This window comes from Candidatus Pantoea multigeneris, from assembly GCF_011752615.1.
Lineage (GTDB): Bacteria > Pseudomonadota > Gammaproteobacteria > Enterobacterales > Enterobacteriaceae > Pantoea > Pantoea multigeneris.
In genome coordinates this window covers 57672-115342 of the sequence record NZ_VWXF01000010.1, presented here as the reverse complement: position 1 = coordinate 115342, position 57671 = coordinate 57672, and the positions used below count along the sequence as shown (strand labels likewise).

The 57671-nt window shown below is 53.0% G+C and carries 49 protein-coding genes (1 of these 49 only partly in view); 18 read left to right on the top strand and 31 right to left on the bottom strand.

Annotated elements, in window-relative coordinates; translation table 11 throughout:
- Nucleotides 1-9: 9 nt before the first annotated feature.
- From F3J40_RS19835 to F3J40_RS19825, 3 genes are all read right to left on the bottom strand, one after another.
- The gene (locus F3J40_RS19835) at nucleotides 10-1614 is read right to left on the bottom strand and encodes an ABC transporter substrate-binding protein (protein WP_167017399.1); all 1605 of its coding nucleotides are present in this window, start codon (nucleotides 1612-1614) and stop codon (nucleotides 10-12) included.
- A 103-nt stretch (nucleotides 1615-1717) separates the two neighbouring features.
- The gene (locus tag F3J40_RS19830; RefSeq protein ID WP_167017397.1) at nucleotides 1718-3187 is read right to left on the bottom strand and encodes an aldehyde dehydrogenase family protein; all 1470 of its coding nucleotides are present in this window, start codon (nucleotides 3185-3187) and stop codon (nucleotides 1718-1720) included.
- A 437-nt stretch (nucleotides 3188-3624) separates the two neighbouring features.
- Nucleotides 3625-4248: a helix-turn-helix transcriptional regulator gene (locus F3J40_RS19825; protein ID WP_167017540.1), complete on the bottom strand. Its 624-nt coding sequence runs from the start codon at nucleotides 4246-4248 to the stop codon at nucleotides 3625-3627.
- A gap of 256 nt (nucleotides 4249-4504) precedes the next feature.
- Here F3J40_RS19825 and F3J40_RS19820 point away from each other — a divergent pair, with 256 nt between their 5' ends.
- Both F3J40_RS19820 and F3J40_RS19815 read left to right on the top strand, forming a co-directional pair.
- Entirely contained in the window at nucleotides 4505-4885 is a 381-nt protein-coding gene (locus tag F3J40_RS19820) for a RidA family protein (RefSeq protein WP_167017395.1), read from the top strand.
- A 30-nt stretch (nucleotides 4886-4915) separates the two neighbouring features.
- The gene (locus tag F3J40_RS19815) at nucleotides 4916-5881 is read left to right on the top strand and encodes a threo-3-hydroxy-L-aspartate ammonia-lyase (RefSeq protein WP_167017393.1); all 966 of its coding nucleotides are present in this window, start codon (nucleotides 4916-4918) and stop codon (nucleotides 5879-5881) included.
- Between the two features lie 45 nt (nucleotides 5882-5926).
- Here F3J40_RS19815 and F3J40_RS19810 read toward each other — a convergent pair whose 3' ends face one another.
- Genes F3J40_RS19810 through F3J40_RS19795 form a run of 4 tightly spaced genes read right to left on the bottom strand, consistent with a single transcriptional unit; the run spans nucleotide 5927 to nucleotide 9243 of the window.
- Nucleotides 5927-6697, bottom strand: a complete 771-nt coding sequence (locus F3J40_RS19810) for a 5-oxoprolinase subunit PxpA (protein WP_167017391.1) — start codon at nucleotides 6695-6697, stop codon at nucleotides 5927-5929.
- Between the two features lie 14 nt (nucleotides 6698-6711).
- A complete protein-coding gene (locus F3J40_RS19805; RefSeq protein WP_167017389.1) occupies nucleotides 6712-7698 on the bottom strand; it encodes a 5-oxoprolinase subunit C family protein in 987 nt (328 codons plus the stop codon).
- Entirely contained in the window at nucleotides 7695-8354 is a 660-nt protein-coding gene (gene pxpB, locus F3J40_RS19800; RefSeq protein ID WP_051005711.1) for a 5-oxoprolinase subunit PxpB, read from the bottom strand. The genes F3J40_RS19805 and pxpB overlap by 4 nt, the downstream gene beginning before the upstream one ends.
- 49 nt (nucleotides 8355-8403) lie before the next feature.
- On the bottom strand, nucleotides 8404-9243 hold the full coding sequence (locus F3J40_RS19795; protein ID WP_167017387.1) for a transporter substrate-binding domain-containing protein: 840 nt from the start codon (nucleotides 9241-9243) through the stop codon (nucleotides 8404-8406).
- A 258-nt stretch (nucleotides 9244-9501) separates the two neighbouring features.
- Between F3J40_RS19795 and F3J40_RS19790 the strand changes: the two genes are divergently transcribed.
- Nucleotides 9502-10422 carry a DMT family transporter gene (locus F3J40_RS19790; protein WP_167017385.1) on the top strand — a complete coding sequence of 307 codons (921 nt, stop codon included), beginning with the start codon at nucleotides 9502-9504 and terminating at the stop codon, nucleotides 10420-10422.
- 5 nt (nucleotides 10423-10427) lie between these two features.
- Here the strand turns inward: F3J40_RS19790 and F3J40_RS19785 are convergent, their stop codons facing one another.
- The 5 genes from F3J40_RS19785 to F3J40_RS19765 all read right to left on the bottom strand — a co-directional run bounded on the left by F3J40_RS19785 (nucleotide 10428) and on the right by F3J40_RS19765 (nucleotide 14585).
- Nucleotides 10428-11060: a LysE family translocator gene (locus tag F3J40_RS19785; RefSeq protein WP_167017383.1), complete on the bottom strand. Its 633-nt coding sequence runs from the start codon at nucleotides 11058-11060 to the stop codon at nucleotides 10428-10430.
- Nucleotides 11061-11215: 155 nt separating this feature from the next.
- Entirely contained in the window at nucleotides 11216-12586 is a 1371-nt protein-coding gene (locus F3J40_RS19780; protein WP_167017381.1) for a heavy metal sensor histidine kinase, read from the bottom strand.
- Nucleotides 12583-13257: a heavy metal response regulator transcription factor gene (locus tag F3J40_RS19775; RefSeq protein WP_167017379.1), complete on the bottom strand. Its 675-nt coding sequence runs from the start codon at nucleotides 13255-13257 to the stop codon at nucleotides 12583-12585. The genes F3J40_RS19780 and F3J40_RS19775 overlap by 4 nt, the downstream gene beginning before the upstream one ends.
- Before the next feature lie 13 nt (nucleotides 13258-13270).
- On the bottom strand, nucleotides 13271-14023 hold the full coding sequence (locus tag F3J40_RS19770) for an alpha/beta fold hydrolase (protein WP_167017377.1): 753 nt from the start codon (nucleotides 14021-14023) through the stop codon (nucleotides 13271-13273).
- 148 nt (nucleotides 14024-14171) lie between these two features.
- A complete protein-coding gene (locus F3J40_RS19765; RefSeq protein WP_167017375.1) occupies nucleotides 14172-14585 on the bottom strand; it encodes an NUDIX hydrolase in 414 nt (137 codons plus the stop codon).
- Nucleotides 14586-14835: 250 nt separating this feature from the next.
- Here F3J40_RS19765 and F3J40_RS19760 point away from each other — a divergent pair, with 250 nt between their 5' ends.
- From F3J40_RS19760 to F3J40_RS19750, 3 genes are all read left to right on the top strand, one after another.
- A complete protein-coding gene (locus F3J40_RS19760; protein ID WP_167017373.1) occupies nucleotides 14836-15741 on the top strand; it encodes a LysR family transcriptional regulator in 906 nt (301 codons plus the stop codon).
- 183 nt (nucleotides 15742-15924) lie between these two features.
- The gene (locus F3J40_RS19755; protein WP_167017371.1) at nucleotides 15925-16869 is read left to right on the top strand and encodes a DUF3829 domain-containing protein; all 945 of its coding nucleotides are present in this window, start codon (nucleotides 15925-15927) and stop codon (nucleotides 16867-16869) included.
- A 321-nt stretch (nucleotides 16870-17190) separates the two neighbouring features.
- Nucleotides 17191-19860: a hypothetical protein gene (locus F3J40_RS19750; protein WP_167017369.1), complete on the top strand. Its 2670-nt coding sequence runs from the start codon at nucleotides 17191-17193 to the stop codon at nucleotides 19858-19860.
- Nucleotides 19861-19959: 99 nt separating this feature from the next.
- Here the strand turns inward: F3J40_RS19750 and F3J40_RS19745 are convergent, their stop codons facing one another.
- The gene (locus tag F3J40_RS19745; protein WP_167017367.1) at nucleotides 19960-20604 is read right to left on the bottom strand and encodes a hypothetical protein; all 645 of its coding nucleotides are present in this window, start codon (nucleotides 20602-20604) and stop codon (nucleotides 19960-19962) included.
- A 174-nt stretch (nucleotides 20605-20778) separates the two neighbouring features.
- Between F3J40_RS19745 and F3J40_RS19740 the strand changes: the two genes are divergently transcribed.
- Nucleotides 20779-21474, top strand: a complete 696-nt coding sequence (locus tag F3J40_RS19740; RefSeq protein WP_167017365.1) for an aspartate/glutamate racemase — start codon at nucleotides 20779-20781, stop codon at nucleotides 21472-21474.
- A gap of 39 nt (nucleotides 21475-21513) precedes the next feature.
- Here the strand turns inward: F3J40_RS19740 and F3J40_RS19735 are convergent, their stop codons facing one another.
- The 6 genes from F3J40_RS19735 to F3J40_RS19710 are packed head-to-tail and all read right to left on the bottom strand — an operon-like array spanning nucleotide 21514 to nucleotide 29035.
- Complete coding sequence (locus F3J40_RS19735) at nucleotides 21514-22911, bottom strand: amino acid permease (protein ID WP_167017538.1); 1398 nt, start codon at nucleotides 22909-22911, stop codon at nucleotides 21514-21516.
- Nucleotides 22912-22960: 49 nt separating this feature from the next.
- The gene (astE, locus tag F3J40_RS19730) at nucleotides 22961-23974 is read right to left on the bottom strand and encodes a succinylglutamate desuccinylase (RefSeq protein ID WP_167017363.1); all 1014 of its coding nucleotides are present in this window, start codon (nucleotides 23972-23974) and stop codon (nucleotides 22961-22963) included.
- Complete coding sequence (astB, locus tag F3J40_RS19725; RefSeq protein WP_167017361.1) at nucleotides 23958-25301, bottom strand: N-succinylarginine dihydrolase; 1344 nt, start codon at nucleotides 25299-25301, stop codon at nucleotides 23958-23960. The genes astE and astB overlap by 17 nt, the downstream gene beginning before the upstream one ends.
- A gap of 22 nt (nucleotides 25302-25323) precedes the next feature.
- Nucleotides 25324-26790, bottom strand: a complete 1467-nt coding sequence (gene astD / locus F3J40_RS19720) for a succinylglutamate-semialdehyde dehydrogenase (protein WP_167017359.1) — start codon at nucleotides 26788-26790, stop codon at nucleotides 25324-25326.
- Complete coding sequence (gene astA, locus F3J40_RS19715; protein WP_240155554.1) at nucleotides 26787-27812, bottom strand: arginine N-succinyltransferase; 1026 nt, start codon at nucleotides 27810-27812, stop codon at nucleotides 26787-26789. The genes astD and astA overlap by 4 nt, the downstream gene beginning before the upstream one ends.
- A 17-nt stretch (nucleotides 27813-27829) precedes the next feature.
- Nucleotides 27830-29035, bottom strand: coding sequence for a bifunctional succinylornithine transaminase/acetylornithine transaminase (locus F3J40_RS19710; protein ID WP_167017355.1), 1206 nt, complete (start codon nucleotides 29033-29035; stop codon nucleotides 27830-27832).
- A 533-nt stretch (nucleotides 29036-29568) separates the two neighbouring features.
- Between F3J40_RS19710 and F3J40_RS19705 the strand changes: the two genes are divergently transcribed.
- The 3 genes from F3J40_RS19705 (at nucleotide 29569) to map (ending at nucleotide 31977) form a co-directional block, all read left to right on the top strand.
- Entirely contained in the window at nucleotides 29569-30843 is a 1275-nt protein-coding gene (locus F3J40_RS19705; protein ID WP_017348688.1) for a Glu/Leu/Phe/Val family dehydrogenase, read from the top strand.
- A gap of 112 nt (nucleotides 30844-30955) precedes the next feature.
- On the top strand, nucleotides 30956-31195 hold the full coding sequence (locus F3J40_RS19700) for a ParD-like family protein (protein ID WP_167017352.1): 240 nt from the start codon (nucleotides 30956-30958) through the stop codon (nucleotides 31193-31195).
- Nucleotides 31192-31977 (top strand): type I methionyl aminopeptidase, encoded by a 786-nt coding sequence (gene map, locus F3J40_RS19695; protein WP_167017350.1) that lies wholly within the window; start codon nucleotides 31192-31194, stop codon nucleotides 31975-31977. Before F3J40_RS19700 ends, map begins: the two co-directional genes overlap by 4 nt.
- A gap of 36 nt (nucleotides 31978-32013) precedes the next feature.
- On the opposite strand, the gene F3J40_RS19690 is transcribed toward map, so the two are convergent.
- A complete protein-coding gene (locus tag F3J40_RS19690; RefSeq protein ID WP_167017348.1) occupies nucleotides 32014-33075 on the bottom strand; it encodes a diguanylate cyclase in 1062 nt (353 codons plus the stop codon).
- 333 nt (nucleotides 33076-33408) lie between these two features.
- On the opposite strand from F3J40_RS19690, the gene F3J40_RS19685 reads away from it, so the two are divergent.
- Genes F3J40_RS19685 through crtB form a run of 5 tightly spaced genes read left to right on the top strand, consistent with a single transcriptional unit; the run spans nucleotide 33409 to nucleotide 39158 of the window.
- Complete coding sequence (locus F3J40_RS19685; protein ID WP_167017346.1) at nucleotides 33409-34314, top strand: polyprenyl synthetase family protein; 906 nt, start codon at nucleotides 33409-33411, stop codon at nucleotides 34312-34314.
- Nucleotides 34311-35582 carry a glycosyltransferase gene (locus F3J40_RS19680; RefSeq protein WP_167017344.1) on the top strand — a complete coding sequence of 424 codons (1272 nt, stop codon included), beginning with the start codon at nucleotides 34311-34313 and terminating at the stop codon, nucleotides 35580-35582. Before F3J40_RS19685 ends, F3J40_RS19680 begins: the two co-directional genes overlap by 4 nt.
- Nucleotides 35579-36745 (top strand): lycopene beta-cyclase CrtY, encoded by a 1167-nt coding sequence (crtY, locus tag F3J40_RS19675; protein ID WP_167017342.1) that lies wholly within the window; start codon nucleotides 35579-35581, stop codon nucleotides 36743-36745. Before F3J40_RS19680 ends, crtY begins: the two co-directional genes overlap by 4 nt.
- A complete protein-coding gene (locus F3J40_RS19670) occupies nucleotides 36742-38220 on the top strand; it encodes a phytoene desaturase (protein WP_167017340.1) in 1479 nt (492 codons plus the stop codon). The genes crtY and F3J40_RS19670 overlap by 4 nt, the downstream gene beginning before the upstream one ends.
- Nucleotides 38217-39158 (top strand): 15-cis-phytoene synthase CrtB, encoded by a 942-nt coding sequence (gene crtB, locus F3J40_RS19665; RefSeq protein WP_167017338.1) that lies wholly within the window; start codon nucleotides 38217-38219, stop codon nucleotides 39156-39158. Before F3J40_RS19670 ends, crtB begins: the two co-directional genes overlap by 4 nt.
- A gap of 3 nt (nucleotides 39159-39161) precedes the next feature.
- Here crtB and F3J40_RS19660 read toward each other — a convergent pair whose 3' ends face one another.
- The 3 genes from F3J40_RS19660 to F3J40_RS19650 all read right to left on the bottom strand — a co-directional run bounded on the left by F3J40_RS19660 (nucleotide 39162) and on the right by F3J40_RS19650 (nucleotide 41510).
- The gene (locus F3J40_RS19660) at nucleotides 39162-39644 is read right to left on the bottom strand and encodes a sterol desaturase family protein (protein WP_167017336.1); all 483 of its coding nucleotides are present in this window, start codon (nucleotides 39642-39644) and stop codon (nucleotides 39162-39164) included.
- A 65-nt stretch (nucleotides 39645-39709) separates the two neighbouring features.
- Nucleotides 39710-40249, bottom strand: coding sequence for a hypothetical protein (locus F3J40_RS19655; RefSeq protein WP_167017334.1), 540 nt, complete (start codon nucleotides 40247-40249; stop codon nucleotides 39710-39712).
- A 211-nt stretch (nucleotides 40250-40460) separates the two neighbouring features.
- Nucleotides 40461-41510 (bottom strand): NAD(P)-dependent alcohol dehydrogenase, encoded by a 1050-nt coding sequence (locus F3J40_RS19650; protein WP_167017332.1) that lies wholly within the window; start codon nucleotides 41508-41510, stop codon nucleotides 40461-40463.
- A 98-nt stretch (nucleotides 41511-41608) separates the two neighbouring features.
- Here F3J40_RS19650 and F3J40_RS19645 point away from each other — a divergent pair, with 98 nt between their 5' ends.
- Nucleotides 41609-42004 carry a winged helix-turn-helix transcriptional regulator gene (locus F3J40_RS19645; protein WP_167017330.1) on the top strand — a complete coding sequence of 132 codons (396 nt, stop codon included), beginning with the start codon at nucleotides 41609-41611 and terminating at the stop codon, nucleotides 42002-42004.
- A 30-nt stretch (nucleotides 42005-42034) separates the two neighbouring features.
- Here F3J40_RS19645 and F3J40_RS19640 read toward each other — a convergent pair whose 3' ends face one another.
- The 3 genes from F3J40_RS19640 to F3J40_RS19630 form a co-directional block, all read right to left on the bottom strand.
- Nucleotides 42035-42856, bottom strand: coding sequence for a Cof-type HAD-IIB family hydrolase (locus F3J40_RS19640; protein ID WP_167017328.1), 822 nt, complete (start codon nucleotides 42854-42856; stop codon nucleotides 42035-42037).
- A 239-nt stretch (nucleotides 42857-43095) separates the two neighbouring features.
- Complete coding sequence (locus F3J40_RS19635; protein WP_167017326.1) at nucleotides 43096-45156, bottom strand: FUSC family protein; 2061 nt, start codon at nucleotides 45154-45156, stop codon at nucleotides 43096-43098.
- Nucleotides 45157-45495: 339 nt separating this feature from the next.
- A complete protein-coding gene (locus tag F3J40_RS19630; protein WP_167017324.1) occupies nucleotides 45496-47568 on the bottom strand; it encodes an FUSC family protein in 2073 nt (690 codons plus the stop codon).
- A gap of 319 nt (nucleotides 47569-47887) precedes the next feature.
- Here F3J40_RS19630 and F3J40_RS19625 point away from each other — a divergent pair, with 319 nt between their 5' ends.
- On the top strand, nucleotides 47888-48835 hold the full coding sequence (locus tag F3J40_RS19625) for a sulfonate ABC transporter substrate-binding protein (RefSeq protein WP_167017322.1): 948 nt from the start codon (nucleotides 47888-47890) through the stop codon (nucleotides 48833-48835).
- Nucleotides 48836-48873: 38 nt separating this feature from the next.
- Here the strand turns inward: F3J40_RS19625 and F3J40_RS19620 are convergent, their stop codons facing one another.
- The 5 genes from F3J40_RS19620 to ssuD form a co-directional block, all read right to left on the bottom strand.
- Nucleotides 48874-50088, bottom strand: a complete 1215-nt coding sequence (locus tag F3J40_RS19620) for an acyl-CoA dehydrogenase family protein (protein ID WP_167017536.1) — start codon at nucleotides 50086-50088, stop codon at nucleotides 48874-48876.
- Between the two features lie 10 nt (nucleotides 50089-50098).
- A complete protein-coding gene (locus tag F3J40_RS19615) occupies nucleotides 50099-51526 on the bottom strand; it encodes an MFS transporter (RefSeq protein WP_167017320.1) in 1428 nt (475 codons plus the stop codon).
- Between the two features lie 223 nt (nucleotides 51527-51749).
- Entirely contained in the window at nucleotides 51750-53162 is a 1413-nt protein-coding gene (locus F3J40_RS19610) for an LLM class flavin-dependent oxidoreductase (protein ID WP_167017318.1), read from the bottom strand.
- A gap of 76 nt (nucleotides 53163-53238) precedes the next feature.
- The gene (locus tag F3J40_RS19605) at nucleotides 53239-54648 is read right to left on the bottom strand and encodes an FAD/NAD(P)-binding protein (protein ID WP_167017316.1); all 1410 of its coding nucleotides are present in this window, start codon (nucleotides 54646-54648) and stop codon (nucleotides 53239-53241) included.
- A 35-nt stretch (nucleotides 54649-54683) separates the two neighbouring features.
- A complete protein-coding gene (gene ssuD / locus F3J40_RS19600) occupies nucleotides 54684-55856 on the bottom strand; it encodes an FMNH2-dependent alkanesulfonate monooxygenase (RefSeq protein WP_167017314.1) in 1173 nt (390 codons plus the stop codon).
- A 269-nt stretch (nucleotides 55857-56125) separates the two neighbouring features.
- On the opposite strand from ssuD, the gene F3J40_RS19595 reads away from it, so the two are divergent.
- Nucleotides 56126-57671 carry the 5' portion of an aliphatic sulfonate ABC transporter substrate-binding protein gene (locus tag F3J40_RS19595; protein WP_167017312.1) on the top strand. It continues 383 nt past the right edge of the window, so only the first 1546 of its 1929 coding nucleotides appear in the window; its start codon is at nucleotides 56126-56128; its stop codon lies beyond the right edge, outside the window.

The following is a 57671-nucleotide window of genomic DNA, read 5'->3' as shown; positions in this document are numbered from 1 at the left end:
TGGTTAATATCAGGCTGAGAGCCAGGCAAATTCATGAAAGCGATAGCCCATCACCATCCCTGATGGCCAGGACTCTAGCCCCTTCAGCTTCTTGCTGTAGCCATCAATCATGCTGACAAAGCAAGGGATAAGCGTGCCGGACTGGTTGTAAATCATTTCCTGGATGTCACCGTACATCTGCTTGCGCCTGGCTTGATCGCTTTCCCCCCGCGCCGCCACCACCAGTTGGTCGAACTGAGGGTTATTCCAGTGACATTCATTGTTCGAAGCGTTGGCGAGGTAGAACTGCGAGAGCAGCATGTCGATGGTGGGCCGTGGGTTAATTGAACCGTAGCCCACTGCATCTTTGGTCCAGTGGGTTGACCAATAGCCATCATTAGGCACGCGGCGCAGGTTAAAATTCAGCCCGGCCCCCCGGGCGATTTGCTGGATCATCAGGCTGGCCTCGACGGAAGCCTGAATGCCCGGCATCGTCACCAGTTCAACCGTTGCCCCTGTCATACCCGCCTTTTTCACGTGATATTTGGCTTTATCGATATCGATAGGCCTGGGGGGAAGATCCTTGCGGTAATAGGGATTCCACGGGGTAAATGGTGTGTCATTGGCAATATCGCCATAGCCCTGCAAGGCGGTTTTCACCATCATTTCGCGCGGTTGCAGAGACTTCATCGCCAATACAAAATCCGCGTTGTTACCGGGTTTCATATCCGCACGCAGGATAAGGTCGGTGTACATGCCCGATTTACTTTCCAGAACCCCAAACTGTTCGGTGGTCTTCAGGCGATTGGCACTTGCAGCAGATATCGAACTGACGATCATCAGGTCGCCAGACATCAGCCCATTGATACGCGCGTTATCATCAGTGATGCCTAACAGTTCCACCTCGTCCAGATGCGGCAGCCCAGGTTTGAAGTAGTTCGGGTTTTTCACGCCCACGGTCCGCATGCCGGGTGTAAACTCCTTGCACACAAATGGCCCCGTGCCAATCGCCTTGGTAAAGGTTTTGGTTCCCTCTTGCAGGATGAAAAATTGCGGGCAAGCCAGCATTGGCGGCAAATCTGCATTCGGCTGGGCGAGGACGATTTCAACCTGATGCGTATCCACTGCACGAATGGTTTTCATCTGCTCGACCAGCTTGAACACATTTGATCCCACTGCGGGATCTTTATGGCGGTTCAAAGAAAACACCACGTCGTCACTGGTCAGCGGTTTGCCATCGTGAAACTGCACGCCTTTGCGCAGATTGAAGTGCCACGTGATGTTATCGTCCGATGACCACGTCTCAGCAAGTGCCGGTTGAACGGCGTTGTGCTTATCGAGATCCAGCAAACAGCTGTAAAACATATACTGACGGGTATAGTCAGCGCTGTTGTTACTGCGCGCGGGGTCCAGCGTATCCAGGGCCGAGCCGTTAGACATTGCGGCACGCAGTTTGCCCCCCTTTACCGGGTTTTCTGCCGCCACACTCATTTCCGGGAAGCCAATCAAGCCCGTGCTCATCACCGCCCCCGCAGACAGCAGTTTCATCACACTGCGGCGCGAAAGCGACACTTCAGAGATGGCCCGGATTAAAGTCGGATTCACAGTGCCAAATTCTTTGCGAAATTTACTCATCTGCACACCCTCAACTGTATGAAAGGAAAAACAGGAAATGCGATCCCTCGCGCTGTAAAACGGTCCTGCCGCCAGGGCGGACCCGGTCTTATCTCGTCATGGTTTAGAAATCGATAAGCACACTTTTATGGCGATGGCTGGCTTCGAATGCCTGCCTGCCGAGATCTTTGCCAATACCCGATTGCATAAATCCGCCGGTTGGAATAATGAAGTCGCCGCTGCGGGTATAGCGATTGATCCAGACCGTACCGGCATCAATCGACCGCATGGCTCTTAATGCCCGTGGCAGACTGAGCGTGTGAACACCGGCACAGAGCCCGTAGCTCTCATGGGAAGCCAAAGCCAGTCCTTCGTCTTCCTCTTCGAAGGTCTGAATGGTGAGAACCGGGCCAAAGATCTCCTGCTCAATGGCGGGGTTGTTTGACGTAAGATTGCACATCAGTGTCGGTTGCCAGAACCAACCCTCACCGGTATCCGCAAAACGTTCTCCGCCTACCAGGACTTCGGCACCCTGTGATTTGGCCGCCGCCACGATAGAGGCCACCTTCTGGCCCTGTTTTTCATCAATCATTGGCGCGTAGCCTGTCTGCTCATCCCAGGTGAGCCCAGGGCGGAAACCTTTACATAGCCCAATTAATTTCTGCGTGAGCGCCTCAGCGATGCCGGTTTGCACAATAAGCCGGGTGCCCGCAACACATGCCTGACCGCCATTAGCGGTAAAACCACGCAGCATCCGCATAGCTAACTCATCAATGTCGCCAGCATCGTTAAACACCAGCTGCGGGCTTTTTCCTCCTAGTTCCAGCGTCACGGGTTTCGTCCCGTGATAAGCAGCAGCGCTCATAATGTGCGCACCCGTGGCGGTCGAACCAGTAAAGGAAATTTTGCGTACCAGAGGATGGGTGATCAGTGCCTGTCCGGTGATGGCCCCACGCCCTTGCACCACATTGAGGACCCCCGCAGGGAGACCCGCCTGAACCCCAAGCTCCGCCATGCGTGCTGTGGAAAATGGCGTAAGCTCAGAAGGTTTAATCACTACCGAGTTGCCCGCAGCCAGCGCAGGCCCCAGCTTCCAGGAAGCCGTTGACAGCGGAAAATTCCATGGCGCAATGGCGGCAATCACACCATAAGGTTCTGGTATGAGCATACCGAGGCTGCTGTCGCGCGTTGGGAACAGATCGCCGCTGTACTTATCTGCGCATTCGGCATAAAAACGAATGGCTTCCGCCGTAAACGGGATCTCATGATGGATAACATCACTGATCGGACGCGTTGATCCTAAGGACTCCAGCTGTGCCAGATACCGATCGTTTTCGATCAAATCGGCCCAGCGCCGCATAACAGCGCCGCGCTCTCTTGGCGGTCGGCTGCGCCAGCCGCTTTCTGTAAACGCCCGTTGAGCAGACTGTACGGCCTGGTCGACATCCTCTGCGGAGGCCTCATCTAAATCAGCGTAAAAACGGCCATCAGAGGGGCGTTTGACCGGTATTTTCTGACCGCTCAACGCCTGATACTTACCGTTAATGAAATTTCCCAGGGGAATTTTCACACTATTTGGATCGAAACTGAGCATGATAGGGTTCCTTGTTGGATGATACCAGGACAACGTCACGAGTCATCAATACCCGTCAATAGCTTGCAATATTAACGATGCAGATAGCGTGCCAAATAACATGAACAGAATAACGTTTTAATTTCTGGAAAACCGAAACGCAATGCTGTAATCACCCCGTAAAAAAACCGTATATGCCGCCAATAAAACCGTTGTTAAAAATAAAATAATCACGCACCAACATTGTGCAATAATAAATTTTCTCACCGATATGGATGTAAAATTAAAACAAAAAAACCGCCACATTGGGCGGTTGTGTTTTTCTCATAAAATCAACGGGTAGGGATTTTCACCACACTAAAACAGAGACATCTTTCGTGTAAATCACTCATCTCCTTGACCACTAACATCGATCACAACATGAATAATTTCAACAAATTAAATATAATCTAGCTTGCCTAATCCTTCGCATAAAGATACACAGACGCTCTGGAAACCCCAATATGTTGAGCAACAGTTTCCATTGAACGCTTAATATCAAGAAAGCCATTGTCACGCAGATCATTGATGAGTTCTTTTCTTTCTGCTTTTTTAAGGGCGCGAGGTGTGGTTGCCAATTTAGCGGCGAACTGATCGATGCGTTTTCTAATAGCTTCCGTTCCGGTAGGCTCCAGATTTTCACTTATGCTGTTAGTGGTGATTTTTGTAAATTCATCAAACGCACTTTGCATACCACGAAACAGGGTTAAATCGACATTCAGACATAATGCAGCGACAAAATCCCCTTCCTGATTGCGAATACCCACTGACGTACTTTTCACTGGCCGCCCATCTGCAAAGTGATTCGCATAATTAGCAATGACATCGGGAAACTCAGGCGAGGCAATCCTCGCAAGGCCCATTTCCGTCGCCGGAGCACCGGTTTCACGGCCAGAGAGATTGTTATGAATCGACAAGATCGCGTGGGTCGGATTTGTCAGGTCATGCACAACGACTTCGCAAAAGGGGGCAAAGGTTTCACTCAGGCCTTTAGCAATGGAATCCAGTTGGGAAAGTAAAAGATTGTCCTGTTTGTGTGTCATACGTTCTCCAACGACCATCAGCGACTTTTCGATAAAATATTCAAAGTAAGATTTTTTGTCAAACACAAATCTGCACCTTTTCCCACGCCGCTCAGGCAGTCATACAGCCTACTTATTGATCGCTTTTTACGTCACTTTGTACTTGTCAGAGACGTCATTCATCGCTATAAATTAGAATTATTATCTAATAGTAGATTTTTTGTAACTCAAAGCGAGCACTCAACGGCAGGTAAAATCTCACTCACCAAGGATGCCTATGTTTAACGATATCGTACAAAATCCCTCCACTTCACCGGTGGGTGGGCACTACTCGCCGAGTTGCACCGTCAATGGCTTTGTTTACATCTCAGGCCAACTGCCGGTTACCGCAGAGGGTCAAGTGCTGGCCGATCAGCCTTTTTCGGTCCAGGTGTCTCAGGTACTGAAAAATCTGGATGCTTGCCTGAGCGGTGCAGGCGTCACGAGATCGCGCTTAGTCAACGTTCGGGTATATATCACCGATATGGCGAGGTGGCCTGAATTCAACCAGGCATACTCAGAATGGATTGGGGCGGCTCGTCCTTCGCGGGCCGTTGCCGGGGTAGCTCAGTTGCATTACGGGGCAGCCATTGAAGTCGAGGCCGTGGCCGCGGCATGAGTCTTTTCATTTTCATCGCAGGTAAAACGTATGACTGAACTGATTTTTCCCACTTTTGCCGATGTTGAAGCTGCATCAGCACGTATCGCACCCTATCTGAACCGCACGCCCGTGTTAACGTCACGCACCGCAGATTCACTGGCTGGCTGCCAAATCTTCTTCAAGTGTGAGAACTATCAGCGTATGGGGGCGTTTAAATTCAGAGGTGCACTGAATGCGCTGTTACAGTTCAACGATGCGCAGAAAGCAGCGGGTGTGGTGGCATTTTCTTCCGGCAATCATGCTCAGGCGATTGCGTTGGCCGCAAAAATACTGGGGATCCCGGCCACGATTATCATGCCGCATGATGCGCCAGCGGCAAAAGTTGCTGCAACCCGTGGCTATGGCGGGAAAGTGGTGGAATACAACCGGTATAGCGAAGACCGGGAGCAAATTGGACGCGAGATCGCACAGCGAGAAGGTTTGACCCTCATCCCCCCTTACGACCATGCAGATATCATTGCCGGACAGGGAACGGCGGCAAAAGAGCTGTTTGAAGAAGTGGGTGAGCTTGATGCTTTGTTTGTTCCACTCGGTGGCGGAGGGCTATTAGCCGGTTCTGCGCTGGCCGCAGCAACGTTATCACCGGGCTGTAAAGTGTATGGCGTGGAACCTGAAGCGGGTAATGATGGACAACAATCGTTGCGCCTTGGGGAAATTGTGCATATTGAGACGCCAAAAACGATTGCAGATGGTGCCCAAACCCAACACCTGGGCCAGCTCACGTTTCCGATCATTGCTAAACACGTCACCGATATCCACACTGCGCAAGATATTGCCCTGGTGGATGCGATGCGCTTCTTCGCTGAGCGAATGAAAATAGTGGTGGAACCCACGGGATGCTTAGGATTTGCAGCAGCGCTCCAGCAAACGGAGTCACTTCGCGGTAAACGCATCGGCGTTATTATTAGCGGCGGAAATGTGGATATCAGCAAATTTGCCGGTTGGATGCAGTGACACTCTGAAAGGAAAAAACCTCGCCGTTAACGGCGAGGCTCAGCGTTATTGAGCAAGAACATCACTGGCCGGAGCGACACTGTTGCCGCTGGCTTCGATTTCACTTCGAATGATGGTCGCAAGTTCGACGGAACCCGGCGTGTCGCTGTGTACCAGAATAGAGCGCGCGCGCAGTGGCAGGTTTTCACCCTCATAGGTGGTGACGCTGCTGGTCTGGAGAAACTGTCGCACACGGGCACGCAGCGTCGCCTCATCATTGATCACTGCACCAGGCTTACCGCGTGGGACCAGTTGGCCATTTGCCTGATAAGCACGGTCCGCCAGAAACAGCGTCAGACTCCGCAGGCCTGCTGCGATGGCAGCGCGTTCAATGATGGTATCCGACTGGCAAAAAATGATGAACGATCTATCCAGCCGCGCGAGGCAGCTCATCACCCGCAGCGCCAGTGCCTCGTCCCGGTTGATCACATTACCCAGCGCCGCATGGAAGCTAACATGTGCAACCCGCCCCCCTTCCGCCGCCGCAATCCCCATCAGGGCACCCACCTGATACGCCACCAGTTGGCAGATTTCATCATCGGAGAAAGGGATCTCGCGGCGACCAAACCCCTGGCGATCCGGGAAACCAGGGTGCCCACCGATACCCACACCGCGCGCCTTCGCCAGCCGGACCATATTGGTCATAATGGCAGGATCACCCGCGTGAAAACCGCAGGCGATGTTGGCTGAGGAGACAATATTCATCATGGCATCGTCATCACACAGCTGATAAACGCCGAAGCCTTCTCCCATGTCGGAGTTCACATCAATTTTCATTATCAGTTTCCTTGTTAAGCTCCACAAGCCTCTCTAAACAGCGGGATCGTGCGCTGAATGCGCTGTAACCAGCGTTCAATCGCCGCACGGGCTTCAATGGCTTGTTGTGCATCACACTGTACCAGTTGAATAGACTGGCCTGGCTGTAGCTGTCCCAGACGCCACAAATCCTCTTCTATCACGCAGGCGATTTTCGGATAGCCTCCCGCGGTATTGGCATCACTGAGCTGAATGATCGGCTCACCGGCTGGCGGGACCTGGATAATGCCGGGGATCAGGCCATAAGAGCGCATCTCAATCACCTTTTCCGGCTGAATCGGCTCACCCGACAGCCGATAGCCGGTGCGATTACTCTGCATGGAGATTTTCCACGGCTGCTGCCAAAAGCGTGCGGCATCCGCAGCGAATAAAGGATATTCACCTGAAGGCATCGCACGGATCTGCACCAGCCCCTCAGGATTTCGGCCAAAATCGCACTTAAGCGCCTCGTCGGGTGGCTCAATGCCCACGCCTCCGGCAGGCAACGCGGCCCCTTGCCGAACGCCCGTAGCAAGACGATCTCCGCGCTGTAGCGGACGCCCCGAAAAGCCGCCAAAGCTACCGCGAAGTGCGGTGCTGCGCGAACCCAAAACCTGTGGAACATCAATGCCCCCGGCGACGCAGAGATAGCTCCGTGCCCCCGTACGTGGAAAACGCAACACCAGTCGCTGACCCGCTTTTACTTCACATCCCCACCATGCCGGGAGATCGATGCCATCAAGCTGCGCACGACAATCCGCACCGGTTAACGCTATCGCCGTATCAGTGCGAAAAGTGACGCTAAAAGGAAACATCTGGATTTCAATAGCCGCAGCATCCTGCGGGTTGCCCAGTAACAGGTTACCCGCACGGAGTGCCAGCGGGTCCATGACCCCACTGACTGAGACCCCCAGATGACGCCACTGCGTCCGCCCCAGATCCTGCACCGTGTTCAGTGCGGCACTTTGCTCGATTTCAATCACAGTTCGATCCTCTCCGGCACAAAGCGAATTTTGTCCCCAGGCGCCATCAACGCCGGGATTTCCGCATGGGGATTGAAAACTTCCAGCTCAGCGTAACCAATCGCGTTCCAGCCATTCGGCCCGGTCAATACGGAAACCCCCGCTTGCGGTCCGCCAATGGTGACCGTGCCTTTTAACATATTAAGCGACGGCACTTTTTTTCTCGGGGTTGCGAGCAACGGGTCGAGCCCATGCAGATAGCCAAAACCTGGCGCACTGCCTACAGCGAACACCGTGTATTGTCCCTGATAGTGGCGGCGAACCACCTCTTCAGCACTCAGACCCGTGTGTTCACACACCGCCACCAGGTCTGAAGCATGTTCACCGCCATACCACACCGGAATCTCAATCAATTTGCCCTGGGGATCGACGGCACGGGCCAGTTGCCAGTAGTGGCGCAGACTGGCTTCCGTCGACTGTGGATCTGCTGGCGTATGACGGAACAGCACCAGCAGGTTCGTCACACCAGGGATCAACGCTTCAATGTCCTCACGCTGATTGAGCTGCTGTGCCAGCGACCAGATCCGACGCTGCGCGGGGAGATCAAAGGCCCCTGGCGCTTCCACCAGCCAGGCACGGCTTCCCATAGTAGAAAGGCGGACATCCTGATCCTTCATTACAATAGCCACTGGCAATCGCTCCCGTGTGCAGACACACTCATTAGTTCTATTCCAGTGGCTCAAATTTCAGACTGGACAAAGGTTGTACGCGATCTTCACGTACCATTTTGTATTCGGTATTGGGCCCAATCCAGGTGTTCCAGATGGCATCGATGGTGCCTGCATCATCCATCGCTTTCAGGCTGGCATTGACGCTGGTCAGCAACGGTTCTTCCCCTTTTTTCATGCCGATACCAATCGGCTCCAGTGCCATTGGCTCTTTTGCCATCGCCAGCTCAATACCGTCTTTTTTCGCCTGGGTAATCAGTTTGATCGCCGTCATGGTATTGGTCACAAAGCCCACGGACTTATTCTGCTCAAGGGCGAGGAAGCCGGAAGCGGTATCCTGGAAGGTGACCGCTTTGCCCCCTTTCAGCCCAATCGACTGCTCAGAGGTGGTGCCTTTTGTCGCGCTGATACGTTTGCCTTTAAAGTAACTCAGCGGTTGGTCGGCATTTGCCTGTTTGACTAACAGCATTTCCTTAGCAATGTAGTACGGGTCGCTGAACTGAATCTGGCTGCCACGGGTTTTGGTGTAGGCCAGATTGGCGATCAAGACGTCTGCCCTTCCTGTGGCAATCACCGCGATGCGTGCTTCCACAGAGGTTGGCATCAGCTGTAATTTCACGCCCATTTGCTTCGCCAGCGCCGTACAAAGATCAACATCCATACCCACCAGTTGGCGCGTTTGTGGATCGGGTGAAGAGAACGGGGGAACATCCGAGTAGACTGCGCAGCGTAATTCTCCGCGAGCCTTAATATCTGACAGCATATCCGCTTTAACCGCAGTGACCGTCAGCAGCGCTGGTAATGCCAGTGCCAGATAAGAGAGCGTTTTGATTCTCATACTGATTTCCCCGTTGTTAAAAGTCGCGCAACCGCTGCGCGATCATTAATTTCGCTGTATGCATCGTTTTCTCGATGTTTTGCGACTATATCCGCTTTGCCTGAAGCCGGGTAAGAGGTTAAGCCTGTTGGCAGATAGGGGATTTATATGACTGCCCAGTGTGATAAGGAAAGGCTATCCAACCACAACAAAATTATCTTATCGGGCACCTGCGATTGCGCTCTAAGGTAGGCCATCACGCGAATAAAAGGTAATCACATGAATCCCCGTCTTGGTATTTCCCTGAAAGTGCTGGCGACGCTCTGCGCCACATTAATGCTGGCCTGTGTTAAAGGGTTACAAGGCAGCATACCAACCGGCGAAGTGATCTTTTTTCGCTCTTTCTTTGCCCTGATCCCGCTGTTGATTTGGTTAAAAATTCAGGGTGACGTGATTGAAAGTATCAAAACCAAAAACCTGTTTGGTCACTTGATTCGGGGCTTTTCCGGGACCGGAGGGATGTACTTTAACTATCTGGCGCTGGTGTATATTTCATTGGCCGATGCCACAGCCATTAGCTACGCCGCGCCATTGTTCACCGTTATCATGGCCGCCTTGCTGTTAAAGGAAACCGTGCGCTTTACTCGCTGGCTCGCCGTGGTAGTGGGGTTCAGTGGGATTATTATTATGCTTTCCGCCAGCCTCACCGCTGACGGGAGCCTGTTCTCCTCCACAGGGGCACAGTCTGGGGCCGCGTTGGGGGCAGCTTTCGGGATTATTGCCGCGATCTGTACCGCCACCTCCAATATTCAAATACGTTTTCTCAATGGCGTGGAAAAACCCGGTGCGATTGTGTTCTATTTCTCTCTGATGACCACATTCATTGGCCTGGCGAGCTGGGTATTCGGCTGGAAGATGCCTTCCACTCTGCAACTGGTGCTGTTGATTGGCTGCGGCTTATTTGGAGGGCTGGCGCAGATTTTGGTCACGCTTAGCCTGCGCTATAGCGACGCTTCCCTGCTGGCACCGTTTGATTATACGACCCTGGTCTGGTCAATGATTATTGGGTATTTGTTCTTGCACAACCTGCCTGCGTCTACCACGCTGATGGGCGCAGCCATTGTGGCACTGGCAGGTATCTTTGCTGTCTGGAGCGACAAACGTCAGCGTCGCGCGGCGATTTTGCGCGCCAGTTCATAACCGTTTTAGCTTTTGCCTTGTAACACCATCCTGATCGCCAGAGCCGCCAGTACTGAGCCCATGACATAACGTTGCGCCTGCTGCCAACCCGGGCGCATCACCAGGAACGCCGCAATGGTGCCCGCCAACAGCACAATCAAGGCGTTCACTGAGAGGCTAATGGCAATTTGCGTCATCCCAAGGGCGAGAGACTGCGTCAGGACACTGCCATGATCGGGGGTTAAAAACTGCGGCAGCAGGGAGAGATACATCACGGCAATTTTCGGGTTTGCCAGATTGGTAAGAAAACCCATGGTAAATAGCTTTCTACCGGAGTCTTCAGACAGCTCGCGCAGCGTAAAGAGGGATTTCCCGCCGGGTTTCACCGCACCCCAGGCCAGATAGAGCAGATAGGCCGCACCAGCAAAACGTAGGGCGTCCCAGGCATAGGGGATCGCGAACAAAAAGGCAGTAATACCGAATGCGGCGCAGAGCATGTAGAACACAAAGCCCAAGGCCACCCCACCCAGGGATATCAACCCGGCTTTTTTCCCCTGGCACAGGGCGCGTGAAATAAGGTAAATCATGTTCGGGCCGGGAGTTAATACCATGCCCAACGAAACCAGGCCAAAGGTGAGCAGATGCGTGAGTTCAGGCAAAACTTAATTCCCTCAAGTTATTTATGCCAGTGTTAGGGCAGTTTCCCATGGCTGAGATGAAAACCATTCAGCCATGCTTATCAATGGCGCTCTTTATACTCCATTCCTGTTACGCCAGCTACACTCCCCATAGGTAAAGTGTGGTCTTGCGCAAGTTATTCCGGTAGCACCAACGTAAAACAGGTTACACCCTGCTCACTCTTCACCTCACAACGCCCCTGATGCAGTTGCATAATGCTGGCAACAATCGATAAGCCGAGGCCACTGCCGTGAGTAGAGAGCTGGCGTGAATCATCTGCACGCCAGAAACGGTCAAACAACCGTTCCTGCGCGGAGAGCGCCAAAGTGGGCCCAAGGTTCTCTACGCAGATGGCATGAAGATCATTAAACACGCGAACCTCGGTTCCCTCCGTACCGTAGCGCAATGCATTGGACAACAAATTGGCCAGCGCGCGCCGCAGCAGATCCGCATCGGCGTTGACGCTTCCCTGCAAATTGACCTGCAAAGTCATCTGCCGCTCTTCCGCGATGCCCTCAAAATAGTCCGCCAATACCTGCCCCAACGCGGCCAGATCGAGAGATTGAATATTGATTGCCTGACGCGGATCTTCAGCTTTGGCCAGGAACAGCATGTTATCGATCATGCGTGACATCCGTTCCAGCTCTTCATAATTAGAGCCGAGCAGCGCCTGGTAGTCGGCCACGCTGCGATTCTGACTCAGCGCAACTTCCGTTTGTCCCAGCAGCGTATGTACCGGCGTACGCAGATCGTGTGCCATATCCGCAGAGACCTGGCTCAACCGCTGAAAGCCGTTTTCCAGCCGCATCAGCATCTGGTTGATCGCCACCACCAGCGGTTGCAACTCCTGCGGCAAGTTATCCGGCTGAAAACGGTAAGCCAGTTGCCGCACGTCAATGGCTGCGGTGGTGTGCGCCACGTCGTGCAAAGTGCGCAGTGAGTAACGCACCAGCAACCAGACGGCCAGCATGACAACCAGCGTTGCCAGCGCAGCCAGCCCCACAATCTGTTGCCGGTAGCTCGCCAGCGTTGCCGTACGTTCTGTCATCAAACGACCGGTAATAATTTCGATATCTCCGATCCCATCCTGGGTGGAAGCCAGCGCAGCGGCAGCAATAAAGGGGGTCCCGTCTGCGGCATACTGATGGCTGACAGCGGCCAGCGTGAGCGGCTTATTGGCGGCCACGGGAGTAATGTGCGGAATGGTCCGTTTGCCCGGATTGACCTCAATTAAGGGAGGATGGTGGGGAAAACGCAGCACCAGCAGAGATTCGGTGTTGCCCAGCATGTTGGCAAACAATCCCGGTTTTTGCTGAATCATCTGGACAGCATCTTCATTCCCCAGCAGGGTGCGGACTTGATCCAGCCGCGTCACCAGCGCACCGTCATCTCGTTGTTCAATTTGCCGGGCCAGCGAGTGATAGAGCACGATGCCGCTTAATGCCATCACTGCAACCACCACCAGCGCCAGCATCAGTGAGAGGCGTAGCGTGAGTGAGCGTTTCATTGGGTGTCTTCGCAGCGGTAGCCCACGCCGTGTACGGTGTGGATAACAGGGTGAGCAAAAGGCTCATCAATTTTTTGCCGTAATCGCCTGACAGCCACGTCCACCACATTGGTATCACTGTCAAAGTTCATATCCCAGACGCGTGAGGCGATGATCGTGCGCGTTAACACCTCACCAGGATGCTGCATAAACAGCAGCAGCAGGTTGAACTCTTTATTGGTTAGATCGATACGCTGACCCGCGCGCTCAACCCGACGTCGGGCTACATCCAGTTGCAGATCCTGTATTGTCAGCACATCAGGCCGCTTTAGCTGACTGCCCCGCCGCAATAAAGTGCGCACCCGCGCCAGCAGTTCGGCAAAGGAGAACGGTTTCACCAGATAATCATCGGCTCCGGTCTCCAGACCTTTGATGCGATCTTCCAGCGTGCCTTTTGCCGTCAGAAAGATCACCGGGGTTTGCACTTTATTATGTAATTGAGCCATCACTTCCCAGCCATTCAGCCCCGGCATCATCACATCCAGCAAAATCAGGTCATAATGATGCTCAAGCGCGTAGAACAGGCCATCCTGACCATTGTCTGCTACATCCACCACGTAACCCGCTTCTGTCAGGCCGTGGCGCATGTATTCGCGGGCTTTCGCTTCGTCTTCTATGACCAGAATTTTCATGGGTGCTCCAGTATCAAGGTAAGGCGTGTTGTGCCGCTTGTTCAATCAGTGCAGCCACCTCACGCGGATGGGATTCATACACTGAGTGGCTGGCACCACTGATTTCCACAGTATGGCTGTGCGCGCGTTTTGCGTACATCCGCTCCAGATCAGGATTAATGATTTTGTCTGCCTTCGCTACCATGTACCAGCTCGGTTTGGTTTTCCATGCCGGGTCAGGAATATTGGCCGTAAAGACGCTCGCCGAAGTAGGCATTTGCGCGTGCGCTTCAAAATGCGCCAGAGCGGCAGGTAAATCTGCGGCAAAATCAGCGTGATAATTTTCCGGCGCAATGGTCAGGAAGCCGTCGGGGGATTTCGCAAACGGGTGCGCACTGTTGGGGTATTTTTTACCGTTGATCGCTTCGGTTTCCCCCTGATCCAGCGCATGGGCAGCGATGTACACCAGTCCGGCAACGTGTGAGTCATTACCCGCCTCGGTGATGATAGCACCGCCGTAACTGTGACCGACCAGGATGGCCGGGCCATTTTGTTGATCGAGGATACGTTTGGTTGCCTTCACATCTTCGGCGAAGCTGGTCAGCGGTTCCTGCACCAGCGTCACATGGTAGCCATCATGCGTCAGACGATCGTACACCGGACGCCAGCCCGCTCCACCAACAAATGCGCCGTGTACCAGCACGATATTTTTAACGGGTTGCGCCTGGGCAACGCCCATCAATCCCAGCAACAGGCCAGCGGCCGCAGCGATACGTGAATATTTCATGATCTACTCCTCATTGGTTGGATGTGATGAGGATAGGCGCGCGCCACTGACAGCGGCATGAGGCAGTTATGACAAAAGAATGACAGAAGTCCAGGAAGGGAGCGGGCAAGGCATCAACTTTTCGTAGTGTTGATGCCTGCGGTGGTCATTATTGCGTGAGCTGTGGGAGCAACGGCAGTAAATGGTTTTCGGTTAAGGGTGCCAGCGGAACCTGACGACCGCCATCAGCCGGATACCACATGACTTCGGCTATTTCAGCGGCGGGAACAAAATCTTTTTTATCCGTCCGCAGATGATAGATCTCCGCGACCACCTCGCAGCCCGGTTCATTAATGGCGCTGTCGCTGAATTTTCCCAGGTAGAACAGGTCATCGGAGGTGATGCTCACCGCCAACTCCTCAGCTAACTCGCGCACCAGCGCTGCAGCGGCGGTTTCGCCCGCGTCTATTTTCCCGCCCGGTTGCATAAAGTGCGTGGTGTTCTGTTTTCTCACCAGCAAGCAACGCCCTGCTGTATCCGTAATAATCGCCGCCGCAATATGAATGTGTTTGTCTGCGTTCATGTTTTCCTCAACCTTAGATCATCACTGCCTTGCCTGGCACCGGGAGCAGTATACGCCTCTCACTGCGGCCAGAGAATCATTGACAGTATCCGCCAACTTTAGCCCTGGTTGGATCGAATTCAGAAGATTCTTTGCGGATGGGTTTTAGCTAGCTTCAGGAGATTACCCCGCTGAGAACCCAGGAACTGGGACCGCCAATCTGCTATGCTTTGCGCCATCGCTTATCGCTTTCCCTTCACCAGGCAACTACATGCAACTCGATGATTTAAAAATCTTTCTCAGCGTGATCCGCGCAGGCAGTTTTACCGATGCGGCCGAACAACTGATGCTGTCAAAGCAGTATGTCAGCCGTCGTATGGCGGCACTGGAAGAGACGTTAGGCGCACAGTTGCTGCTGCGTAATACGCGAAAGCTTTCTGTCACCGAGGCAGGTCATCGTTTTAGTCAGCATGCACAGCGGATTCTGGATGATGTACTTGAAGCACAGCAGGACATGTCCTCAGACCAGCAGGCATTGCAGGGGATATTTAAGATCAGCTTGCCTATGTCGTTTGGTATGAGCCATCTTTCTCCGCTGCTGGCCGAATTCCTTGCGATGCATCCTGCACTGCAATTCCAGGTTGAGCTGGCCGATCGCTATGTTGATATGGTGGGCGAAGGTTTTGATATTGCGATACGCATCGGCACCCTACCCGACTCATCTCTGATGGCCCGCCGTTTTGGCGAGCTAAAGCGTCTGATCTGCGCCAGCCCGGATTACCTGCTGCGCGCTGGGACGCCGCAGATGCCTGAAGAATTGCGCCAGCACGCCTGCCTGCGCTTTGGCCGCGAAGGCATAAACGGTTGGGAACTGCGCCACAACGGCAGCACAAAGCTGTTTGATGTGAGCGGCCCGATGGTGAGTAACAACGGCGAAGTGCTGCGCGATGCCGCCGTGGCCGGTCTGGGGCTGGTGTTGCTGCCTGATTTTATCGTCGCCGAGGCGTTACAGGAACGCAAACTGGTACAAGTGCTGAGTGGGTTTGAACCCGCACCGCTGAACCTGACGGCAGTTTTCCCTCAGCACCGTCAGCGCAGTAAATTTACCCGCCTGTTTCTTGATTTCCTGCAACAAAAACTCAGCCAACGTTTTAACGGCGGCGGTCCACGACTTTAATTTTGGATAATAGTCTGAGGCGATTAGGATTATTTAATTTCAGTATGATACTGGTTTGAATAGGCTTAATCGCCTGATTACTCTCCAGGGGCAAATTTGTCCGATTTTTTAAAACCTGCTACTCTATTATCCGCTTGAAACAAGCACTGAGCACAACTGGAAATTATTGACAAGGAGAACGGAATGTTCGTCAAAAAAAACATCTACCTTGGTTTATTACTGGCTTCGGTCATGGGGTTATCCGCGTGTGATAATGCGCAAACTTCTTCAGAAACCCCACAGCTGACAGCGCAACAAGCAGAAATTCAAAAATATAACACCTATATTAAAGTGGCAAATTTCAACCATGATTCATTTGAGGAATATATTAATTACTTTCAGCATGACATAAAACCTGAATTTGTTAAACCCACGAATAATATCATTATTAACAGCAACGTTGATGACATGCGCAAGATAAAAAAATATCTCGACGATGCGCGGAGTATGAAACCCGCCATGCCTGACCTGGATGGTCCGGCGCAGGAATACAGTAATGCGCTGGCAAAGAGTCTGCCAATCGGCATGGATATGCATAACTACATTGCCGCCAAAACCTATCTCAGCGACAACGGTGCACACGGGCGTGAAGTGCAGGATGCAGTGATCGCGAGTTTACAACAGCTGGCTCATGCAGAGCAGGTGTTTTTGAAAAGCATTGATGTCAGAGATCGTGCGCAAACGAAAGCAGCCTTTGAAAATAGTGAGAAAGGTACCCAGGCGTATTATAAAGCCGGTATGGTTTATTATATGAAGCAGGGCATGGATGCGGCATCTGACCTGCAACCGGAGCAAGGTCTGGGCAAAGACCGTGATGCATTTAACGACGCGTTAAATCAGTTTGCCTCCATGGCAAAAGGCTACGAAAGTAAAATAAAAAATCCTGACAATTCTGATTGTTCGATATTACGAGACAATATTAATAGTTACCTTTCTATTGGCCGCACCATAATATCACGCACAGACAGTAACTATTATTATAAAAAAAAGCACAGTTTCCTTGGTTTTGCGGGAGGAGATGGCGATCCTGGCGACCTGGAACATAACTTTAATGGCTTGATCAGTTCATTGAATGCTTCTGCATGCTAAAAATGGCTCTCACTACTGAGCGAGCGCTATAGTTTCGGTCAGTCAAGTGTAAATCAGGCCAGCACGTCTGAAAATCACCCGTGATCCTTAAGATCACGGGTGATTGAATTATGTTGGACGCCAGGTAATTCAATCTGCAACCTACAGAGTGTACTCTGTGTAAACAGTGCCTCTACTCATTCATCCTGATCCATCCGGAAACAGTCGCCCAGCATGAGCAAAAAATAGTTTATATCCTCATGAACTCAATCAAACAACCGGTAACCATACAGAGCGGAAAGCTTCATTCGAGAAGCAACAATAATACGTTTGGAAACCAGCATGTCCTCTTCAAATTACGCATCTTTGTCAGACATCATTTTTTCACAGGTAGAACCGGATGAGCGTTGCGATGCGGAAAACATCGCAGATGCTTTATTACGCGAGTCCAGTTATGAGCAGGCGCTATCCAGCTATCTTCTGTTAGATCCCACCGTCCCACGCTTAACGGTAAAAATAGCCTACTGTGAATGGAGGCTGGATAAGTTCGACGACGCCTTTCATCGACTAAGAGCATCAATAGCAATGCTGGATGGTGATGGTATTGGGCTTTTAAGCTCACTCATTAGCAATGACCCTGATTCCTGGCAACGGGAAGACGATTATGAGGCTCAGATTTGGCCATGGTTAAACGCGGTGACGTCAGCCAACACCGTTCCATTGATAGCCGTTTTTGCTCGCTTCCAGGGGGAGTGGACTGAGGATATAGACAATCCCGCACAAAAACTGCGTGACCTGTCGCATCTGCTTTTTCTCTACCCAGACTGCCAGCCACTGCGTTTAGCGGTTGCTGAGAGTATGCAGCAATCAGGAAACGCCGCTGAAGATCAATATGCAGTCCTGGCAGCCATCCCATCCTCCGTTTTGATGCCTCGATATCTGTGGGCATTAGCCAGAGCTTCCGCAGAAGTGGGTAAATACGCGTGCTCACTTAATTACCTGAGCCAACTTGAAGAGATCGAAACCCGTAACGATCCCCCATCAGCATCCGTTTTGTGGCACATCGAACGTGCCCGTTGTGCTATCCAGGCGGAAACCAACCCGCCTGATGCCGCCTCAGGGTTTATCCTGCTCGGGCAAGGTACTTCATCCTCATCAGAAAGTCAGATTACCGCATTCAGGTTTGCGCTGGCTGCAGCCTGTAAAAGCGCAGACCATTTGATCCCAGAATTAGCAGAATGTTATTTAAAAGAGCTTGAGTCTTTAACCAGCAATAAGCTAATCAGTTCTACGGCATTGTTCAATGAAAGCATTCCCTTCAAAGGAAGCAATTGGGATGCATGCGCACAGCCATGGCCCTGTTGTGACCTTACGCCTTACAAACATATCCTGATTAGCAGCCTGCAAGGCCGCACTCAGCAATTTTTCCGCGCCCTGTTCGCCAATTACAGGATTGAGACAGATTACCTGCATACTGATGAACCGGTTCTCGGTACAGCGCTCTGGGATAATCTGGCGGAAGAGCTTGGGGATGTAACGCAGCATCCTGAGAGGTTTAATGGGGAACTGCTTTCTCTTTATACGATTATTCATGCCCATCGAGCCCGCCCCAACTGGGCCAAATTGGGCGGGTATTGGATTATGTCAGTCTGGAAGGCCTTCCCGTTTGAATCAACGCTACATCACCGTTTATTGATTGCTGAAACGATAAATAAGCAGACGGACTTTCTACGTAAGTTTGCTTCAGGGGTCATTAAATATCTCAGGAGTCAGGTCATCCCCTCACCGATGGCCTATGATCTTGTCAAAGATCTGGTGGCCTCCTTACATGAGCATCGGCTATATAAAGAACTCAATCAGCTCATTAGCATGGTTGGAGTGGGCGACAAACGCCAGGAAATTCAGTTCTATCTGGCTCTGTCCTTGCAGAATATCAATAAGAAAGTCAGTGCTATCTCTACATACTGGAAAATTCTGCATGATGACCCAACACATTATCCAACCCTCATCAACATGCTGTCGCTCTGTACTAAACAGGCGGATACCCCGCTACTTCAGGCGCTAGAGCTGTACATCTTCACTTTCAACGGTGATACCCAGAAGGAAAAAGGGCTCCGTGATGCCCTGGAAAGCGCACAGAGTCGTTGCAAAGACAAAATTGCGGCTGAAGCGCTCATTATCGCAAACTATTTGTCCAGGTTTCCTGCTCCACTCGAAGGCAACATCGCACTCGATGATATTTCATTACTCACCGCAGTAGCACTGCTCGCACTCTACCGGTGCGCTGATGCAGAACCGGATGATAGTTTTCTTATTTCAGTCGATGAAAGCAGGCTTCACTTCTCTCCCGTGTTGAGCGACAGGAATATTTTGTTCAATCTTCTGAGCTCGGGCCTGGCATCGGTGCATCCGACTACCCCGCCAAATGCCTTTGTGATCGTTGAGGGCGAGGTTTCCGACATATGCATTAGCCAAATTCGCTGGCGTATGTCCGATGCCAGTAGGGCATTGGTTAAACAACTTCGAGATATCAATGGTGATATCCCGGATCACTGGTACAAAGACCTCATACCTTTTGCCCAAGAAATCGCGCAGGGAGAGATTGTTGAATACTTAGGTTTTCTCGCGGAAGAGCGCAAATGGCCGAGGCCGCGCAATACAGATGCACTTTCAGACCTGACACGTGAACTTGTTGATGAACTGTCCGTCGCTCAGGCTTTCAATCTGGCTTATCTTGGGGCGATGTCCGCCAGCGATTACAGACAGAAGTATTCGGTGAGCGCCCAGCAGGCTACAGATATGCTGATCAGACGTACCGGGGATCGGCTTGAAGCCGTGCGCAACGGGAAGTATCTGCCTAATTCCTACAATCGCCCGTGGAAATTACCGCGTTCTGTGTTGAGTATTGTGCTGTGGAAAACGCTACTGAACCGCGGCGACGAAGGATTTACGCAAAAATTTTCTGATATGAAAATCGAGCGTGAACAACCAGACCGGGCTGATAACGTCTGAAACGCTATCAGCCCGGCAAAGACAACATACCCTGATGGCTGTCTCTCGATTATAAAATCTGAACGATAGACAGCGCACCTGTGCAGCCTCAGCCCATCCTCAAGACAACGGGTTGCCTGAAATATCACTAAAGGTGCCGTTGGTGAACATGCGATTGATATCATTGCTTTCATCGGTAATGCCCATCATCGCATCCACTTTTGCCAACAGCGTATCTGCCGCGCGAGAGGTAAAATTCACGTCAATATCGTTCATTTCTATGAACGTCTTGATCGGCTGATGCAGATCGCGGCTTACCGTGAAACGATAATTGACGATATAGATGGCATCATCGGTGTAGGCCTCGCCCTGAGTCGCATAGCGGGTGATAAGCCGAACCGGGATGCTGGCGTGGAAGGTGCCCGTCAGGCGGTTACCGCGGAACAGCTCATACAAACGCGCCTTTATCGCTTCATCGGGAACGTAAATGGCATGGGCATCCATATAGGTTTCGCTGGTGCCAATTTTTTTCGGATAGACCATCGTCATCGACAAGATATGCTTGTCGTCACCCAATGGCCGCAGCTGTACCCCACCCTTCAGGCTACGCGCGTAATCACTGTAAACAATGACTTTTTCATTGTTGCCGTACAGTGCTTTTAAAGTGATTTGATTATTCCATGAGACCAGTAATGCCAGCAGAGAAAGTATCAACGCCATGAATTCGAGTGGCTTGCGTTTTAGTCGTGCGATCATTTTGTTCATTTAGCCGTCATTGCGCCCTGCAAAGGCTTGAAGTGTGCTCTGTTTCCGGGCCAGCCCGGTAAAACCGTGGCTCATTGTATACGGCTTTTCGCCTCGCTGTAATCTCCCCATGAGGCGATTAATAGTGATAGTCTGATCCCTATTCTGTTTGTCCTGTTTTGTAAGGAAAATTTAATGAAAACGCTAGGGCTGTTAGCAGGTATGAGCTGGGAATCGACGATTCCCTATTATCGACTGATTAACGAAGGGATAAAGCAACGCCTGGGTGGACTGCACTCCGCACAACTCTTGATGCACAGCGTAGATTTCCACCAGATTGAAGCCTGTCAGGCCAGCGGTGAATGGCATAAAGCCGGTGAGATACTGGCACAGGCAGCACGCGGCTTGCAGCAGGCGGGAGCCGAGGGCATGGTGCTCTGTACGAATACCATGCATAAAGTCGCCCACCAGATTGAGCAAGCCATTGATGTGCCCTTTATTCATATTGCTGATGCCACGGGCGATGCACTTCAGGCGGCGAACATGAACCGTGTCGCGCTGCTCGGTACGGCGTATACCATGGAACAGGATTTTTATCGGGGCAGGCTGGAACAAAATTATGCCATTGAGACGCTGATCCCTGATGCAGTGGCACGTAAAAACATCAATCGCATTATTTTCGAAGAACTTTGTCTCGGCAGTTTTACCCCATCCTCGCGGGATTACTACCTTCAGGTGATCGAGCAGCTAAAACAGCAAGGCGCGCAGGGCGTGATATTTGGCTGTACTGAAATTGGGCTGTTGGTGCCAGAAGAAGAGAGCGCCCTGCCGGTATTTGATACCGCGCGCATTCATGCAGAACGAGCGGTGGAATTTATGCTCGCGCAGTAAAGAAAATCAGGCGATGCAGTGACATCGCCTGACTGGATTTTAAACGCTGACTTTGTCCGCCTCTTCAGGCTGCTCGCGTTTTTCCTTGATCTTCCAGAACACCCACAACGCAATAAACCACAGTGGGGAGGCCTCAAGTGCCATCAGTGTGTCCGGGTCAAACACCATGATGACCACCGAGAAGATGAAGAAAATCAGTGTGGCCCAGGTCATCACGACACCACCGGGCATTTTGAACTTCGACTTCTCATGCAGATCCGGGCGCTGCTTGCGGTATACCAGATAGGCCACCAGAATCATCCCCCAACTGTAGATCACCAGAATGGCCGCCAGGGTTGAAACGATGGTGAACAACGTGGTGACGTTTGGCACCAGAAACAGCAGCAGCGTCCCACTCAGCATACAGAAGCAGGAAAACAGCAGACTGCGAACCGGAATACGGGTCGTGCGCGAGAGAATGCGGAACTGCCAGTGCGCATGCTTCTCTACCGACAAACCGTACAGCATTCGTGTGCTGGAGTAGACACCGCTGTTAGCAGAGGACATTGCTGAAGTTAACGCCACAAAGTTAATGATGGCCGCTGCCGCTGGCAAACCGGCTTTAGCAAACAGCGTGACAAACGGGCTGGAATCGGGTGAGACGCCCTGCCATGAAGTCACGGCGATAATCACAATCATCGACAGCATATAGAAGATGACGATACGCAGCGGCAGAGAGTTCACGGCGCGTGGCAGGATCTTCTCTGGATCGCGCGTCTCCGCCGTCATCGTTCCCAACAGCTCAATCCCGGTGTAAGAGAAAATAGCGATCTGGAAGCCCGCGAGGAAGCCAGTCAAACCATGCGGCATAAACACGGCCGGATCGGTCAGATTATCCACCGACGCTTTCACGCCATCCGGCGAGGTCCAGCCGGTAAACACCATCCAGCCGCCGGTCAGGATCAGTGCCACAATCGTGACCACTTTAATCAGCGCAAACCAGAACTCCGCCTCACCAAAGGCTTTCACCGACATCAGGTTAAACAGACAGAGTATGCCCAGCGTAAACAACGCCGGTATCCACGCCGACATATGCGGGAACCAGTACTGCATATAGGCTCCGCATACCACCACATCGGCAATACAGGTGACAACCCAGCTGAGCCAGTAGGACCAGCCAAGATAAAAACTGGCTTTTGGGCCAAGATACTCACTGACAAAATCAGCAAACGAGCGGTAATCCAGCCGGGTAAGCAGCAGCTCACCCATTGCCCGCATCACCATATAGCTAAAAAAGCCCACCAGCACATAAATGATTAATATCGAGGTACCCGCTACCGCGATGTTACGACCCGCACCCATAAACAGGCCGGTGCCAATCGATCCCCCCAGGGCGATCATCTGAATATGGCGTTCACTAAGGCCCCGTTGGAGTTTATCCGGGGCGTCAGCCGCCAGGGCAGGCTGAACCTGCCCTTGAGTCGATTTGTCAGTCACGACGATTCCTTCAGTCTGGCAAAGAAAGGCATGGCGAAGCAGGCTGTAACAGCATTCCAGCCCTCAGGCCAAGCGCCACACCCGCGTTGGGGAACAGAATGTACGGGGCTTTAGCACTGACTGTCCAGTGCTTGCCCGGCTGACTGGCGATCTCATAACCAACGTCCAGCTCGGTGAAATTTTCCGCCTGCGGATCGAGGTTAAGCGTAAAACGCGCATCGCTTTTAATGATGCTCTCCGCGACCGAGAAATAACGCACTGGCGCTTTATCGCGGGTGGGTAGTGTTTCCCCGGCAATCAGCGCACGCAGAGCCGCTTCTGTGGTGGCAAACTGAGTGAGATCATTTTGTCCAAACGGTAACGCTTTACCCAGTTCCAGCGTACAACTCTGCGCACCGAAAGCATCGCTGGTAAAGTTGCTAAACGTACCGCCAGGCGCGGTGTGTTGCACCACCGCATCGAGGCCACAGGCTTCCTGTAATGCAAAGAAACTGGGGTGATAAGCGTGACGATGGAACGGGATCAGTGAAAACTGCGCAAAGCGCGAGCCACGAATCGCGGTGTGCAAATCGAGATGTAATCGATTGCTCTGCGACTGTGGGGCCGTGCTGGCAAAGAAATCAGCCACCACCTGCTCCAACTGTGCAGCACGTCGACTCTCATTTCCCGGTTTCGCCTGTGCATGCCGACCACCAAACAGGCGGTTCATGTCATTGTGCAGATAGCGTTTATTCGCACGCATCGACGGAAGGTTGCCGAACACCACCAGGATAGCCTGATGCAGCGGCTGTTTGCCGCTGCTGATATCAGCCAGAATGCGCAGTAGCATTTCAATCGGCGCCGTTTCGTTACCGTGAATACCGGCAGAAATCACCGTTGCTTGCTGCCAGGGCTCTGCGGGAATCAGCTGTAATACCCCTTCCGCCAGCCATGTGCCCTTCACGTCCGCCGGCAAAGGCAGCGACGCCAACTTGCACGCCAGCAATGCCTCAACGAGTGCGTTCTCTTTAGCGCTGGAAGTCATAGATAGCACCCAATTGCAGGATCTGTGTCAGTTCATCCAGCGCTTGCCAGACTTCACGCGGCAGTTGTGGATCGGCCAAATCACTGGCGTGCAGACGATCGCGATAGTGTTTTTCCACCCACTGAGTCAGCTGCTGGTAACGCTGTTCCGTCATCAGGCTGCCCTGATTGACTGCGGCCCGTTCCTGTTCATTCAACACAACGCGCAAACGCAGACAGGCTGGACCGCCACCGTTGCGCATACTTTCACGCAGATCAAACAGGGCAATTTCATTGACGGGAGAACCGGATGCGTTGGTCATCTCGGTCAGATAGCGCCAGACATTGTCGCGCTGGCGGCACTCTTCTGGCACCACAATCACCATGCTGCCATCCGGCTTGCTGAGCAGCTGGCTGTTGAACAGATAGCTGGCAACGGCATCCTCGACACTGACCTGATCCTGCGGCACCTCGATATTGACAAAGGGGACGTCAAGTAAGGCACTTTTTTCACGCAGGGTGTTCAGCAAAGCGGACTGATCGAGGAATGCCTGCTGATGATGGAACAGGACCTGTTTATTGCTGACCGCGATCACATCGTTATGGAACACGCCGCTGTCAATCACCGCCGGATTTTGCTGGGCGAACACGGTAAATTCCGGGTTGAGCTGATGCAGTCGCGCAATCGCTTCGCTGGCTTCACGGGTCTGACGTGCAGGATAACGCTGCGGTGCTGGCCCGCCACCAAACGCCTTGCGACCATAAATAAACAGTTGAATGCCCTGGCTGGCGTAGTCATTACAGAAACGGTTGTGGTTGGCGGCCCCTTCGTCGCCAAAATCACTTTGTGCTGGCAGCGCCGCATGATGGGCAAAATGCGCTTCATCACGGAAAGTGGCGCGCAAAATCGCCGAGGTCGTCGGGATTTCCATCGCACGGTGCAGTTTGTTGTTCAGATTGGCAACCGTAAAGTGTACCTTGCCGTCAGCGCTGTCCGCAGAGGGCGAAACCGTCGCTGCGTTTGCGGTCCACATAGATGAAGCCGAGCTCATGGCCGACAACAGGTGCGGAGAGGTCTGCGCCGCCTGCTGTAAAACTTGCTCATCACTACCGCTAAACCCTAAACCCCGTAACGCCGCCAGGTTAGGACGCGGCTGCGGAGGGAGAATGCCCTGGACGAAGCCCCGATCTGCCAGGGCTTTCATTTTCGCCAGCCCCTGCAATGCCGCTTTACGTGGGTTTGATAACCCATCGCGGTTCAGCTGAGAGGCTTCATTACCGGTCGACAGACCGGCGTAATGGTGAGTCGGTCCCACCAGTCCGTCAAAATTTACTTCAAAACCAGACATAATTTCCTCGCATCACGGCGATTTAGAACGGTAAACCCGGCGAGCGCGCAGCAGGCAGGCTAAGTGTGTCACTGGTCAGTGAGGCCATCGGCCATGCGCAGTAGTCCGCGGCATAATAGGCGGAAGCGCGATGATTGCCTGACGCCCCGACGCCACCAAACGGCGCATTGCTGGAGGCGCCGGTTAACGGTTTATTCCAGTTAACAATTCCGGCTCGGGCTTCATCGGTCAAACGCGCAAACAGCGCTGCGTCTTCGGCAATCAGCCCCACCGCCAGCCCATAGCGGGTATGGTTAGCAATGCGTAGCGCTTCATCAAAGCTGTCATAGCGAATAACACTTAACAGCGGGCCGAAATACTCTTCATCCGGCAGCTCGAGTCCGGTGGTTTCAATAATTCCCGGCGTTAACAGGGTTGACGTCACATCCGGCTGCGTCAGCGTCAGCAAGCTTTTTGCCCCTAATGCCAACAGATTCTCCTGTGCCTGTAACATGGCACTGGCGGCCTGCAGCGAGATCACACCCCCCATAAAGGGCTGTGGCTCTGCGTCCCAGCGGCCAACAACAATGTTGCGGCTGGCTTCAACCAGACGCGCAATCAGTGCGTCTCCTGCGGCTCCGCGCTTCACCAACAGACGACGCGCACAGGTACAACGCTGGCCGGCTGAAATGAACGCTGATTGAATGATCAGATGGACTGCCGCATCCAGATCGCTGTAGCTCTCTGCAATCAGGGCGTTATTGCCACCCATCTCCAGTGCGAGGATTTTTTCTGGCTGTCCGGCCAACACCCGGTGGAAGTGGAACCCAGCCGCAGCACTGCCCGTAAACAGCACGCCATCGATTTCACGGTTTTCCAGCAGCGCCGCGCCCGTTTCTCGTCCACCTTGCACCAGGTTGAGCACACCTTCCGGCAAGCCCGCCTGCTGCCAGAGTTTAAGCGTCAGTTCAGCGGTGGCTGGCGTCAGTTCGCTGGGCTTAAACACCAGCGTATTACCGGCAATCAGTGCCGGGATAATGTGTCCGTTTGGTAAGTGGCCAGGGAAGTTATAGGGGCCAAAGACCGCCATCACCCCGTGTGGCTTATGCTGTAACAGCGCTTTACCGTCCGCCATTGTGGTTTCTGTCGTCCCGGTACGTCGATGGTAAGCGTCCTGAGAAATCGTGGCTTTGCCGATCATCGCCTGCACTTCAGTACGCGTTTCCCACAGCGGTTTGCTGGTTTCCTGGGCGATCACTGTGGCCAGCGCCTCTTTATGTTCTGCCAACAGGGCAGCAAAGCGCTCAATAACGGCAATCCGATCGGCAACGGCTAAATGCGACCAGCTGTAAAAGGCCTTGCGGGCAGCTTCAGTGGCAGCCGCCACGTCTGCGGCACTGGCACTGTTGGCCTGCCAGATGATTTGCTGATCGAGCGGAGAAAACTTAGTCAGGCGCGGGCCGTTACCCGCCAGCCATTGACCGGCAATAAAATGGGCAGCATGACTCATGTCGCGCTCTCCTCAGGTTGAAGTGTGACCAGCCTGACAGGGTCATTGGCACTGACCTGCAAAGCATCGAGTTGGGTTTGATCCAGACCGGGCATCGTGCCCTGCTCATCCGGCACAACCAGGATGGCACGAAAATGTTCGAACTGGGTGTTAGCCACCAGTGTTGGCACCGTTGGCAGTGAGAAGTTGGCATCAAGCGCAACCCGACGGCTGTCACGAATGGCGCGAATCTGATCGGTTTCCGCCTCCAGTACCGGGCCTGCATCAAAGATGTCGACCGAGCCGCGGTAGCTGAACCCCTCTTTTTCCAGAATGGCGCGAGCAGGAGCCGTGCGCGGATGCACTTTCCCGATCACCGCCTGCGCATCCTCAGGGAGCAGCGAGACGTAAATCGGATAGGAAGGCATCAGTTCGGCAATAAAGGTTTTTGCGCCGCTGCCGGTAAGACGATCGGCATCCACAAACGGTATGTCGAAGAAGTGGTGGCCCAGCGCATCCCAGAATGGCGACTTTCCGTCATCTCCCAGGACGCCGCGCATCTCCGCAAACAGGTGCGCAGAAAACAGCTCGCGGAAAGTGGCAATAAACAGGAAACGCGCCTTGGAGAGAAACAGCCCGTTGCGGTTCTTCTGGTATTCCGGGTCAAGGAACAGCGTACAGAGTTCACTGTGACCGGTGTGATCGTAGCTGATGGTCAGCAGCTCAAGATTTTTGTAGATCCCTAATTCGCGCGAAGCCCGCACCGAGCGCTGAATGCGAAAATTATAAAAGGGTTCATTGAGTCCCACAGCCACTTCAATAGCGCTGATCCCCACCACCTGGGCCGTTTCGGGATCTTCCAGTACAAACAAGAAGCCCTGCTGGCTACGCGGTAAGCGACCGGCAAAGGTATCAACGCTGCGCTGGATGCGCGCCTGCAAGCGTTGCTCGTCGTGGGGTAACGAGGTCATCCCCACACCGGCACGCCCTGCCAGCCGCATGACGGCGGGCAGATCGCTTTCACAAACGGGACGAAAAAGCATCATAGACTCCTCCGCGATTAACCCAGGATACGCACAACAGCACGCTCCAGTCGCACAAAGGCTTCTTCAATATCTTCCAGCGGAATGTTCAACGCCGGCGCAAAACGCAGCACGTCCGGGCCCGCAATCAGGGCAATTAATCCCTCTTCGGCCGCGAGATTGGTCAGCGTTTTCGCTTTGCCACGCAGGGGCTCCGCCAGTTCCGCGCCGATTAACAATCCTTTACCGCGAATTGCCGTAAACAGACCGTGTTGCGCATTGAGCGCCTCCAGTCGGGCGACAATCAGCTGATGACGCTCGGCCACACCGCCCAGTAACGTTTCATCCAGCTGATCCAGTACGCTGTTCGCCACGGTAGCCGCCAGCGGGTTGCCGCCAAAGGTTGTGCCATGTGTGCCCGGCTGGAAGACCTGTGCCCAGGCTTCTTTCGCCAGCATAGCGCCAATCGGGAATCCACCGCCCAAACCTTTTGCGCTGGTGAGCAGGTCAGGCACCACGCCGTAGTGTTGATAGGCATAGAGCGTACCAAGACGACCCGCACCGGTTTGAACTTCATCAAAAATCAGCGTCGCATTGTGCTTATCACACAGTTCGCGCAGCCCTTGCAGGAAGGCTGGATCGGCAGGTAGAACGCCGCCTTCACCAATCACGGGCTCAACAATCACCGCGCAGGTCCGGTCAGAAATCTGTGCCGCAACCGCGTTAAGATCATTATAGGGGAGATGGGTAATATCCTGTGGCAGCGGTGCAAAGTCAGCAGAATATTTTGGTTGACCACCCACAGTGACGGTAAAAAGCGTACGGCCATGGAAGGCATTTTTGAAGGCAATGATTTCGCTTTTATCCGCACCAAAACGATCGCGTGCATATTTGCGCGCCAGTTTTAACGCGGCTTCATTCGCTTCTGCACCGGAATTACAGAAAAATACTTTGTCAGCAAAGGTCGCATTCACGAGTTTTTGTGCCAGCGTCAGCACCGGTTCGTTAGTGAAACCGTTAGCCATGTGCCATAGCTTATCGATCTGATCCTTCAGAGCCTGCGCCAGCACTGGGTTGCTATGCCCGAGGGAGTTAACCGCGATGCCTCCTGCCAGGTCAATGTACTCCTTACCCTGTTGATCCCAGACGCGTGATCCTGCGGCTTTAACGGGAATAAAAGGTGCCGGCGAATAGCAGGGAACCATATATTTATCAAAGTATTCGCGATTAACATTGCCTGACATAGCATTTCTCCTGAAACTTTTTTTAACTGTGACGATGCCTGCCCGCAAGCATCAATAACATAAGAAAAACTTTTACCCTTTCGGATAACGCAATAATTTAACGTGCCCCTTTTACGTGTTAACAGGGACATCCTTTTAAAGAGATGTGAATAAAAAAAGCAATTTTAACTTAATTCATCGGTGAAAAATCCCGCTTAGTTTTCCTCATAGTGGTTCTGCACATTAGCAAAGTCAATATGCAAAAACACCTGTTTATTCACTTCATGACAACCTTCAAAGATCTGAAAAATCAGAAAAAAATTCTCACTTATGCACTTTAGTGAATAAAATGTGCATATAAATGCACGCTTAGCGCGTGTTTTTAATGCTTATTTATTCATTTAAAAATGCGGGTTTGGTCGCGAAAAAGAAAAAATGGGCGATAACAATAAACACCTTTTATTGCAAAAGTGTTAAATTTAACAGCGCATAGTGCATTCCATTATGTTTCCACGGATTCTCAATATAAATAACTCTGATCAAACAGGCTTTTTATGGAAAAGTTATCTTACGCTTCAGAAAGCAGTACATCTCCCTGGACTACCTACCTACGCCAAATCGATCGCGTTGCACCTTACCTCGGTGAACTGTCACGCTGGATTGAAACGCTGCGTCATCCTAAACGTGCATTGATTGTCGATATTCCTGTGCAAATGGATGACGGTACTATCCGTCACTTTGAAGGTTATCGCGTACAACACAATCTCTCTCGCGGTCCGGGTAAAGGGGGGGTGCGCTACCATCCGGATGTGGATCTGAACGAAGTGATGGCCCTCTCCGCGTGGATGACCATCAAATGTGCTGCCGTCAATCTACCGTACGGTGGTGCAAAAGGCGGTATTCGTGTTGATCCCTTCTCGCTTTCAGAGGGTGAACTGGAGCGTCTGACGCGTCGTTACACCAGTGAGATCGGCGTGATTATTGGGCCACAAAAAGATATCCCAGCCCCGGATGTCGGCACCAACGGCAAAGTCATGGCATGGATGATGGACACCTACTCCATGAACCAGGGCACCACCATTACTGGCGTTGTCACCGGCAAACCGATTCACCTTGGCGGTTCCCTCGGTCGTGAAAAAGCAACCGGTCGTGGCGTATTTGTCACGGGTCGGGAAGTGGCTAACCGCGCGAATATCACCATTGAAGGTGCGCGTGTGGCGTTGCAGGGCTTTGGTAATGTGGGCAGTGAAGCTGCGCGCCTGTTCGCTGAAGCAGGTGCCCGCGTGGTGGTGATTCAGGATCACACCGCCACCCTGTTCAACGATGCAGGGATTGATATGGCTGCCCTGAGCGCATGGCAGGCGGAGCACAAACAAATTGCTGGCTTCCCTGGCGCGCAGGAGATCGATAAAGCCCAATTCTGGACCACCCAGATGGACATTCTGATCCCGGCGGCACTGGAAGGCCAGATCACCCGCGAACGTGCTGCCACCATTACCGCCAAACTGGTGTTGGAAGGGGCGAACGGCCCGACCTTCCCGGAAGCGGACGACGTACTAGCGGAACGCGGAGTGCTGGTCGTGCCCGATGTGGTATGTAACGCGGGAGGCGTCACCGTCAGCTACTTTGAGTGGGTGCAGGACATGGCGAGCTTCTTCTGGAGCGAAGAGGAGATCAACGCCCGTATGGACCGCATAATGACCGAAGCAATGGTGCATGTCTGGGAGAAAGCCGCTGAAAAATCCTGCTCTCTGCGCACCGCCGCCTACATTGTGGCCTGTGAGCGCATTTTGCTGGCACGTAAAGATCGCGGCATCTACCCTGGCTAAACGCGATTTTCGCGGCTGTTAGTCCCCTGAACCGGAAGTGCTCCACCACTTCCGGTTTTCTTTTGCCTGTGGCAATATATAAAACATATACGTTTTATATAACAGGTGCTTTATGGGTATCGTAAAAATCTCTGACCTGATGCATGAAAATCTGCGAATAGCGAGCCAGGCGATGAGCCGTTCGGTAAACGCGCAGGCGGAGCACTGGATGAAGCTCGGCATGCTCGCGGAGTTAAACCCGCAGCTGAGCCAGCATCAGTTGGCACAAGCGCTGGTTCGTCTGGAGCTAGAAGGTAGCGCCGATATCCGTCAGGTACTGCAAACCGTAACGCAACAGGAAGCCCGTGGATGAGTACAGTAAAATTACACACTGCTGAAGAGATTGAACTGGCGCGCGCCGCAGGACATGCCGCCGCTCAGGTACTGGCGATGATCACTCCCCACGTTCAGCCAGGTGTCACTACCGAATATCTGGATCAGCTGTGCCATGACTTTATTGTTAATGAGCTGAAAGTCGTCCCAGCCAATATTGGTTACCACGGTTATCAGCACACCAGCTGTACTTCGGTCAATCACGTGGTGTGCCACGGCATTCCGGCGGATAAAAAACTGAAAGCAGGCGATATCGTTAATATCGATGTGGCGATCATCAAAGATGGCTGGTACGGCGATACCAGCCGCATGTATTTCGTCGGCGAACCTTCTGTGCGCGCAAAACGTCTGGTCGAGATTACCTATCAGTCGATGGTGGCGGGTATTCATACCGTTCGTCCTGGTGCCACGCTGGGTGATGTCGGTGCAGCGATCCAGAAAGTGGCAGAAGGTGCCGGTTTCTCTGTAGTGCGCGAATATTGCGGCCACGGCGTCGGTCAGGTTTACCATGATGCCCCGCAGGTGCTGCATTACGGTCAGCCTGGCACCGGAATGAAACTGGAGCCGGGGATGATTTTTACCATTGAACCAATGATTAATGCCGGTAAAGCGGGTACCAGTTTGCTGTCAGATGGCTGGACTGTGGTCACCAAAGATCGTTCGCTATCCGCTCAGTGGGAACACACCGTGGCGGTGACAGAAACCGGTTTCGATTTGTTAACGCCATGGCCAGACGGTACTGGCAGCTACAGCGCGATTTAAGCATATAAAACAGGGCCGCTTTGGCCCTGTTTCTCGCTACATCTTTCCCCACAGCCTGATGCCGTTGCGCCCTGCTCGTTTCACCTCATACAGTGCGTCATCAGCGTGACGTAACCACTCTGACAGCGATGCGGCACTTTGCGCCGGCGCGATACCAATGCTGACAGTGCAGTAGAAGTCTGTTGATGCGGGTAGACGTAACCCATTGATGCGTTTACTCAGCGTTTGCGCCAACAGTGAAATGGTCATTTCATTGGCATCACGCACTATCACCACCAACTCATCGCCGCCAAAACGCGCCGGGATATCTTCCATGCCGACCTGGTTGCGCAACAGTGCAGAAATCTCAGATAACAAAAAGTCGCCCGCTTCATGGCCAAACGTGTCGTTAACTCGCTTGAAGTGATCGACATCGATCATCATCAGCCAGGCGGCAGTTTCACCACGCCGTGTTCGGAGGTATTCACTCTCCAGTCGGCGTTCAAACAGACGTCGGTTCGGGATCTGTAGCCCAGGGTCCATCAGGGCGATGCGTTCCAGCTCGCGATTTTTTTTGCGTAGATTCAGCGTGAGGTTATAGGACACCACGCTTAAAACCAGCATATAAAAGGTCGCCAGTGGCAAGGTCAGCCAAACGGTGCGTGCGCTAAAACCCAGGTGAATTGGCATCCCTTCCACTAACCACATCAGCACGAAGGCGAGCAGAAACGCCTGCATAGCGGCTATCAGCTGCGTCATCCCACCTGCGGCATAACGATCGGCGACTAACACCGCAATGATCACCAGAGAAGGTACCGGGCTTATCGCCATCACCGCCACCCACAATCCACCAAATGCGGCATCCAGTGTCAGATTCAGTTTTTCACGGCCCGTTGGGTCGCGTGAGCGAAGCGCCATACGGTAGGCCAGCCATGGCCAGACCCAGGCATTGATAAATAACAGTGCGCACAGTGCCCTGCTCTGCCCGGCTTCGAGTAACACAGAGAGGATCGGGAGAAAGCACAGGAACGTGCCTAGCTGGCGCATGACAAACATTCGTCGCACAAAGCGCGTGGAACGTAATTTTAACTGGCTCTCATCAGGTAAGTAGTAGTTCATCAATAAATATAATTATTCGGTCATAGTTGGAGTTTATCGGGAATCGTTCTTGTTCGGCGCGATTTTTTGCAAATTTCTATGTGTTGCACAAATTCAGCGTCTGTAAGCAGGTAAATATTAATGAATCATCCCCGACTCAGCCACTTTGCTGGCGTTTTGCCAAACCTCAGCCATGCTTAGAGTAACGGTTAACAGACCGACTATAACGAAAGCGTGACTCACCGCCTGGCGGTATTTTCGGGACAATCATGAATGACAGTAACTTCTCCGCTTTGTCAGCTTAGCTAATCGGGCTGACAAGTTAAGCCCATGCTGATAAATAAGGACAGCCGAATGACCACCTGCGTGATTCCTTCCTTGCAATCCTTTGTGACCCGGCTCTCGCCGCGTCAGGAAATTGAACGTCGTCTGGCCCAACTGCTGCCAGAAAGGGGCGATCAGGATCTGGTGAACCAGGCCATGCGTGAAGGCACGCTGGCACCCGGTAAACGTATACGCCCGCTATTGCTGATGATGATTGCAGAAGATCTCGGATGCAGTGCAAGCCATAAAGGATTAACTGACCTCGCCTGCGCGGTTGAAATGGTACACGCCGCTTCATTGATGCTGGATGATATGCCTTGTATGGATAACGCAGAATTGCGGCGCGGACGTCCTACTATCCATCGGCAATTTGGCGAGAGCGTGGCGATCCTTGCAGCCATTGCCCTGCTGAGTAAAGCGTTTGCCGTGGTCGCCGCTGCGGATGGATTAGCACTGCGCGTGCGTAATCAGGCTGTCGCGGAACTGGCCGATGCGGTAGGGATTCAGGGACTGGTGCGTGGTCAATTTCAGGACCTGGCAGAAAGCCACCAGCAGCGTAGCCCTGAAGCCATTTTGCTGACCAATGAATTTAAAACCAGCATGTTGTTTGGCGCATCAATGAAAATGGCAGCCATTGCGGCGGGCGTTTCCAGTGACATTCACCACAGCCTTCATCACTTCGCACTGGAGCTGGGGCAAGCCTTTCAGTTACTGGATGATCTGTGTGACGGACACAGCGATACCGGTAAAGACAGCCATCAGGATATCGGCAAATCAACCCTGGTGAATCTCCTTGGAGCGCAGGAAGTCAAACAGCGTCTGGGCTACCACCTGCTGCGCGCGGACCAACATCTTGCCGCCGCTTGTGGTGACAATATGCGCACCCGCCAGTTTGTAAATAGCTGGTTCGAACAGAAGCTAGCGGCGGTGGCATGAGTCATTTTGCGGTGATCGCACCGCCTTTTTATAGCCACTTTCGGGCCATGCAAGCGCTTGCCTTGCAGTTAGTGGCGCGCGGGCATCGCATCACCTTCGTGCAACAACCGGACGCCGCGATCCTGCTGAACGATCGCCAGTGCGGCTTTTGCTCCACTGCGGCTGACCGTTATCCGCCGGGCTCGTTGCACAAGTTGATCCAACTCGCCGGTCATGCATCGGGTATTGGGCTGTTCCGACTGATTCATGCCTTGTCCAGTTTGACCGAAAATCTTTGCCGTGCGCTCCCCACTACGTTAAATCAACTGGCAGTGGATGGCGTGATTGCCGACCAAATGGAACCCGCAGGGGGATTGGTGTCAGAAGCGCTTGGCCTCCCGTTTGTTTCCGTTGCCTGTGCTTTGCCGGTTAATCGGGAAAACGGTATTCCCCTGCCAGTGATGCCGTGGATGTATGGCCAGGCCCCCTCAGAGATACAGCGTTGTCACGCCAGTGAAAATACCTATGACTGGCTGATGTCACGCCATGCCGAGGTGATTCAACGTTATGCGCACTATTTTGGCCTCCCTGCACGTCGCTATGCGCACGAATGTTTGTCGGAGCTGGCACAAATCAGCCAACTGCCGCTGGCACTCGACTTTCCCCGTAAGCAACTGCCCCCCTGTTTCCATGCGGTAGGGCCGCTGCGCACAGTGACAGAAGCCTCCGCGCCTCTGCCGATTGCAGAGAGATCGCCACGCGTTTTTGCCTCTTTAGGCACGTTACAAGGGCACCGTTTACCCTTGTTTAAAACGTTTATGCGCGCCTGCCAACAGCGCAAAATTCCACTGACGATTGCCCACTGTGGTGGCCTGACGCCGCGCCAGTGTGCTGAATTAAGCGGTTTTCCTGATGTTGAAGTAACTGATTTTGCGCAACAGGAGCGTGCTTTGCAGTCCGCCAGCGTGGTAATTAGCCACGGGGGATTAAATACCATGATTGATGCGGTACAACAGCAAACGCCGTTGCTGATTGTCCCACTGGCTTTTGATCAACCCGGCGTGGCGGCCCGAGTGACCTGGCACGGGATTGGACATCGCCTGTCACGTTTTACCAAAGCAGACGCCCTTGGCGAACGGTTAGAACAATTGATCGGCGACGAAGCCATTCACCATAACCTTGCGCGTTTACGCCCAGCGCTGCTCGCGGGTGGAGGTGCGGCACGTGCCGCAGCCATTGCTGAACAAGCCCTGCTTTCTCGTCATCGCATCACTGCTGAGGTCGGATGAACAGACCTGATTTCGATATTATTCTGGTGGGTGGAGGCCTGGCGAATGGCCTGATCGCCTGGCGTTTACAGCAACAACGTCCAGGCCTGCGCGTACTGTTAATTGAGCAAGCCACGCAGATTGCCGGTAATCATACCTGGAGTTTCCACCATCACGACCTGACGCCCGAGCAGCATCACTGGATCGCTCCACTGATCAGCCACCACTGGCCACATTATGATGTCCGCTTCGAGGCCTGGACGCGCCGCCTTGACAGCGGTTATTACAGCATCAGCGCCGATCATTTTGCCCAGCAGGTCAGCCAGCTTGAAGGTCTGCAATGTTTTCTTCAGGCTCACGTCACTCAGGTGCAACCCAATGAGGTTAGGCTGGATGATGGAATGGTGTTACACGCCCGCGCAGTGATTGATGGACGAGGCTTTTCGACCGATAGCGCGTTAAAAACCGGCTATCAGCTTTTTGTGGGCCAGGAGTGGACGTTACAGCAAGCGCACCGCCTGACCGGACCGATACTGATGGATGCGACCGTGGCGCAGCAGGGGGGCTATCGTTTTGTCTATACTTTGCCACTGTCATCGCACCGTCTGCTGATCGAAGATACCCATTATCGTGATGGCGGGATGCTCGACACCGATCAGGCAAAACGCAATATTCAGACGTATGCCACGGCACAGGGTTGGCAACTTGCGTCACTGGAACGTGAAGAACAGGGTGCCTTGCCAATCACGCTGGATGGGGATTTTGAGGCTTTCTGGCATGCGCGGCGCGAACAAGCATGCAGCGGATTACAGGCAGGTTTGTTCCACGCAACCACCGGCTATTCACTGCCTCAGGCGGTAGCGCTGGCCGATCTCATCGCTCTGACACAGCCGGAAGCCACCGCCATGTATGCCGCTATTCATCAGTTCGCTCGCCAGCATTGGCGTAGGCAGCGTTTTTTCCGTGCGTTGAATCGAATGCTGTTTCTCGCAGCACCGGCCGATCAGCGCTGGCAGGTCATGGCGCGTTTTTACCGTTTAAACGCACCGCTGATCCAACGATTTTACGCCGGAGAGTTAACCTTCAGGGACAAAGTTCGCCTGCTGGCCGGAAAACCCCCGGTGCCAGTGCTGGCCGCAGCTCAAGCCCTTTTCAAACCCGATTACCCGCAAGGAGTGAGATGAAATCAGCCATTGTTATAGGCGCAGGATTTGGTGGACTGGCCCTGGCAATTCGCCTCCAGGCTGCGGGCGTTGCGACTCAGCTGTTCGAACAGCGGGATAAACCCGGTGGTCGAGCCTATGTCTATCAGGATCAAGGCTTTACCTTTGATGCGGGGCCAACAGTCATTACCGATCCCACCGCCATTGAAGCCCTCTTTACCCTTGCCGGTAAGCGGATGGCGGATTACGTCGAGTTATTGCCGGTGAAACCGTTTTATCGCCTGTGCTGGGAAGATGGCCAGCACTTTAGCTACGACAATAATCAGCCACTGCTTGAACAGCAAATTGCCCGCATCAATCCGGCAGATGTCAAGGGATATCAACGCTTTCTCGCCTATTCACGAGCCGTGTTTGCCGAAGGCTATCAGAAACTGGGCCATGTACCGTTCTTGTCATGGCAGGATATGGCCCGCGCCGCGCCGCAGCTGATGAAGCTTCAGGCCTGGCGCAGCGTGTGGGATAAGGTGGCGAGCTTTATTCAGGATGACCATCTACGCCAGGCTTTTTCATTTCACACCCTGCTGGTGGGCGGAAACCCGTTTACCACCTCGTCTATTTATAGCCTGATTCACGCGCTGGAACGTGAATGGGGAGTCTGGTTTCCTCGCGGCGGTACCGGCGCGCTGATTGCAGCCTTAACCAAACTGTTTCGCGATATCGGCGGCGAGATAATTTTAAATGCCGAGGTTGAGCAACTCACCACCAATGGCAATCGGTTACAGGGGGTTATCTTGCGTGATGGCCGCCAGTTTACCGCGCAGGCGGTCGCTTCCAATGCAGATGTGGTGCATACCTATTCTAAACTGCTGCGAGCGCATCCTCGTGGTCAGCGGCAGGGCCATAAGCTGGCGCAAAAGAGCATGAGTAACTCGCTCTTTGTCCTCTACTTTGGTCTGAACCAACCGCATCCCCAGTTGGCCCACCACACGGTATGCTTTGGACCGCGCTATCGTGAATTGATCCATGAGATCTTTAACAGCGATCAACTGGCGCAAGATTTCTCGCTTTATCTGCATGCGCCTTGTGTGACTGACCCTTCCCTCGCTCCGCCTGGCTGCGCCAGTTTTTATGTGCTGGCACCCGTGCCGCATTTAGGCACCGCCGATATTGACTGGTCAACAGAGGGACCAAAATTGCGCGATCGCATCTTTGCCTATCTGGAAGAACACTACATGCCGGGCCTGCGCGAACAGTTAGTTACGCAACGCATATTTACCCCGTTTGACTTCCGCGACACCCTGCATGCGTGGCATGGCTCAGCGTTTTCCCTTGAGCCGGTGTTGACGCAAAGTGCGTGGTTCCGCCCGCACAATCGCGACAGTCAGTTAAAAAACCTTTATCTGGTCGGTGCGGGAACCCATCCTGGCGCCGGTATTCCCGGTGTGCTGGGCTCTGCCCGCGCGACGGCCACGCTAATGCTTGAGGATCTGCAATGAGTGAAACGTTATATGACCATGCAACAGTCACCATGGCCGCGGGTTCGAAAAGTTTCTCCGCTGCCGCCAGGCTGTTTGATCCCGCCACCCGACGAAGTGTGCTGATGTTGTATAGCTGGTGCCGTTTCTGTGATGACGTGATTGACGATCAGTGGCTGGGGTTCACGACCCCGACGCCGAGCCAGATCGGGGCGGATCAACGTCTGGCACAGTTACATACCCTGACTCGCGAGGCATGGGAAGGAAAAACCATGCAGGAACCGGCCTTTGCAGCGCTGCAAGAGGTGGTTCAGCGTCATAATCTCTCACGCCAGTATGCCCTTGAACACCTTGAAGGATTCGCCATGGACGTACGTGAAACCCGCTATGTCACCTTTGAGGATACGCTGCGCTACTGCTATCACGTGGCGGGGGTGGTGGGTTTGATGATGGCACAAATTATGGGTGTGACGGATGACAAAGTCCTTGGCCATGCACGCGATTTGGGCATCGCTTTTCAGCTCACCAATATCGCCAGGGATGTGATTGAAGACGCCAGCAATGGTCGTTGCTACCTGCCTGACAGTTGGATTGCGGAGGCCGGATTAACGCGGGAAAACTACGCAGAAGAAGCCCATCGCATGGTGTTGGCAGTACTGGCAAAACGGCTGGTGACTGAGGCGGAGCCTTACTACGCTTCCGCGCGACAAGGTTTACCTGCCCTGCCCTGGCGCAGTGCCTGGGCTATCGCGACCGCTTCTGGCGTTTACCGAGCCATTGGCATCAAGGTGGTACAACGCAGCAGTCATGCGTGGGATCAGCGCATCTCCACCAGTAACGCAGAAAAAGTCGGGCTATTAGTGAAAGGATTGTGGGAGGCTTTGCAGTCACGCAGTCACAAATCTGCCGATCACAGTGAACGTTTACTGGCGAAAAGCGGCTCTCTCCCGCCAAAGTAGAGGCTAGGTTTTCTTTTTCTTGTTCGTCGACTCACGTAGCTGCCGCTGTAATTTTTCCAGCGGCGGCGCATAAATAAAGCCGAATGACACACAGCCCTTTCGCCCGCGCACAGCATGGTGCATACGGTGAGCCATGTAGAGGCGGCGGAAATAACCGCGTCGCGGAATATATTTAAACGGCCAACGCTGATGCACCAGCCCGTCATGCATAATAAAATAGAGCAGCCCATAGGCCGTCATGCCTGCGCCTATCCACTGTAGCGGCCACATTCCCTGCGCACCAAACCAAATCAGGGCAATCGCCAGCAGGGCAAACACCACGGCATAGAGATCGTTAATTTCAAACCAGCCACTGTGGGGTTCATGATGCGAGCGATGCCAGCCCCAACCCCAGCCATGCATAATGTATTTATGCGATAGCGCCGCCACAATTTCCATTAACACCACGGTCAATAAGACAATCCCACCGTTGACCAGCCATTGCATAGGGCGCTCCTGTTTTCCCGACAGACACCTGATCATAGCAGCCTGCGGCCGTTCTGCTGAGAACGTTACTCTGCTGTAGGGGACTGCTGGGCCAGCTGCTGGATATGCACGGACGATATCCACATCAGCGGATGAGATTCAGGCAGCCAGTGATGATCCGTTTGTCGGGCAAACGCAGGCAACATCGGATGACACAACGCAGGGGCACATAAGATATCTGCCAGTGTTGTGGTCTCTGGCAAGAGGTTATTCACTATTTCACCCCCTTGCTGATGCCAGCGTGTACATTGCTGCAGGCGGATTTTCATATCGTCAATGCGTTGTGCTACCCGTTCAGAACAGGGCGCGCATTCGCTGGCATACCAGCGGTTATCGACCTGGTTTACCAGACCTTCATTTTCCAAATGCAGATGCCATTGCTTAAACAGCGCGTGATAGCAACGGTCAATCCGGGCACGGTTCCCGGCGCTTTCTAACTCCCACCCCTCCGCCTGTACGACGTCGAGATGCAGTAATAGTTGCCACATCATCAATGGAGCCAGCGTTTCACCTTCCGCCAGAAAAGCGGCCAGTGCTGCGCGTTGTTGTTCGTCCCACTCATCCATGCTGTTACCCTTTACGAATCAGGTTACTGAATCATCAATAATAAAATGATAATCATTTGCATTGATAATGCAAATAACCTGAAACCGGCATGAAGCGAGGAGTGGCGAAGGAATAATGAGGGTATGATTGTAAATCAATGAGTTAAAGGTATTTTCCCTGGCGAATTCAGCCTGAAATTCTGCGCCTGCGGTGGCAGGCGCAGCAGCCGACTTACCAGCGAGTACGCTGCATATCAATGACGAAGCGATACTTCACATCGCTGCGTAGCATACGGGCAAAGGCAGTTTCAATTTCTTCACCGGCAATCAGTTCGATGTCTGCGGTGATGTTGTGTTGACCGCAGAAGTCCAGCATCTCCTGCGTTTCACGAATGCTGCCGATGGAAGTCCCGGTAATGCTCAGGCGACGAAATACCATCGGCGTCACGTCTGCCGCGGGGTGTGGTGCATCCGGGATGCCCACCAATACCAGTTTACCGTTGGTTTTCAGCGTGGCGAGATACGGATTCAAATCATGTGGTACTGCAACACAGTCCAGAATCACATCCAGAGAGGTTTTGGCCGCGGCCATTTGCTCAGCATCACGTGAAACCACCACATGGGTGGCACCAAGACGGCGGGCATCCTCACCTTTCTGTGGTGAAGTGGTAAACAACGTCACTTCCGCACCCAGCGCACTCGCGAGTTTTACCGCCATGTGCCCCAGGCCACCCAGGCCAATAACACCGACACGGTCGCCCGGTTTAACATCAAAATAGCGCAGCGGTGACCAGACCGTGACACCCGCACACAGCAACGGAGCAACAGCTTCCACCGCGAGATTTTCTGGCACTGAGACAACAAATTTCTCATCCACCATCACGCTTTGTGCATAACCGCCCCAGGTGGTGCCGCCAGTGTACTTATCAGTACCGTTATAGGTTGCCGTGAAGCCGGCTTCACAATACTGTTCTTCCTGCTGCTGACAGAAATGACAGGTCTGGCAGGAGTCGACCATCACCCCTACCCCAACCAAATCGCCTGGCGCGAAACGGGTTACCTCAGCGCCAACCGCCTTAACGCGCCCGACAATTTCATGCCCTGGCACCATCGGATACTGACTTACGCCCCATTCGTTACGCGCCATATGCAGGTCTGAATGGCAGACACCACAGTACAGAATATCAATACTGACGTCGGCCGCCTGAAGATCACGCTGGCTGACTGTGCCGGCTTTTATGGGTTGATCAGCATGTTGCGCTACCAGTGCGTTAATTTTCATGGTTGTTCTCTTTCTGTCAGACAAATTTTGCCGCACACTATAAACTTGAGGTCACTTAATAGATAGTAGTCACCATTTGGTTACCACTGTGAGGCACTATGCCAGCCTGGGTTGATGGAAAACTCTGTTTTTATGCCGATTCACCACCACGCCGCCTGCTCGATTTGTTTAATGTCAAATGGAGCACCATGGTGTTACATGCTCTGTGGCATTGGCCGGATGGCGCAGCACGCACCGGAGAACTGCAACGCAGCCTGCATGGCATTTCTAAAAAAATGCTGATTCAGACGCTGCGCGAGTTAGAACAGCGCGGATTAATCGAGCGTGAAGTGTTTGCCGTGGTACCGCCCCACGTCGAATATCGCCTGTCCGCTTTAGGACGCGTGTTTGCCCAACCCATTGAACAGATGTACCAATGGGGGCTGGAAAATCAGCAGGCGTTGGATGAAATGGAAGAGAATTATCGTCGTGCGGGGAACATTCAGGAGCCGTAATAATGGCTCCTGCTTTTCGTGTTCTGGCGGTCAGGCAAAGGGTTTTTCCCGCGCCAGCAAACGGGCAATCACATTGAGCACGCCTTCGTCTTCATTACTTTCCGTGCGCCAGGAAGAGACGGCTTTGACGCTGTCTACCGCATTTTCCATGGCAAAGCTGTAACCCGCCTGACGCAGCATTTCAAGATCGTTGTCGCTGTCGCCAATCGCCAGGACTTCGCAATCGGGGATGTTCCACTTTGCCTGTAACAATCCGATACCATGGGCCTTGTGGCAGCCTGGGATAATCAGATCCACGAAGCCGAAACCGCTGGAAACCGGATGCATGATGTTTTCCACGGCCGCCAACTGTTCATGCAATCGCGTCATTAGCGCATCCACACCGGCGTGATCCAGCTGGAGGGCGATTTTGAAAAAGGTATCATCAATGTTTTTCAGGTCGTCCCGTTTTTCCAGGCGCGCGTAGTGATTACTCAATTTCTTCATCACCGCATCAGAGGCTGAGTGGTGAATGTAAGCGCCATTGCGTCCGCACAGGACCAGGGTGAGATCGGTCTCTTGTGCCAGGATATCCAGCACCTGATGCACTTTTTCTTTGGCCAGTTCACCGCAGAAAATCTCTTCATTTTGATCGGAAACCCAGGCACCATTCTCGGCGACAAACGCGATTTCATCTTTGATTTCAGGGAAGTACTTCTGCAACTGATAATATTGATTGCCACTGGCGACCACAAAGCGGACGCCCTTCTGTTTCAACAAAGCGTACTGGCGCAAAAAGCGCTGCTTGTTATAGCTTTTGTTGTCATCCAGAAAAGTGCCATCCATATCCACTGCAATCATCTTTACCGTCATGCTTGCTGCTCCCGTAAGGCGGATCTATCCCGCAATCTGATTGTGATTATTTGAGCTTACTCGCAGCAGGGGTTAATGAGAATGCAATTTGTCACCGGAATGTAGACTTTCATCATATTCCGCTGCGAACTGGCGAAATATTCTGCACATTTACTCTCTACAGTGAATCAGTTTGTCACGGTGATAAAAAAGGCTGCCAGCAGGCAGCCTTGTCAGACACTTTCAACGCAGGAAACCGCCTAGGAGAGCAGGATCTCAATTTCCGGCCAACGGGCAGCCGGGAACAACGTTAAACGCACATTGAAGAGATGGCAGAGCGGATGGAACAGACGCGGGTCTTTACGCGCCCGCGTTTCAAGGCTAATCAGTAACAGATTCAGCTCGAACAGCAACGCATCATGGGGTTGCGTCTGCAGTTTTTCCAGGCGCGCAGCAAGGTAGAGTTTTAGCTCGTGGAACATCGCCTCAATGCCAACATGGTTTTCATTCAGCAGCTCGCGGTAGCGGCCATAGAAATCAAAACAGTTCGCCCCCAGCCAGGCTTCGACGATCAGGTTGCCTCCCGCATCCAGTTCGGCATCAGGGTCATTGCGTTTACGCGGCAAAATGAAGTTCACCCGGTCTAACATCCGCGCCACAAACTGCTGGCGCAGGAGCAAGGTTGCCACACCACGATCAATCGCAGAAACAAAGCGGATAAGATCGCGCAGACCTCGCCGCACTGCCCTTTTGGCAATCCATGACGGGCGGCGATTACGGATCAGGGCGGTCATCACCACCGCCACAATAATGCCAAACAGCGAGGAGAGCGCCACATTGCTAATGGATAAAATATCCGAATGAAAATGATGCCCTAGCGCGATGAAGCTCGGCAGTTGGGTCGCCACAATCAACCCCACCAGGCTGGTCGTGGCATTCGCGATAATTAACCCTAGCAGGAACAGCCCTGGGGCAAGACAAATGATCAGCGTTTCAAAGGTCAGCGCCTGTGGAATGAGAACCACCACATAGAACAGGCTCAGTGCCATCGCCACCAGCGCCCCATGCAGGAACTTTTTCATGGGCTTCACTGGGCTATCGATAGTCGCAAAGAAGGAGCAGACAATCGCGGACATCATTGGCGCACTGGAACCATAGGACCAACCGCTGGCGATCCAGAACAGACAACTGATGAAGGTTGCCAGGAAAGCGGTAGACGCGGACAGCAGCAGCAGCCCACTGTCAATATGCCGGGTGTTGCGTGCTGCCTGGCTGGGCCGGGCGTGTAAGGTTTCCTCACTGATGCGATCGCTGACGTTTTGATACGCCGATGAGATACGGACAAAGTGGTCCAGCCGCTCCAGCAAACCGCTTAATAAAATCACACTCTCTGCTGGCATGGTCTCTTCAGTCCAGGCCAGTTGTAACTGCGCCTGAGCATCCATTAGTTGCGCCTGAATATCACCGCTACGGGTAAAATTTTCCGCGTGTTGCAGCCACGACAGAAAAGCGCTGAACGCTTCTGCAACATACTGCGGGAATTTCACTTCTAGCTCAGCCAGTGATTGCAAACGGGCTTCAATCGCCGTAAGCGTGGGAAGCAGATAGGAAAGATGCTGATACTGCACGCTCACCAGACGCACCATTTTCCTTGCCGCATCCCCTTCGTACACCAGGTGCGTAATGAGCCCTTCCACGCTCAGTGGATAGTTCGCCATCTGGATCAGGATATCTTGCTGCTCCAGCGATTTATGCTTTGGCTTGTGGGTGATCAACTCAATACAGAGTTGGCTGGCGTGCTGATACCAGGTTTTCATGTTCTGTTCCAGCATCCCCAGCATCGATACCGGCCAGAGCAAGCTGTGGATCAGGCTACTGCAAACAATCCCAAGGGTAATCTCTTCGATGCGTGAAATGACGGTATAGGTAATCGCGGTGGGTTCTGCGACGGGGGGAAATCCCATGATTGCCGCACTGTAACCCGCCAGCATGAAGACATAACTTTTTGGTGTGCGATCCATCAGCGACAGATAAAGACACCCCGCGACCCAGAGCGAGACAATCAGGCTGAATAACAGCGGGTACTCCACCGTGTTGGGATAGATCAGCAAAACAAATAGCCCTCCCAGCACCGTGCCGAGAAAGCGAAACACCGACTTTGAAACCGTTGAGGCAGAGAAGCGCTGTGACACGACATACACCGAGGTCAGCGCCCAGGCCGGTTTATCCAGATTTAATTCAAGAGCGACATACAACGCCAGAAACGCCGCCAGACAGGTTTTACCTGAAAAAAGCAGCGCACTTTTTGAAAACAACTTCATTGAGGAGAACCACAACGTCAGAAGGGATAATTTTGACGTATCCTGACAGATGCTAAGGAATTTAGCACTTATATTTTTAATGCAAATTATTAATTTTATAAGTTACTAATTTTTATGGAATTTATTAATGTTATCAGATGGTTAAATTAACATAACCTCCGGGGATATCTAAATATGAGACTTCTAACTATTTCTTAAATCATCTTATTAAAAATCCATTCAGTTAAAAGAAAAAGATATGGAAGAAACGCGCTTTATGATTTGAATCTATTATCTGGATAGGGGGGAGATCGTTATCTGGAAAGAACTGGCAGAGCACCTCTCTGCCAGTTTAGCCTGTTAAGACGTTAGCGCTATTGTACTATCGCGTTCAGGCCAGCGCGCAGTCGGGAACAGCGACAGCCGAATATTGAACAGATGAAACAGCGGTTGAAAAACGCGGTTATCGGCATGCGCGGTCTGTTCCAACGCCAGCAACAGCTGGTTCAGCTCCTGTAACAAGGCGTCCTGAGGTGTCGCATAGAGCGACTTCAGTCGGCGTTTGAGAAACATGTTTAACTCGTGAAACAGGGCTTCTGTTGGCAGGTGATGAGCTTCCAGAAGTTCACGATGGCGGATATAGAAATCAAAGCAGTTCGCCCCTAACCAGGCTTCCGTGATGAGATTCCCCCCGGCAGTCAGTTCTGCATCGGCATCACTACGTTGGCGCGGCAGGATAATATTGATGCGATCCAGCGTTCGCGCCACAAATTGCTGCCGCGTGAGCAGCGTTGCCACACCGCGTTCGATGGTGGAAACAAACTGGATCAGGTCACGGATCCCTTTACGTACGGCACGCTTCGCGGTCCAGGCGGGTCGGCGACTGCGGATCACCACGGTCAAAATCTGCGCGACCGCAATGCCTACCAGCGTTGAAACGGCGGCATTGATGATCAACACCAAATCGGGCTTAAAATCGTGTCCAAGGCCGATAAAACCGGGGATCTGTGTCGCGATAATCAGCCCAATCAGGTTAGTGGCCGGATTGGCGATGACCAATCCCATGGCGATTAACCCCGGTGCCAAAATAATAATCAATGACTCAAAGGTGATCGCCTGCGGGATCAGAAGTGTGGCATACAAAATACTGATGACGATTGCCACCACAACGCCCTTCAGGAACAGCTTCATCGGTGCAATGGGGCTGTCCATGGCGGCGAAGAATGAACAGAGTACGGCTGCCATCATGGGTGCGGTAGAACCATCTCGCCATCCACTGCCGATCCAGAACAGGCAGGTAATAAAGGTGGCGAGAAACGCCGTGAAGGAGGAGAGAACCATCAAACCAATATCCATGTGCTTGGTGGCACGCGCCGCCGCTTTACCCGGCTCCGCCCGCACGGTGACCTCACTGACCCGCTCGCTGACGTTATGATATGCCGAAGTAATACGGACAAAGTGCATCAAACGTTCCAGCAGACCGATCAGCAAAATGCTCTCTTCAGCACTCAGCGTTTGCCCTTCCCAGTCCTGTTGTAAACGTTGTTGAGTGGCCGTTAATTGCTGCTGGATTTGTTGCGTATCGCACAGATTGTCACTGTCTTCCAGCCATTGAATAAACGCCGCAAAGGCCTGTGCAACAGACTCAGGAAAGCGGATTTCTTGCTGAGCCAGTAAGTTCAGTCGCGCTTCAATCGCGGTGAGTGTCGGTAACAGGTAAGACAAGTGTTGATACTGTACGCTGACCAGCCGCACCATTTTCCTTGCGGCATCCCCTTCATAAACCAGATGGGTAATCAGTGTTTCAACATTGAGCGGGAAATTGGCCATCTGTAGCAGGATGTCCTCTCGCTCCAGCGACTTGTCACGGGGAATGATGGTGACTAACTCACTGCACAACTTGCGGGCGTTTTGATACCAGACATTGACGCTTTGCTCCAACATCCCACGCATCGATACGGGCAAAATTAAACTGTGTACCAGGCTGCTACAAACAATAGCAACAGTGATCTCTTCAATACGCGAAATCACCGTATAGGTGATAGCGCCGGGCTGAGTCACGTCCGGGAACCCCATGATCGCCGCACTGTAACCCGCCAGCATAAAGACATAGCCTTTTGGCGTACGGTCGCGTAACGACAGAAACAGGCATAACGCCACCCACAGGGAAATCGAGAGGCTGAACATCACCGGATGTTGTACCGTGGCCGGATACACCAGCAAGACAAACAAGCCACCTAACACCGTGCCGAGAAAGCGAAACACCGATTTTGATACGGTAGAGGCGGAATAGAGCTGAGAAGCCACGTAAACCGTGGTCAGTGACCACGCGGGTTTGTCCAGATTAAGCTCAAGTGCAGTGTAAAACGCCAGAAAAGCAGCCAGACAGGTTTTAGCTGAGAACAACAAGGCATTTTTGGAAAACCATTTCATAAGGCAACTAACCATTTGAGGATCTTTTTTCGTATCCTGGCAGAAGATATGTGGTTTTTCATTTTTATTTTCAATACAAATTATTACCTTGCTAAGTATTTAATCAGTAGGGTAGATATCCTCTGTATATCAATAAGTTAATGATGAACCCCGTCCATGGTGCTCATTTATCACACGACAAAATTACTGATTACAGTGAATTATAGAGCTAAAGTGCCATAGCAATCCCACTTTGGTTATAAGTAAATGAGATTGAGTGATTTAAAGTTATAAAACCGCTTTGCTATGGTGAGGTTAAAACTTCCCAGGAAAAGCAAAAATGAAAGCAAAAGGTTATTTTTTCAGCGCGCTGGCGCTGAGCATCAGCCTGATGGCTGGCACCAGTCATGCCGCTCAACCCGAGACGGTGAACGTTGGCTATCAGAAAGCCAATATCTTCGCACTGCTCAAATACCGTGGCACGTTAGATGCGCGCTTCAAGCAGGAGGGGATTAATGTTAAATGGGTTGAGTTTCCGGCTGGCCCACAAATGCTGGAAGGGCTGAATGTCGGCAGTATTGACCTGGCTGCCACCGGGGATGCGCCCCCGGTATTTGCTCAGGCGGCACAAGCCGATCTGATTTATCTTGGTCACTCTCCGGCCAATCCTAAAACCGAAGCGATTGTCGTCCCTAAAGCCTCTGCGATTAAATCCGTCGCCGATTTAAAAGGTAAGCGCGTTGCTCTGAATAAAGGATCAGACGTTAACTATTTGCTGGTGGCTGCGCTGGAAAAAGCCGGTCTGAGCTATAAGGACATTACGCCGGTGTATCTCGCCCCTGCAGATGCCCGCGCGGCATTTCAACGTGGCTCTGTGGATGCGTGGGTAATTTGGGACCCGTATCTGGCAGAAGTCGAAGCGCATACGGACGCACGTGAAGTGGCAAATGCAGAAGGATTAGTGCCGCATTACACCTTCTTCCTCGCCAGCCGGAAGTTTGCTGAAGGCTACCCTGAAGCAGCAAAAGAGGTGATTGATGAGCTGGATAAACTCAGTTCATGGGCGAATGCTAACAAGAATGATGCAGCGGCCATCCTGGCGAAATCCACTGGGTTAGATCAAAGCATCTGGCAAACTTCGCTGGCAAGAATGCCTTACGGAGCCTCACGCATGACGCCACAGGTATTTGCTGAACAGCAAAAGCTCGCCGATGACTTTTCCCGCGTTGGCCTACTGCCGGTAAAAGTGGATGTGAGCAAAGCCACCTGGTCTCAGGATAAAAAATAGAACCTCAAGGAAGCCGGCGAACCGGCTTCCTCACTCCCCTACCCTTCTCCCCGACCGATCGCCCAGATACTGGTAGGCACGACGTCATTAACCAACCAGTTACCAATGTCACGCGCTTTGTAGATCACCGGATTATGTGAAGCAATCGTCCGGGCGTTACGCCAGTGCCGATCCAGTGCCTTACTCAATCGTGTATCTGATGCGCCCAGGGCGTTAAATAACAGCGTTGCCGCGCGTGGCACCAGATCGCTCGCGATCACCTGAGCCTGCCCGGCTTCCGCTTCCGCGACAGTGTTATAATCACGGATCACGCTCTCATCACTGAGAATGTGTGCCTCATACGCTGATTGCAGTGAATGTGTCGCCCGCTGCACGCTCGCTTCAACGGCAAACGCCAGGCTGCTGATCTCACCAATCACCTGTAGCACCTGCACATCATCACGCGAGGCATTACCGTTGCTGTGGCTGTAAATACGTTGACGGGCTTTAACGCCTGCTGCGGCATCACGCACCACGGCTCGGGCGATACCTGCAAGTGTTGCCAGTAACACGTGCTGATAAAACGCAGTCTGGTAGCGGAAGCGCTCGGAGAAATCATAGACGTGATCTTGCTCTACATCCGCTGCAACAAAACGTGTGGTGCCACTGCCGGTCAGCCGCTGACCAAATCCATCCCAGTCATCTTCCCGGCTGACGCCAGACTGATGTGTGTTGACGATAGCAATCACGTCGCGCTGGTTGTCGGCGCGCCGGGCAAAAACATCAATCCAGTCGGCAAACAGCGTACCGGTGCTGTAAAACTTCTCGCCGTTTAGCTCCCACCCCTCTCCTTTAGCGGTGACCTGCGTGATGACATCGCCCAGCTTAACATTGCCGATTTCCGTCCAGCCGCTGCCAACGATTTCGCCATCGAGAAAACGGCGGAACCAACGGTCTTGTGCCGGGCTGTCCGGCTGATTTAACCGATCCTCCACGAAGGCAAAATGCGCGCGCAGCGCCTGCGGTATGTTTGAGTCGGCTTCGGCCAGCTCCGTTAATAACTGGAAGAGCTGCGGCAACGAAGCCCCCCATCCACCTTTTTCAACAGGGATGCGCACCGCGCCAAACGTCGCTTCCTTTAACCACTGTATTTGTTCTACCGGCAAGGTGCGAGTGCGCTCTCGTTCCACGGTGCCAGCCGCAATACGATGAAAAACAGGGCGAAAATGGTTAGCCAGCTTCTGATAGTCTGTGCCGGTTGCAAGATGGGTCATGGCAATATCCTTAATCGGTTGTGTCATCAATGTCCTGACGCGTGGGTTCATGACGCACCGCCAGCAGGAAGAAAATAGGGATGATGGCGCTCAGAGAAACCACCCAGAACATGTTGGTGCCCAAAGAGGCCTGCAAAATCGGCAAAATAAACAGCGCCAATGCACTACCAATGCCGGAAAGCGCACGGCTGAACCCCACACCGGTTGCACGTATTGACGTCGGATAAGAGAGTGCGGGGTAGATCATGAGTTGTGCGCCAGGACCGAAGCCTTCAGCAAACAGCCACACCCCTAACATCAAAATCGCAAACACTACGCCTATCAGTGCCTGGGGATGACCAATTAACGCCAGCGAGATAAGCGCAATAAACTGAATCGCGAACCCGGCAATGGCCACATGACGCGAAGGATATTTCCACGCCAGGCGCATGCCCAGCAGCCCACCGGTAAACGCAAACAGGGCGTTAAGGCCAAGGGAGGCAGAGATGGTTTCAAACACGCCAGCACCGAGGAACTGGGCGAGGATAGACGGCAGGAAGAAGGCAATCGCAGTGTATTCAAAGGAGATGCAGATATTCATCACGCCCGCCACGATGGTGCGTTCCCGCCAGGGTTTCTGGAATAACACCGTGAAGCTGACTTTGGGCGGGGCTGGCTGCGTTGTTTTCTCTTCCTCCACCTCGTGAGCATGAATGCCATACGAATCACGCAGGATGCGCACCGCCGCTTTGAGATCGCCCTGATTGGCCGCCCACAATGGAGACTCATTCATAAATTTGCTACGCACGGCGATAATCAATAAAGCCGGTACCGCACCAAATAGCAGTGAAGCGCGCCAGAGCCAGTCGAGGTGCTCTTTAGGCAGCAGGAAGTAGAGGCCAAAAATCAGGAAGAAGCAGACAGAAGACGCCGCATACCACATCGGGCACCATGCCGCGAGGCGAGAGGCTTTATTGGCTTTGCCAGCAAACTTTGAGAATTCAGCCAGGTAAGACATCGCCACCGGCAGGTCAATCCCTACACCTACGCCCATCAGGAAGCGTGCCCCGATGAGTACCCAGACATTCGGGGCTAAACCGGCGGCGATCGCGGAGATCACAAAGAACAGCATATCGGCCATGAAGACCGAGTAGCGCCCGTATTTATCGGTTAACCACCCGCCGACCAGATTCCCGACAATGGTGCCCACCATAATCGATGAGGTCACTAAGCCGGTGAGAAACGGCGAGAGTTGAAACTCTTTTACGACGTCATCAATGCCATATGAGAGCGTTGTGAGATCATAGGCATCGAGAAATACGCCCCCCAACGCCAGAAACACAATCATTCGGGCATAGGTATTTTTATTACTTCTGGTGTTAATTAAACGCGCCACATCACTGACCGAGCGAACCGGCTCAGAGACGGGCAAAGTACTTTCCACGGAAACAGAACTCATGATCCTTACCTTTATTTTAGTAGCAGGTAAGGCGTGTTATACGGCGATTATGGGTCGAGGCAAAACAACTTATGATCATATATTATTGTTTAAAATCAGATATATAATTAATTTTTCTGCCAACAAAAATACCCAGATAAGACCGCTTATCCGGGTGATGATATTCCCACTGTCTGGCGGCAACGCAACGCCGATCCTCAGCGCATGGCCTCTTCGCAAACCGTTATCTTGTCTCCTGAGGAGACAATGCAGGTTGTGATGTCGTAGTACTGCGGCGATAACCTGCGCCTGGGTGAGGGTGCTGTAACTGCGGTCCCGCTGAGAACAGCTTCTCTCGCAGCGTCCCTGGGGCATAATCCTGTTTGTAGACACCGCGCTTTTGCAGTTCCGGTATCAACAGTTCCACCACATCGCTGAAGGACTCGTGGGTCAACGCATATGCCAGGTTGAAGCCATCGACATCTGTCTCTTCAACCCAACTCTGTAGCTCATCCGCCACGGTTTCTGCACTTCCCACCAGTAATGGGCCAAATCCACCAATTCCTACCCAATCTGCCAGGGCGCCCACCGTCCACTGGCGATTGGGATCGGCAGTGGAAAACGTCTCTACCGCTGACTGAATGGCGTTGGTATGAAGATATTTGAGCACCTGGTCAGGCTGATACTGCCCGAAGTCGATGCCCGTCCAGCCAGAGACCAGCGCCAGCGCCCCTTCGTAGCTGACCCAGCTTTTGTATTCCTGCCACTTCTCCTGCGCCGCTTTATCGGTTTCCGCCACGATCACCGTTTGCAGGTTAAAGATCAGAATACTGCGCGGATCGCGCCCTGCTTCTGCTGCCCGTCTGCGTATATCCGCCACGGTTTTCTTGAGCAAGACTTTGGAAGGGGAAGCCACAAATACGCACTCGGCATGTTCCGCGGCGAACTGCTTGCCCCGGCTGGATGCCCCGGCCTGATACAACACCGGGGTACGCTGAGGAGAGGGTTCAGATAAGTGGATACCAGGAACGTTGAAGAATGTTCCCTGATGATTGATCGGATGGACTTTCGTCGGGTCCGTGAAGATGCGTCGTTCACGATCGCGGATTACGGCCCCCTGCTCCCAACTGCCTTCCAACAGTTTATAGACCACTTGCAGGTACTCATCAGCATAGTCATAACGGCTATCATGATCGGTCTGGTTTTTGTGGCCGATATTGCGCGCACCGCTTTCCAGGTATGAGGTCACGATATTCCAGCCAACGCGGCCTTTGGTGAGATGATCGAGCGTGGAGAGACGCCGGGCAAAAGGATAAGGGTGTTCAAACGAAAGAGAAGCCGTGAGTCCGAATCCGAGATGTTCGGTGACCAGCGCCATCGGCGTTATCAACGCCAGCGGATCGTTCACAGGAACCTGCGTAGCCTGACGAAGCGCCGCATCACCATTTCCATTCAGTACATCATAAACGCCGAGGACATCGGCAATAAATAAACCGTCAAATTTACCGCGTTCCAGAATACGAGCCAGATCCACCCAGTATTCCAGGTCTTTATACTGCCAGGAACGGTCACGAGGATGCGCCCACAATCCCGGCGACTGATGTCCTACACAGTTCATATCAAAAGCATTAAGGCGGATTTCACGTTGCGATGACATAAATTTTCTCCATAGCAAAGCCGTGGCTACGCGAACGTAGCCAGATAATATTCAGCGGTTCAGGAAACGGGATGGATCAGGACGTTGTCACGGGACATCGCCTGTGAGCGAGAGTCTGGAGTGTACTCAGGGTTTCTTGCGCGACAGCCAAAGCATGATCAGCCACCTGGGGGAGTCCCATGAGTTCACCGAATCGGCCACGAGCGGCAGGCCCACTAATAAGAATGCGCGCTTCAGCACCGTCTTCGGCGTTGAGAACATGGGAGTGCTCATCGACCGCGATCCCCAGGTGCAGTGGATCAGGTTTTATCAGCCCTTGCTGGCGCAGCTGACTGAGCAACGGTTGGCTGTCAGTGAGGTCGGCATGCGCCGGACCCGTTGTCACAATAAGATAATCAAGTTGATGTGACTGACTGTCGCCTTTACGTGTTTTTAGCCTCAGAGTCAGTTGTTCGCCACTGGCCTCAATCTCTCGAGCTCGCGCCGCCAACACGGTTAACGTTCCTTGCTGCTGCCGTTGCCCTATCACCTGAGAGAGCTGCGGTGCGATACGGTAACGGTACACATTCCACCAGCTGCGCAAATGACGCTGGAAGCGACGCTGTTCAGTCAGGGAAAAACCCTGCCAGATAGTCTGCCCCTGCGCGCGTACCTCATCCAGCACGCGCTGCCACGGCAGTTGCTGAGCGTGCGCACGCTGGACCTCGTTACGTATGTGCCTGAGCCACTGACGGGCAGTGGCGTTGGCGGGCAGCGACGGTAGTGTCCATTCGGGCCACTCACCGCTCAGGTTGTCACGCGAGAGCTGCCCACGGCGTGAGAAAGCCAGCAGCGGACCGTGATGTCCGCGCAGTGACAAAGAGGCCACCACGTCTGCCATGCTTAATCCGGTGCCAATAATCGCAACGCTGGCATCGGTGGGGATCTGATCCAGCGCACCCGGAGCCCAGGGGTTGGCGATAAGGGCGGGATGGTCCGCCAGAGAAAGTAACTGGCGCGGCAACGCCGGCGGCGGATGACTGACGGCCAGAACCGTGATGTCCGCTTTGAGATGCGATCCATCAGCCGTCACTACCTCGCCCTCCTTCCAGCTAACCGCCTCACTGCGATGATGGTGCAACTGGACATCCGCACGCAGCTGCGCTGCCTGTGCAAATTTTTCTGCCAGATAATGTCCAAACTGACTACGCTGTGGATAGACCGCCCCATCGGGCATCAGTGCATCCGGGTCTTGCTTAAACGCTTGCTGCTGGCGATACCAGCGGTCGAAATCCCCTTTCTCATCGCCGCTGAGTTGCATACGCGCAGCGGGAACATTAATACGGTGCGCTGCCTCAAAGGTAGAGTAGGCTACGCCGCCACCCAGGGTTGCACGTGGCTCAACGACGGTGATGTGTAGCGGCTCGGTGCTCAGGCGTGCAAGATGGATCGCAACCGCGGTACCAGAAAAACCTCCACCAATAATCACCACATGAGGACGGATCATGATCGCTCCTGTTTCACACAAAGTAAGTAAGCATCTTAGCTGGCACTGGCCTGTTTTGTCGGCCTTTTATCTCCACCAATGGTCTCACCAAAGGGGCCGGTATTGATGGTGCGCGCCGAGGAGGTATGTCCGTGCGCGAGTGGCAGTAAGGGCAATAATAATTCCGCGACGCGATGAGCCTCCTCCAGATGCGGATAACCGGAGAAAATAAAGTGAGTGATCCCCAAAGCCTGATACTCACGAATGCGCTCAGCGACCTGTTCTGCGCTCCCCACTAATGCCGTCCCCGCGCCGCCTCTTACCAGCCCTACGCCAGCCCAGAGATTTGGCGAAATCACCAGTTTGTCGCGTGACCCATTATGCAAGGCGCTCATCCGTGCTTGTCCGGTAGAGTCCATGCGTGCAAAGATTTTCTGCGCCTGCGCGATGGTGTCATCATCCAGATGGGCAATGAGTCGGTCTGCGGCGGCCCACGCCTCTTCTTCTGTTTCACGCACGATCACATGCAGGCGAATGCCATATTCAACTTTACGGCCTAACTGCGCAGCCCTTTCACGCACCACTGCCAACTTTTCTGCCACCTGCGCCGGTGGCTCACCCCAGGTCAGATACGTGTCAATTTGACCGGCTGCAACATCGATAGCCTCTTCAGAAGAACCGCCAAAAAACAGCGGTGGGCCATTTTCCTGTACCGGGGGAAATAGCACTTCCGCCCCTTCAACATGAATATGCTCGCCTTTATAGTCAACTTTCTCACCGCGCAGCAGGCGTGTGTAGACATCAAGGAACTCTCGCGTAACGGTATAGCGCTCACTGTGGCTGAGAAAGATACCATCACCTTTGTTCTCAACCGGATCACCGCCCGTCACCACGTTAATCAATAAGCGACCTTCAGACAGGCGATCCAGCGTCGTCGCCATCCGGGCTGCCAGCGTAGGCGGTTGTAATCCTGGACGCACAGCCACGAGGAATTTTAAGCGCCGGGTAATGGGTGCCAGCGCCGATGCTACCAGCCAGGAATCCTCACAGCTCTTGCCGGTGGGAATAAGCACGCCATAGAAACCAAGATTATCAGCAGCCAGTGCCACCTGTTGTAAATAGGGCAGGTCCACCGCACGTCCTCCTGCGGTTGTGCCAAGGTAGCGGCCATCGCCGTGAGTAGGAAGAAACCAGAAAACGTTGATTTTTTCATTGGCTGCGTCAGTCATTATCACATTCCTATATAACTTTATTAAAAATGATGCTGAATCTGGCTAATTTTTTAGTTATATAGCCCTTAGCGAAATACGTGCCAGTTTTCACAAGTGGCTTTGTGGATGATAAACAGTGAGTTACGCAATTTCTCATCAGGATTGCGTGCTGCAAATACAACAGCTGAATGGCAGGCGCTGTCGCATTTGCAACGCCTTATTCGATTTTGCTTCTGTATCGGTTGAGCAGGGCAAGGCAGCATAGTGAAAAAGATAAGGAACTGGTTATGCCGCTGTTTAACTCAGATTTGACGGACTCCCCGCGTTTAATCGATCCCGCGTCCCTCGCCTTTCAGAGCTTGTTAGATCGCCTGGCACCGACAGATGCCACGGTTCTGATTGTTGGAGAGACGGGTACCGGAAAAGAGGTTGTCGCTCGTTATCTCCACCATCACAGCCCTCGCCGTCATGGCCCTTTCCTGGCCGTTAACTGTGGTGCGCTCTCTGAGAGCCTGGCTGAGGCTGAACTCTTTGGGCATGAAAAGGGAGCCTTTACCGGTGCCATTCAAGCGCATCCCGGCTGGTTTGAAGCGGCAGAGGGAGGCACATTGCTGCTGGATGAGATTGGTGAGCTTAGCCTGCCTATGCAGGTTAAACTCCTGCGCGTCTTGCAGGAGAGGGAGATTACACGTGTGGGGTCACGCAAAGCCGTAAAGGTTGATGTGAGAGTCATTGCGGCCACACACGTTGATTTGGCTCAGGCCATTCGTGAGAAGCGTTTTCGGGAAGACCTGTTTTATCGTCTTAATATTGCCATCGTCCCACTCCCTCCGCTTAGACAACGCCAGCAGGATATCCCTGTGCTCGCCCATCACTTTCTCGCCGTTTACGCTAAACGACTGGGTCGCCCTGCCCGCAGACTGGCGGCTGATGCACTTAATGCGCTGCTGGAGTACAGCTGGCCAGGCAACATTCGTGAACTGGAGAACACGCTGCATAATGCCGTCCTGTTGAGCCGTGAAGACGTGATTCACGCAGAGCAGTTACGCTTAGCGGTTTTGCCCCATACCGTCAGTTCCCCCACTTTTGGCACGCCTACAGAAACTGCTATCGACGCGTTCGTACGCCATCAGCTTGAGCAAGCACCGCAGCAGCTTTATGACCGGATGATCTCTTCTCTGATACGTGTCGCGCTGGACGAGTGTGATAATAATCAAACGCAGGCCGCATCACTACTGGGAATCAGTCGGCATACCCTGCGTACTCAACTTGCTCACCAGGGAATGATTAAAGGAAGACGGAAAATGGAAGGACACCACGCTGTCAGTTCACCTCATCCGTCAATCCTGGCAGAGCGAGAGTTGCGAATTGGCTATCAGAAATTCGGTACTCTGGGCGTTCTTAAAGCTCGTCAGACGCTGGAAGCGGCCTTTGAGGAGCAGAATATCAGCGTTATCTGGAGTGAGTTTCCTGCAGGGCCTCAGTTGCTGTTTGCGCTGCAAAATAACGAGATTGATTTTGGTACCACCGGTGAAGTCCCCCCTCTTTTTGCCCAGGCCAGTGGGGCGGATATGGTGTATATCGCCTGGGAGCCACCCGCCCCTCAGAGTGTTGGGATTGCCGTACCGGCTAACAGTGACATCCTGTCTGTTGCCGATCTTCGCGGTAAACGCATCTCAGTGAATAAAGCCTCCAATGTCCACTGGCTGTTACTGCAACTGCTTGATGAGGCAGGGATGGACACGGAGGATGTGAAAATCGTGTTTACTCCGCCGAAGTATCCATTGACCTCAAGCGACTACCACGCAATTGATGCCTGGATGCTGTGGGACC

Coding starts and splice junctions, on each gene's coding strand:
- F3J40_RS19835 (WP_167017399.1), bottom strand. CDS start 1,614: ATGAGTAAATTTCGCAAAGAATTTGGCACTGTGAATCCGACTTTAATC.
- F3J40_RS19830 (WP_167017397.1), bottom strand. CDS start 3,187: ATGCTCAGTTTCGATCCAAATAGTGTGAAAATTCCCCTGGGAAATTTC.
- F3J40_RS19825 (WP_167017540.1), bottom strand. CDS start 4,248: ATGACACACAAACAGGACAATCTTTTACTTTCCCAACTGGATTCCATT.
- F3J40_RS19820 (WP_167017395.1), top strand. CDS start 4,505: ATGTTTAACGATATCGTACAAAATCCCTCCACTTCACCGGTGGGTGGG.
- F3J40_RS19815 (WP_167017393.1), top strand. CDS start 4,916: ATGACTGAACTGATTTTTCCCACTTTTGCCGATGTTGAAGCTGCATCA.
- F3J40_RS19810 (WP_167017391.1), bottom strand. CDS start 6,697: ATGAAAATTGATGTGAACTCCGACATGGGAGAAGGCTTCGGCGTTTAT.
- pxpB (WP_051005711.1), bottom strand. CDS start 8,354: ATGAAGGATCAGGATGTCCGCCTTTCTACTATGGGAAGCCGTGCCTGG.
- F3J40_RS19795 (WP_167017387.1), bottom strand. CDS start 9,243: ATGAGAATCAAAACGCTCTCTTATCTGGCACTGGCATTACCAGCGCTG.
- F3J40_RS19790 (WP_167017385.1), top strand. CDS start 9,502: ATGAATCCCCGTCTTGGTATTTCCCTGAAAGTGCTGGCGACGCTCTGC.
- F3J40_RS19780 (WP_167017381.1), bottom strand. CDS start 12,586: ATGAAACGCTCACTCACGCTACGCCTCTCACTGATGCTGGCGCTGGTG.
- F3J40_RS19775 (WP_167017379.1), bottom strand. CDS start 13,257: ATGAAAATTCTGGTCATAGAAGACGAAGCGAAAGCCCGCGAATACATG.
- F3J40_RS19770 (WP_167017377.1), bottom strand. CDS start 14,023: ATGAAATATTCACGTATCGCTGCGGCCGCTGGCCTGTTGCTGGGATTG.
- F3J40_RS19765 (WP_167017375.1), bottom strand. CDS start 14,585: ATGAACGCAGACAAACACATTCATATTGCGGCGGCGATTATTACGGAT.
- F3J40_RS19760 (WP_167017373.1), top strand. CDS start 14,836: ATGCAACTCGATGATTTAAAAATCTTTCTCAGCGTGATCCGCGCAGGC.
- F3J40_RS19755 (WP_167017371.1), top strand. CDS start 15,925: ATGTTCGTCAAAAAAAACATCTACCTTGGTTTATTACTGGCTTCGGTC.
- F3J40_RS19750 (WP_167017369.1), top strand. CDS start 17,191: ATGTCCTCTTCAAATTACGCATCTTTGTCAGACATCATTTTTTCACAG.
- F3J40_RS19745 (WP_167017367.1), bottom strand. CDS start 20,604: ATGAACAAAATGATCGCACGACTAAAACGCAAGCCACTCGAATTCATG.
- F3J40_RS19740 (WP_167017365.1), top strand. CDS start 20,779: ATGAAAACGCTAGGGCTGTTAGCAGGTATGAGCTGGGAATCGACGATT.
- astE (WP_167017363.1), bottom strand. CDS start 23,974: ATGACTTCCAGCGCTAAAGAGAACGCACTCGTTGAGGCATTGCTGGCG.
- astB (WP_167017361.1), bottom strand. CDS start 25,301: ATGTCTGGTTTTGAAGTAAATTTTGACGGACTGGTGGGACCGACTCAC.
- astD (WP_167017359.1), bottom strand. CDS start 26,790: ATGAGTCATGCTGCCCATTTTATTGCCGGTCAATGGCTGGCGGGTAAC.
- astA (WP_240155554.1), bottom strand. CDS start 27,812: ATGCTTTTTCGTCCCGTTTGTGAAAGCGATCTGCCCGCCGTCATGCGG.
- F3J40_RS19710 (WP_167017355.1), bottom strand. CDS start 29,035: ATGTCAGGCAATGTTAATCGCGAATACTTTGATAAATATATGGTTCCC.
- F3J40_RS19705 (WP_017348688.1), top strand. CDS start 29,569: ATGGAAAAGTTATCTTACGCTTCAGAAAGCAGTACATCTCCCTGGACT.
- F3J40_RS19700 (WP_167017352.1), top strand. CDS start 30,956: ATGGGTATCGTAAAAATCTCTGACCTGATGCATGAAAATCTGCGAATA.
- map (WP_167017350.1), top strand. CDS start 31,192: ATGAGTACAGTAAAATTACACACTGCTGAAGAGATTGAACTGGCGCGC.
- F3J40_RS19690 (WP_167017348.1), bottom strand. CDS start 33,075: ATGAACTACTACTTACCTGATGAGAGCCAGTTAAAATTACGTTCCACG.
- F3J40_RS19685 (WP_167017346.1), top strand. CDS start 33,409: ATGACCACCTGCGTGATTCCTTCCTTGCAATCCTTTGTGACCCGGCTC.
- F3J40_RS19680 (WP_167017344.1), top strand. CDS start 34,311: ATGAGTCATTTTGCGGTGATCGCACCGCCTTTTTATAGCCACTTTCGG.
- crtY (WP_167017342.1), top strand. CDS start 35,579: ATGAACAGACCTGATTTCGATATTATTCTGGTGGGTGGAGGCCTGGCG.
- F3J40_RS19670 (WP_167017340.1), top strand. CDS start 36,742: ATGAAATCAGCCATTGTTATAGGCGCAGGATTTGGTGGACTGGCCCTG.
- crtB (WP_167017338.1), top strand. CDS start 38,217: ATGAGTGAAACGTTATATGACCATGCAACAGTCACCATGGCCGCGGGT.
- F3J40_RS19660 (WP_167017336.1), bottom strand. CDS start 39,644: ATGCAATGGCTGGTCAACGGTGGGATTGTCTTATTGACCGTGGTGTTA.
- F3J40_RS19655 (WP_167017334.1), bottom strand. CDS start 40,249: ATGGATGAGTGGGACGAACAACAACGCGCAGCACTGGCCGCTTTTCTG.
- F3J40_RS19650 (WP_167017332.1), bottom strand. CDS start 41,510: ATGAAAATTAACGCACTGGTAGCGCAACATGCTGATCAACCCATAAAA.
- F3J40_RS19645 (WP_167017330.1), top strand. CDS start 41,609: ATGCCAGCCTGGGTTGATGGAAAACTCTGTTTTTATGCCGATTCACCA.
- F3J40_RS19640 (WP_167017328.1), bottom strand. CDS start 42,856: ATGACGGTAAAGATGATTGCAGTGGATATGGATGGCACTTTTCTGGAT.
- F3J40_RS19635 (WP_167017326.1), bottom strand. CDS start 45,156: ATGAAGTTGTTTTCAAAAAGTGCGCTGCTTTTTTCAGGTAAAACCTGT.
- F3J40_RS19630 (WP_167017324.1), bottom strand. CDS start 47,568: ATGAAATGGTTTTCCAAAAATGCCTTGTTGTTCTCAGCTAAAACCTGT.
- F3J40_RS19625 (WP_167017322.1), top strand. CDS start 47,888: ATGAAAGCAAAAGGTTATTTTTTCAGCGCGCTGGCGCTGAGCATCAGC.
- F3J40_RS19620 (WP_167017536.1), bottom strand. CDS start 50,088: ATGACCCATCTTGCAACCGGCACAGACTATCAGAAGCTGGCTAACCAT.
- F3J40_RS19615 (WP_167017320.1), bottom strand. CDS start 51,526: ATGAGTTCTGTTTCCGTGGAAAGTACTTTGCCCGTCTCTGAGCCGGTT.
- F3J40_RS19610 (WP_167017318.1), bottom strand. CDS start 53,162: ATGTCATCGCAACGTGAAATCCGCCTTAATGCTTTTGATATGAACTGT.
- F3J40_RS19605 (WP_167017316.1), bottom strand. CDS start 54,648: ATGATCCGTCCTCATGTGGTGATTATTGGTGGAGGTTTTTCTGGTACC.
- ssuD (WP_167017314.1), bottom strand. CDS start 55,856: ATGACTGACGCAGCCAATGAAAAAATCAACGTTTTCTGGTTTCTTCCT.